This window comes from Prevotella multiformis DSM 16608 (assembly GCF_000191065.1).
In the GTDB taxonomy this organism is placed as follows: Bacteria; Bacteroidota; Bacteroidia; order Bacteroidales; family Bacteroidaceae; genus Prevotella; species Prevotella multiformis.
This window is the reverse complement of the sequence record NZ_GL872283.1, coordinates 825,592-883,262: the sequence shown is the minus strand read 5'-3', so window position 1 is coordinate 883,262 and position 57,671 is coordinate 825,592. Positions and strand designations below refer to the sequence as shown.

Genomic DNA, 57,671 nt, shown 5'->3' with positions numbered 1-57,671 from the left:
GGATGACAGACCCGAAATCGAAGTCGTCACGGATGCTTCCCAGCTGATAGTCCGCCACCGGATGCGGTACGGTCTTCCCGTCTTCCACCGTATAATGATCGGCATACACCATTGCCGCACCCGTCTCCTCCGCCACCTGCAACATCCGTTCGACAGCATGGTAACCCAGTGCCACCGGAGAACCCTTCAGGAAGAACAGCGTGTATTCACCGGTCGAAAAGACTGCGATCATCCGCATGGTGGGCGCCGAGAACAGCCTGTCTATCCGCAGTACGTCTGTATGAAGCGGTGCGATTTCCATCACCAGATGCTTCTCAACCAAAAGGTGTATCTGGCGTACGACACCGGTCTGCCACAGCTGGGCGGAATTGGACATGATGGTATCAAAACGTCCATCAGGGACAAAACAATCTATCTTTTTCATCTTTCTATATGTTTTCTATTGTACAGACCGAAAGGGCTTATCAGCCTGTCCTGAAAATTCCACGCCGATCTTCCGTGGATTGGGTTCCTGCCCACTCTCCGTGCCTTGCTCTTATGCGGCACCCTCGTATTCGCCAAGACCGGCCGCACCCGGCACGGGGCACGTGCCATCCGAGATTCCGGCTTGTTCCCTCCTCTCAAATCCTGCCGACAGTACGCCGCTCCCTCAGAGCGGCGTAGTGAAGATGTAGGAGCGGATGATCCAGTAGGAAATGATGCCTATGATATAACCCGTGAAAGCAATCCATGAGATATGCTTCATGTACCAGCCGAAGGTGATCTTCTCCAGTCCCATGACGACCACACCTGCCGCAGAACCGACGATAAGCATCGATCCACCGACACCGGCGCAGTAAGCCAGCAGCTGCCAGAAGATTCCGTCAACCGCCATGTCACCTGTAGCAGCAACAGGATACATACCCATGCTTCCGGCGACGAGCGGTACATTGTCGACAATGGATGACAGTACGCCGATGATTCCGGTCACGGCGTAATGGTTGCCGCTGAACGTAGCGTTCAGCCCGCCGCCGAGTTCCTTCAGCACACCCACTTCCTCCAGGCAGGCCACAGCCATCAGAATACCCAGGAAGAAGAGGATCGTCGACATATCAATGCGGCTCAGCAGATTGCTGACACGCTTTGAGAAATGAACATTGTCTCCTCTTCTCCTGTGAATACTACGGTAAAACAGTTCGGTCACGGTCCACAAAATGCCCAACACAAAGAGAATGCCAGCGAAAGGAGGGAGGTCGGTAAGGTAATGGAACAGCGGCACAAGACAGAGACCGCCCACGCCGACAGCAAAGATAGCCTTGCGCTGCATGCCGGTGAACTCCAGCATTTCCCTGTCGCCCGTCAGGTCGTTCGCCAGGTCGTCGTATTCAATATTCCCCTTCAGTGCCGTCTGCAGCAGAAGTGCCGGTACCAGCATTGAAATCAAAGACGGAAGGAATATCTCACTGATGACCCCACCCGCTGTTATCATGCCCGCATTCCACAGCATGATCGTCGTGACGTCTCCGATAGGCGAAAAGGCACCGCCCGAGTTAGCGGAAATGATCACCAGCGAGGCATAGACAATACGGTCTTTCCTTTCGTGGACGAGCTTGCGCAGGATCATGATCATCACGATACTTGTCGTCAGGTTGTCAAGAATGGCTGAAAGAAAGAAAGTCATGAAGGCTATCTTCCACAGCAGGCTCCGCTTCGACTTAGAGTGCATGACATTCTTCACCCAGTTGAAGCCGCCGTTCTGATCGACGATCTCCACAATAGTCATCGCCCCCATCAGGAAGAAGAGCGTTGTGGCCGTGTCGCCGAGATGTTCGGTGATCAAAGCGTTCACGAAGGATACGACCTGCTCTCCCGCACCCTTGAAATCAGGATGCATGAGCTGTACGAACGGGGCTGGATCAAACATGTAAAGAGTCCAGCAGAATACAAACATCAACAGGGCGATTGCAGCCTTGTTGACCTTCGTCAGACTCTCCATCGCTATGAGCGCATAGCCCAGAATGAAGACGACGATAATGGCAATTGTTAGTGTAGACATTGATTGATATTGTTTCGATTGAATCCAAGGCACAAAGTTAAGCAAAAGAAATGAGTTGGGACGTAAAGAATGCAAATTAATTGGGCAAAAGGCAGCCACATCCAGCAAAATGTAGTATATTTGCAGAGGAAGCAGGAAGGAAGCGGGCATCCCCCAACACCGCCCATCCCGCCTATCATCCCCCATAACCCCAAAAACAATGAACAAAGAAATACAACGCCTTGTCGACCGGCTCAACGCTGCCTCCGACGCTTACTACAACGGCCGTGAAGAGCTCATGACCGACTACGAGTGGGACGCTGCCTTCGACCGGCTCAAGAAGCTGGAAGAACAGACCGGCATCGTCCTCCCCGACTCCCCGACACAGAATGTCTCGGCCGACAATGTAGCCGGAAAGAAAGAGAAACATGAGTTTCCGGCCCTGTCTCTGGCAAAGACCAAAAAGGTCGAAGACCTTGCCAGATGGGCAGAAGGAAAGCCCGTCTGGCTCTCCTGGAAGCTGGACGGCCTGACGCTTGTCGCCACTTATGACAACGGACGGCTGACAAAAGTCGTCACCCGGGGCGACGGGCACATCGGCACCAACATCACCTATCTTTCCAGAGCCATCGAGGGCATCTTGCAGACCGTCCCCTACAGAGGGCATCTCGTCATCCGCGGAGAAGCCGTCATCAGCTACCCCGACTTCGAGAAGTTCAATATGGAGTCGGAGGAAGCGTATGCCAATCCCCGCAACCTCGCATCAGGATCGCTCACGCTGAAGGATATCAACGAGGTCAGGCAACGCCACCTGCACTGGATTCCTTTCACCCTTGTCTATACCGAGGGGGAAATCGGCTCATGGGGCGAACGGATGGCATGGCTTGAACGGCAGGGATTCCATCCGGTAGACAGAGAACTCATCTCACGGCCGACGGCCGGGAACATACAAGCCGTCATCGACAGCTGGTCTTCCCGTGTCACCGGACAAGCCCTCAACACCCGGCATCCGGCAGCTGACCCCCAATGCTTCCCCTACCCCGTCGACGGTCTCGTCATCACTTATGACGACACGGCCTATGCCGCAACCGGATCGGTCACAGGGCATCATGCCACACGTGCCGGCTACGCCTTCAAATGGCAGGACGAGCGGGCGGAAACGGAACTGGACCACATAGAATGGTCATGTGCCGCATCTACGATTTCTCCGGTAGCAGTCTTCCAGCCTGTCGAACTGGAGGGGACGACCGTCAAGCGTGCCTCGCTCTGCAACATCTCTGAATGCGAACGCCTGGGGATCGGCGGCAAGGGCACGAAAATCGCCGTCATCAAGGCAAACAAAATCATACCGAAGGTTGTCAGTGTCGTTGAACGGACGGGCATCTTCCATGTCCCGGAGACCTGTCCGGTGTGCCGGTCGGCGACAGAAGTCGTGGAGAGTGAGGCCAGCGGGACACGGACACTGCACTGCACGAACGCCCACTGCCCTGCCAAACAGCTCAGGAAGTTCGGCCGTTTCGTTTCCAAGGAGGGGGTGAACATCGACGGACTGTCCGAACAGACTGTCCAGAAGTTCATCAACCTGGGCTGGATTTGTGAGTATGCCGACTTCTTCCATCTCAACGAACATGCTCTGCAGCTGCGTGCCATGGACGGTTTCGGAGACAGGAGTGTCAGCAAACTCCTGGCGGCCGTTGAAAAGGCAAGGAGCGTGGAAGCCCGCCGGCTGCTCTTCGCACTCAACATTCCGCTGGTCGGACAGGATGTATGCAACCGTCTGCTTTCAGCCTATCCGCTGAAAGAACTCATCAGGACTGCTACGGAAAGTACCGACGATGATGTGTTTTCAACCATTCCCGGTATCGGACCGGAAAAGAGTGCAAGCTTTGTCCGGTGGATGAAAGACGAAGACAACCAGCCTGTGCTGCAACACTTGCTGGCCGAACTCAACGTCAGGCAAGCCTCATTCGCGCCGACAGGCAGCAGCTGCCAGGGACTGACATTCGTCATTACGGGCGATGTCCATCATTACAAAAACCGCAATGAGCTGAAAGCCTATATCGAAAGCCAGGGCGGTAAAGTCACCGGTTCGGTTTCCAAGTCTACTGACTTTCTCATCAATAATGATGTAGAAAGCACGTCGGGCAAAAACCAGAAAGCCAAGGCTCTCTCCATCCCCATCATCTCTGAGGAAGATTTCATCGACCGTTTTGCACAGGGTTCCGCCTCCGGCTTACCCGCACAGAGGACAGAAGAAGCATTATTCCAAGACTGATAGAATCAGTCTTCGGATCCCCCCCTTCTCATCCCGAATTCACATACAAAGACAGAGTATTATACTGCTTTGATTCTCAAGCTGTTATATCCGGCGTTAAAAAAGGTGCCTACTTGCATCGCAAATAAGGCCTAATTGAAGCCCAAGTAGGCCTTGTTTGCATTGCAAGTAAGGCCCTTTTGGAATCCAGACTGACTATGCCAGGATTTCGCTGTCAATCGGAGGAAGCCAAATTCTTTTATCTGCAAGGTATTCAACAGAAGAATCAAAAAGGAGACGACTTCCATGTCGTCTCCTTTTATCTTGCCTACAGGAGAAAAGTCTTCCATCTGAATCCTGCAATTTGTCATTCACATCTTGTGACGTTTTCAGAACGTCCACTTGGCCGCCACCGTCGGGATGGCATAGAAGCGGTTGTGCTCGCCGCGGTCGTTCCAGACGAAGTTGTTGCTGATTTCCACCTCAGAACCCAGAGAGAGGTTCACGTTCTTCATGCCTTTCAGCGTGTTGAGGTTGAACCAGAACTGCGGTTCAGATACCATGATCAGCTTGCCGTTCACGTCCGGATCGTACCAGACATCACAGAACCCGCTGAAGGTACAGAGGCCATGCGCAAAGGTTGTTCCCCACACCTCCGTCAGCTGGAAGCTGTTGTAAGGATGCGCGCCCGTGTGGCCGTTCTTGAAATAATACTTATACATCAGCTGCACGCTGAACGTCTTTGAGAAGTCTTTTGAAGCCCAGTTCCATGCGCCGCCCAGAAGCACGGAGTGCTGGTAGCGGTTACCGTAGTAGCCCCCGGGAGTCTCGCCGGAACCTACGCCGCCGTTGTATTCCACGTGGGCAGCCCACTGCTTGTTCTTCGTGAGGTTGAACTCACGGGCAATCTCCCAGTAAGCACCGATCGTACCGTCGTTCTTGTAGTCAATGTCGGTGAACATGAAGGTGGAACCCCATGTGTCTGGCTTGAACATCTCAACCGTCGTCGTCACCGTCGTACGCGATGAGAGGTCGTTGTAGAGATTGTGACCAAGGTCGTAATGGAGCTGAACATTCTGTGCCTGCGCACCGCTAAAAGCTGCTACCAGAAGGATAGCGAGGGAAAAGAATCTTTTCATGTTGTTTATTATTTTACTATTTAAAACGGCGGCAAAGTTACAAAAAAAACTTAAACCGTCCATGTAATAACAAAAGAATCGTTAACTTTGTAGCTGTATGAGAATAGACATCATCACCGTATTGCCGGAGATGCTGGAGGGATTTGTCCACGAGAGCATCCTTGCCAGGGCAGAGAAAAAGGGACTGGCAGAGATCCGGCTGCACAATCTCCGTGACTATACGAAAGACAAATGGCGGCGTGTAGACGACTATCCGTTCGGCGGACAGGCGGGCATGGTCATGCAGATCGAGCCTATTGACAACTGCATCGCCGCCTTGAAGGAAGAACGAGACTATGACGAAGTCATCTTCACGTCACCCGACGGCGAGCCGTTCAGCCAGCGTATCGCCAACGACCTCTCCATGGGAGGAAACCTCATCATTCTTGCGGGGCATTACAAAGGCATTGACCAGCGCGTACGCGACCACCTCATCACACGGGAGATTTCCGTCGGCGACTTCGTCCTGACAGGCGGCGAACTGCCGGCAGCCATCATTGCCGACGCCGTTGTCCGGCTTGTCCCGGGTGTCATCAGCGACGACCAGAGCGCACTTTCCGACTGCTTCATGGACGATATGCTCTCCGCCCCCATCTATACCCGTCCCCGCAGCTACAAGGGGTGGGAGGTGCCCGAAATCCTGCTCAGCGGGAACGAGGCGAAAATCAGACAGTGGGAGTTCGACCAGGCCATGGAGCGTACCCGGCGGCTCCGTCCCGACCTCCTGAAAGAGCAGGAAAAATGATCCCTTATTTTTCAATTTTCTAATACAGCTACTTTATGTCACAAATGAAAGAATTACCACAGGTGGGCTTCTCTGAAGCCGCACAGAACTTTTTCAGGAAGTGTTTCCAGTTCAAGGGACGCATCCGCCGCTCAGAGTACTGGTGGGGTGTTCTGATCGTCCTTCTCGCTTCCATCGTCCTTTCCTTCATCCCGATTGTCGGATGGATCGCAACCTTCTTCCTTTCCATAGGCGGAATATCCATGCTGTTCCGCCGTCTGCACGATACCGGCCGCAGCGGCTGGTGGTGGGGCTGCCAGACAATCATCGGACTGGCTGCAGGCGCACTCTTCTTCTCCGCCATCGATTTCCATGCTTATATGACGGCGGCACAGTCACAGGATATGACCAAGATGATAAGGGTGCTCTCTGCCGGCATGGCGGGCAGTACAGGCATCTTGGCCTTGCTGCTTTACCTGGTCAATGGGGCACTGGGCATCGCCATCTTCGTATTCACTCTCCTCGACAGCAAGCCGGAAGACAACAAGTACGGAGAGTCGACCAAGTATGTCATGGAATAAGCCGGAAAGGAAAAACGACAACGGGATGACATGAGCGGGTGTGCTGACCTGTCAGGCACCACATTCCCGTTCATTCGGGCAGAAGGGTGTGTCAAAATGCAGATGAATAACTTGACGACTTTCAAACTATAAGCAGGTTTTTCCTACAACACAGAAAAGACCATTTCTTTACTCAAAATCGAGTACAGAAATGGTCATTTTCAATGAATTGTTTCAAACTGTAAGATTATCAAAATGGTAATTGTATTTTGACACACCCTCCCTGTTTCCGTGTTTACCGGTCTCTGTATGCCCGCCGTCCTGCATACGGCGGTTCTGCCTTGAACTGACCATTTGGCATACCGTACAGAAAGACATATCTATTCCATCCAGTTAAGAGGCTCTATGGGGCAATGTCCTGTCCGGGGTTACGCTTCCTGTTGCCCCCCGGCAACCTTACCTGACCTTATCCACCGGTATGAAAGGGAGCGACGGACAAGTCCGGGCACTTCGCGCCACAGACAAAAGAGACACATCCTTTTCCCTGTCGCTTTTGCGGAGAAGTCTCCCCCGACAGGCAGGTCAACAGAAAAAGCTCAGGAGCTTTTCACAGAAAGGTTAAGAGCTTTTTGCAGAAAGCTTAAGAGCTTTTCACGGAAAGCTTAGGAGCTTTTTGAAAAAACCTGAGAACTTTCGGGAGGCAGATCGCCCATCTCCTGCTCCATGCGGTCATGCCATGGCGATATAGACGGCACACAGGGCCAGTGCGACGGCACAGGCCATAGCCGTCTGCCGCTGGTAGTCCGTGAAGAATCTGCGGAGGTAACTGCCTGCCAATATCCACAGCAGATTGGCTCCCGGCCCTGCTATCAGCAGCCAGGCCCCGACAGCAAGCAGATCGGTCAGCCTGCTGCTGTAAGGCAGCACAAACGTACCGAACGCGGTCAGGTCGAACAACAGCATCTTGACATTCGTCATCTGGACGATCATCCCGCTTGTGAAACTGCAATCGCTGTCTTTCTCCTTCGCCTGTCCCCTGCTCTTCCCCACCTTATACGCCAGATACAGGATGTATGCCGCCCCGGGATATTTCAGATACGGTATATATTCTGCAAAGGCGAGGCCTATCCAATGCGCCAGGACGGCCATCAGGCACACGGCAATGGAAAAGCCGGCCAGCAGTCCGGGCCACATCACCAGCGACGGTTTCCTGCCATACTGCAGCGACATGGCAAGAGAATAGATGTTGGCAGGACCGGGCGTATAACCAATGATCAATATCTGCAGAAGCAGACCGGGAAGGAGCGTAATCGGCATATTGCATTCATATTGTTGACGGGCACAGCCCGCATGGAGAGGATGCGGCAGGCTGTCTTGACACTGCAAATCTACAAATAAAATCGCATGCTGCAATGTTTTTCTCCCGGCGATCTGCATCTTTTTCCTGTCCGGCACACCTGCCTGGCCGTCCGCTGTTCCCCCGAAACGTTCTGTGCGCTTTACATTTTTATAGGGGCAGGACTTGTCCAGTCTATTATTAATTGCTACTTTTGTATCTCGTTATCAGCGAACAGAGGCAGATGATGTTCCCACACATCACCCGCCTACGACAAAGTCAAGAAACAGGATATGCCATTAAGATTACCGGCCGGACTTCCCGCCATCGACATCCTGAAACACGAGAACATCTTTCTCGGGGATGGAACACAAGGACAGACGAACAGCGAACGACGGCTCCGCATAGCCGTGCTCAACCTCATGCCGCTGAAGGAGACGACAGAGACCGACCTCGTGCGCCTGCTGTCCAACAGTCCGCTGCCGCTGGAGATCAGTTTCATGAAGCTCCGGAGCCATGTCCCCAGACATACTCCGGCAGAACACATGGAGAAGTTTTACCGTGACTTCGAGGAACTGCGCAAGGAGCGTTTCGACGGGATGATCGTCACCGGTGCTCCTGTGGAGGGAATGCCTTTCGAGGAGGTGGACTACTGGGACGAGCTTACGGCGGTCTTCGACTGGGCACGGCGACACGTCGCCTCGACACTGTATATCTGCTGGGCGGCCCAGGCCGGGCTCTATCACTTCTACGGTGTCAGGAAGCATCCGCTGCCCAAGAAGATGTTCGGTATCTTCCCGACCGTGGCGTTGCAGCCCGGACTGCCGATCTTCCGCGGGTTTGATGATGTCTTCCGGATGCCGCAGAGCCGGCATACGGAGATACGGCGGGAGGACATTGACCCGATAGACGACCTCGAGGTAATTGCCGAGTCGGCGGAGAGCGGCGTGTCCATCGTGATGTCATGCAGCAAGCGTGACTTCTTTATCACAGGACACCTGGAGTATGCACCCGACACTCTCGACAAGGAATACCACCGTGATCTCGGCAGACGGAACGACGTGGAGGCGCCCCGGCATTATTATCGTGATGGCAATCCGGAGAACGGACCGCTTGTCAGCTGGCGCGCACATGCCAACCTGCTGTTCTCCAACTGGATCAACTGGGTGCTGCGGGATGGACATTGAGGGAATGCAGCCTTTCCGTCCCTTCCGTCTCACCCGACGGTCTCCCTCCGCCGACATCCGGCACAGCCCCTCCCTTGCCTCCACCCTCATCCCCCATCACTCAACTCCCATCGCAAATGCTCCCATCATCCAACCACCCCACTTCAATTGAACTGCTTGCCCCCGCCAAGAACTTAGCGTGCGGCATCGCCGCCATCGACCATGGGGCAGACGCCGTGTATATCGGGGCTTCCCGCTTCGGTGCGCGACAGTCGGCAGGCAACAGCGTAGAGGACATCCGCACACTGTGCACGTATGCCCATCAGTACGGTGCAACCGTCCACGTCACCCTCAACACGATCATCTACGACGACGAACTGGCAGACACGCTTTCCCTCGTCCGCGAACTCGTCGATGCCGGCGCGGATGCCTTTCTTCTGCAGGACATGGGCCTGATGACCGAAGTGAAGAAGATCGTTCCGGACACGGTAGCCCTCCACGCCAGCACACAGTGCGACACCCGCACGGCAGAGAAGGCCGGATGGCTGGTCAGGCAGGGCTTCGACCGTGTCGTACTCGCCCGCGAACTCTCCGCCGACGAGATAAACAAGATTCACAGACGGCTGCCGTCACTTGAGCTGGAAGCATTCGTACATGGCGCCCTGTGTGTCAGTTATAGCGGCATCTGCTATGCTTCGCAGTATTGCTTCGACCGGTCCGCCAACCGCGGGGCCTGTGCCCAGTTCTGCCGGCTGGCCTTCGATCTGGTGGACTCGGACGGCAGAACCATAGAACACCAGCGTCATCTGCTGTCGCTGAAGGATATGTGTCAGATCGACAATCTGGAGACGCTCATGCGTTCCGGTGCGTGCGCCTTCAAGATAGAAGGCCGTCTGAAGGACATCAACTACGTGAAGAATGTCGTTTCGGCCTACAGCCAGCGAATTGACGAGATCATCCGCAGACACCCCGGCGAGTTCCGCCGTGCCTCCCTGGGACATGTACGCTATGCGTTCACTCCGGATCTGAGAAAGACATTCAACCGCGGCTATACCGACTACTTCCTGAAAGGGCGGCAGGCGGATATCTTCTCACCCGACACGCCCAAGGCATTGGGAGAATTTGTCGGCACGGTAAAGGAAATCCGCCGCGACAGCTTCAATGTAGCCGGTACGGCGGCCTTTGCCAATGGGGACGGACTGTGCTTCCTGACAGGTGGACGCACAGACGGACCGGCAGGCAGACGGATGGACGGCCCCGGTCATTCCTCCCCCCGTCTGGAGGGCTTCCGCATCAACCGGGCCGTGGGCAACCGGCTTTATCCGTTCCAGATGCCAAGAGGACTGAAACCCGGCATGGCACTGTATCGCAACCAGGATCAGGCTTTTGACAGAATACTGGGCGGAAAGACTGCCGAGCGCAAGATTCCTATAAAAATACGGTTCGGGGTCAGAACCTCTGCCCCAGCCCCCGCGACAGAGGCCTTGGAGAGCCATGGGATCATATGGGTGAAGGCCGAGATAAGGCACGGGGAGGAGGCAGCCGAGGCATCGACTTCCTTTCCCCTCCAGTCTGCCCGGAAGCCACAGCATGACAACATCGTCAGCCAGCTTGCCAGACTGGGCAATACGGTCTATACCTGTACAGAGGTGGAGATAGAGGACAGAGCAGACAGGTTCTTCCTGCCGAGCAGCGTGCTGGCCGAACTGCGGCGTATGCTGGCAGGCCGGCTCGACGCGCATATCCGGTCGATGAAGCGCATGGCCGTCCGCCGGAACTCCGCCCGTGACGGTTCAGACAGTACATCCCTGTTCGCAGTGGCCAATCCCTCCCAGTACCGGAAATTCCCCTACCTGTACAACATCTCCAACGACGCCGCACGCAGCTTTTATGCACAGCAGGGGCTGCCGGAGGCACATCCGGCCTTTGAGACAGGTCACTCCGGCGATTCTCCGCTCCTCATGCAGTGCCGGCATTGCATCCGCTATTCGCTCGGCTACTGCACCAGACGGGGCGGAAAGCAGCCGACGTGGCGGGAGCCGCTCTTCCTTGTCCTGCCCGACAGACGGCGTTTCCGGCTGGAGTTCGACTGCAAGGACTGTCAGATGAACCTTCACCCGGCATAGAGGAAACACCTCTCCGCTCCCTCCGGAACAGATGGGAAATATAGACCGACAACTTCACCGTCCGGCCTTCTCCTGCAGGAGGCCCAAAAACCAACAATATGCGTAGACGTTATTCGCTGCTCCCATTACTTCTCTTAGGAATCCTCCTGTTGACGACAGGCTGTTATCACAAGAAGACCCCTTCCTCTTTCCGTCTGCCCGACAGCATACAGGAAGCCCAGATCTCCCGCCACCTGCAGGCAGGCGACGACTCGCTGGCAAAGCAGAGTGACAGTACGAAAGACAACTGGCAGGGGACGGCAAGCAGGGTCGATTCGCTGTCCTTCCGCGTGAAGCACCACTATTCACAGGGATTCAATTTCATCGTCACATCCGACTCGCTGATGCTGCTTCGCCAGCAGCCCGAAGAAGCCGTGAACCGGATGGAGACCGACTCCTTTGCCGTAAAGAAAGGAAAGGGAATCGTGGTGGCCGACGTGCGTATCCTGCCGGATGACAAGCAGGATTCCGTCTGGTTGGAGATCGCCACAGAAGACTATGCCTTTGGATGGATACACGAAGGACGCCTCCTGAAGCAGGTCGACCCGGACGATCCCATCTCCCAGTTCATCTCCACCTTCTCGAATATCCACCTGCTCATCTTCCTGATCGTCATCTCCATCATAGCCATAGGCTATCTCGCCCGCAAGATCCTGAAGCAGAACGCACATATCGTACACTTCAACGATGTCAATTCCCTGTACCCCACCCTGCTGGCCGTCATCGTGGCACTCTCGGCGGCTTTCTATGCCAGCATACAGCTCTTCGCACCGGAGACGTGGCGCGAGTTCTATTTCCATCCGTCGCTCAATCCCTTCTCCCAGCCCCTGCTGCTCAACATCTTTCTGGTACTCGTATGGGCCATGCTGATCATAGCCCTGGCGACAATAGACGATGTGCGGCGGCTGCTGCAACCGGCCGAGGCTATCCTCTACCTCTCCGGTCTGGCTGCGGTGTGTGCCGTCAACTACATTGTCTTTTCGGTTCTCACCTTATATTATATAGGCTATCTGCTGCTGCTTGCCTATATCTACTATGCGTTCCGCGTCTATTTACGCCATAGCAGCGAGACCTACTGCTGCGGGAACTGTGGCAGACGGCTGCATCGGAAAGGCAGATGCCCGCACTGCGGGGCCGTGAACGAATAGCCGCCCCCTTCCGCTCCCGGAGCGTCAGCAGGGGCAAACGTGAAGACCAGACGTGGTGAACGGATAGCCTTCCGCTCCCGGAGCGAGGGTGACGTGCCCGGTCATATTCCTAACAAATAAGGATTGTACATGATGCTTTTTCTTCTTACCTTTGCAGCGTCAACGTATTGTAAAACATTATAGAATAATATGTTCAAGTCCAGATTAGGTATTGCGCTCTTGATGGCCGCAGCCTTGCCAGCGGGAGTACATGCTGATAATACCATTGAAAAAGGAGATACCTCCAGAGTGTATGACATCGACGAAGTCGTCATCATCGACCAGCCCAAGGAGGCTTTCCGTCTCCGGCAGCAGCCCCTGAGCAGCACCTCCTTCAACGGTGCGCAGCTGCAGAGCCTCAACGTGCAGGACGTGCGGCAGCTGTCTGCCTTCGTGCCGTCGTTCGCCATGCCCGAGTATGGAAGCCGCTACACCTCTTCCATCTATATGCGCGGGATCGGTTCGCGCGTCTACTCTCCGGCTGTGGGAATCTATGTGGACGGCATGCCCGTCCTGTGCAGGAGCGCCTTCAACTTCCACGTCTATGATGTCGACCGCGTGGATGTCCTCCACGGACCGCAGGGGACACTTTACGGCATGAACACCGAGGGCGGCCTGATGCGCCTTTACAGCCGCAGTCCCTTCCAGTATCAGGGCACGGACGTGAAGTTCTCTCTGGGAACCAGATTCCTGCGCAAGGTCGAGGCGAGCCATTATGAGCGGCTGAACGACAGGACGGCTTTCTCGCTGGCAGGATTCTATGGCGGACAGAACGGCTTTTTCCGCAATCAGTTTGACGGAGGCCGTGCCGACCTTATCAACGAGTTCGGCGGAAAGGGACGGCTGCTGTGGCATCCGACCGGCCGTCTGGCCTTTGACTTCTTGGCTGATTACCAATATACACGGCAGAACGGTTTTCCGTATGGCCAGCTTGTCACCGAAGACGAAATCGCCGCCGCCCCCATCACCTCCCCGCTCTATGGACTGAAAGCCGGGACACAGTCGCCCGACCAGAACCGGCAGAGCAACTACCGCCGCAACATCCTCAACACGGGGGCAGGCATCAAGTACACCGGAAACGGTTTCGACGTGAACTCCATGACCTCGTGGCAGTATCTCCATGACTATATGCTCATGGATATCGACTACCGGCCGCAGGACTTCCTGCATCTCATCCAGCGTCAGCACGGAAACATCCTCTCGGAGGAATTGTCCGTCAAGAGCCGCAACGGCAGCAGGTGGCACTGGACCTTCGGCGCTTTCGGTTCTTACCAGTGGCTGAAGACATCCGCCCCCGTCTACTTCGACAAGGACATGAACGCCTTTCTCTCCAAGACGATTACCGATTATGCCTACAACGGCATACTCAATTCCATGGCACGCGGCATTGCGCAGGGAATGATTGCCAGAGGAATGTCCAAAGAGGCCGCCGAGGCCGCTGCCCGCGCGCTGGCGGCCGCCAATATCGCCCGGACAGGAGGCGTCAACATAGACATGGCCATGGACCCTGTCCCGGGACTCTTCCGCACGCCGACATTCAATCTTGGCGTTTACCACGAGAGCAACATCGACCTCACACCGCATCTTACGGCGACGCTCGGTCTCCGGTACGACTACTCCCATGTGGCCATTGACTATGAGACCTCGGCCCGTGTAGCCTTACAGGAGCATGTATTCGGAGTGAACATCAGCCCGGTCATCACCTCCCGGCTGAACCGTCACGAGCACGACCACTTCAACCAGCTTCTGCCGAAGGTCGGGCTGACCTACCGCCTCCCGGACGGGAGCAACGTCTATGCGACGTGGTCGAAGGGCTACCGGGCCGGCGGATACAACTTCGAGATGTTCTCGGATGTGCTCCAGACGGAGACCGCCAAGGCTGCGAAGGCCGCCCGTGCCGACCTTGACATCGCACATGACGAGGCGTATTATGAGCGCATTGCAAAGACCATCGAATACAAGCCGGAGACAAGCTGGAACTACGAGGCGGGCACACATCTCAACCTTCTCGACAATCAGCTTCACCTCGATCTTTCCGCCTATTACATGCAGATCCGCAACCAGCAGCTCTCCGTCATGGCTGGCAACTACGGATTCGGACGTGTGATGACGAATGCCGGGCGCAGCCATTCCTGCGGTCTGGAAGCCACACTCCGGGGAGGAGCACTGGACAACAGGCTCGCCTATGCGGTCAGCTATGGGCTCACGAGCGCACGCTTTGACGAATATACGGATTCTGTCGCAGGAGGCGGGACGGTCGACTACAAAGACAAGCGGGCGCCTTTCGTGCCACAGCATACGTTGGGGGCAAATGCCGACTATCGGATCGACGTTGACCCGGCGGCCTTGCTCGACCCGTCCAGCCGGTTCCATCTGCGCAGCGTCACAGTGGGCATGAATCTCTCCGCACTGGGCAAAATCTACTGGGATGAGCAGAACACCGTCAGCCAGAACTTCTATGCGGTACTCGGCGCCCACGCCGATGCCGACTTCGGCCCTCTGCACATCAACCTGTGGGTACGCAATCTGACCGACACGAAGTATGACACCTTCGCCGTACAGAGCGCGGCGACCGGCAAGCGTTACACCTTTGCCCAGCAGGGCAACCCCTTCCAGCTGGGGGTCGACTTCAGGCTGCATTTCTGACGGTCCCCCGCATCCGGCATGTGTCCATCGGGAAAACCAGATGACAGCCGGAAGGACAGCCGTCATCACAGCGTGAGACAACGTCCGTGAAGCCGGAAGTACATCCATAGGCATGTTCTGGAAATTCCACGTCGGTCTGTCAATGGCGGGAATCTTGCCAGCCCTTTGTGCCTATACTGTTAAGAATTGAACGCAAAAGACCGTCTGCTCCGGTGGGAGTACTGACGGTCTTTTGCGTTCTTCCGTTCCATGCGTGGATGCTTTCCGTATAGCTTTAACGGGAGAACCGGAGTGATTCATTCAACAGAAACATGGCCAAGACGGTCAACTGTCTGTTCTGTTATCCTCCTCCGACACAAAGCCCTTTTCATTTTAACACGTGAGACCACAGATAAGATTTTGAAAAGTCATTACATAATTTCAAACCAATCACCTACGAATATAAAAGACACATACAAAAAGGCAGGTCTGTAACCAGCAGTCAATCAATTGGTTGTCAAGTCGTTTGCAAAAGGTGCTTGATTGGACTTCAAAAGGGCGTTAATAACACGGTAATAGAGCACCAGTTGCAGGTCAATCAGGCATCTTTTAGAAGCCAGAAGAGCATGTGTCAGCTTCGAGCTGCACAAAAATGTTTACAAACAGCGATGGCAAGGGAATAAATCGGGGTCTTCCTGACGTTGATATTCTCTCCCCCGAATGGTTCCGCAACGAGAGAAGAAGCAAAATAAAAGAGAATCTGCAGAAATATGATTCAAGGCACGAAAACCGCACGGATAATCATTAACTTTGCAACAGAATAAGAAATAAAAGACAACAGACCTATGACGGAACAAGAGTTAGCCAACGTGATTTGGGACATCAAAGAAGTCATCCGCAACTACTATGACGACTCCGAAGTGGAGGATGTCATCCTGCCCTTCACGCTGCTTCGCCGATTGGATTGTGTGCTCGAAGATAAGTACGATGTCATTCTCGAGGCACTCGACGGCACGCCCGCAGAGATGCGGAAATACAAACTCGAGTCCTTGATGCGGCAGAACGGCCTCACCTTCTTCAATCTGTCGGGACTGTCATTGAGGAAGCTGCTCAACTCTCCCGACCAGATCGGCGATGCCTTCAAGACTTATATCGAAGGCTTTACGCCGAACGTGAAGGACATCCTTGCCAACTTTGTACACGAAGACGGCGACAGCGGCATCGTCGACCTGTCGAAGATATACGCCCGGCTTGAGCGTGGCAACAAGCTCTTTGCGGTTGTCATGCAGTTTGTTGAGAAAGCCGACCTCCACCCTTCCAAGGTGAGCAACGCCATGGTCAGGAATTTCCGAACATCTGCTGCTGACAAGGCTTGACAAGATTATCTCACTTTTATCAAATATCTGCATCAGGAGTGTAAACGCCCGATGCCTTAAACCTAAGATTGTAATAACATATATGAATGGTACTAAACAAGTGGTTACCGGCAAATTCCTACAAATTAATTGACGACCCATTATATATAGAAGATAACAAATGACGGATTTAAACAGAAATCTTTTTCTCTGCGGAAAGGCTGCACTCCCGTGTATTACCTTTGCACTCGCAACATAAACAACAACTTGAAAGGATAGAATTATGAAAGAACTAAAATGCCCTAAGTGTGGAAATGTTTTCAAGGTGGATGAGGCAGACTATGCTTCCATTTTGAACCAAGTAAAGACGAAGGAAATCGAGGCTGAGGTGAAGCGGAGAATGACTGAGACGGAGGAGCGCAACAAAGCTGAGCTGGCGTTGGTTACCACCAAGACGGAACAGACCTTCCGGAACAAGCTGTCGCAGAAAGAGCAGGAGCTGATCCAGAAGGCAGCTGAGATAGAACGACTGAAAGGTGAGAAGGACAGCGAACTGTCCCGGCAGAAGGCTGAGATGAGTGCGGAGATTGCCAATCTGAAGGCTAAGCTGGAGGGGATAGAGTCGCTGAAGGCAAGCGAACTGATGGCTGCATTGTCTGAGAAGGATAAGACAATCAGTGAGTTGAAGTCAGAGATCAGCCAGAATGGAGACAAACTGCAGTTGGCACTGATGGAGGAGCGCAACAAAGCACAGAGAGATGTGCAGGAAAGAGAAAACAAGATCGTGAAACTGCAAAGTGAGATAGAGCAGGAGAAGAGCAAGGCACAGCTGCATGAGGCAGACCTGCAGAAGCAACATGAGAATGAGTTGCGTATGAAGCAAGAACAGATAGACTACTACAAGGACTTGAAGACGAAGATGTCGACGAAGATGGTGGGTGAGACCTTGGAGCAGCATTGTAGTATTGAGTTCGAGCGTTATCTGCGTCCGCTGATGCCGAATGCTTACTTTGACAAGGACAATGATGCGAGCGACGGTACGAAGGGCGACTTCATCTTCCGTGACAGTGAAGACGGGACGGAATACATCTCGATCATGTTCGAGATGAAGAACGAAATGGAAACCACTGCCACTAAGCATAAAAACGAGGACTTCTTGAAGAAGTTGGACGAGGACAGGCGGAAGAAAGGATGTGAGTATGCCGTGCTGGTGAGCCTGCTGGAGGCTGACAACGAGCTGTATAATAGCGGCATCGTGAACAAGAGCCACGTCTATCCGAAGATGTATGTCATTCGCCCGCAGTTCTTCGTGACGTTCATCACGCTGTTGGTACAGGCATCGAAGAGTGCCTTGGAATATAAGAAGCAGCTTGTCCTGGCACAGAACAGGGAGGTGGATGTGACCAACTTCGAGACGAAGATGGAAGACTTCAAACAAAAGTTCAGCAAGCATTACGAGCTGTACACCAGGAAGTTCCAGGATGCCATCGCGGACATTGACGCTACAATCAAGAAGCTCCAGAAGGTTCGTGCAGAACTGGTCAGCAGTGAGAACAACCTGCGTCTTGCCACCCAAGACACTGAAAACCTCACCATCCGCAGGCTCACCTACAATAACCCGACGATGAAGGCAAAGTTTGATGAGGCTCGGAATACACAGACTGCTGTGGAAATTCGGTAAGACGGCCATGGGTGTATGAAGTTCCTGCTCATCGGGGCTTTGCCGACGGATCCTTTCAGGCCCGCTTTGCGATGGACACCCTTTCCGTTGGCTATGTAAATCCCGCTATCAGGGCTTACCGTGGACTTCCACCCGTTATACCAATGCTCATGCCGGGCATACCAAAAGAAGAGGGTGTGTCAAAATGCAGATGAATAACTTGACGACTTTCAAACTATAAGCAGGTTTTTCCTACAACAAAGAAAAGACCATTTCTTTACTCAAAATCGAGTACAGAAATGGTCATTTTCAATGAATTGTTTCAAACTGTAAGATTATCAAAATGGTAATTGCATTTTGACACACCCTCTTCTATTTGTCTGCATGCCCCCTGCGTTTTCCCTGCAGGTGCGAAACTACAGTCTGATTTTGCCGACCAGTTTCCTCTGCCTTCCATCACCTATAACGGGCGCATGGGCATCCTCGGGGAAGAAGAGAACAAACAGTCCCGGCCGGACCTTGAAATATTCTTTTGCCTCCTGTGTATAAAAACCGCAATCGGTATCGGGGTTGTAGGCTATGTCGGGGATGCCCAGCCCGGAGACCGGTGTCCAGCCCATCGTCTCTTCCTTCAACAGAGGAACCTGCATGTCAATGTATCTCCTGTGAAATTCCAACCGCTGTCTGTCTTTTGTCTTCAGTTCTACTTCATCCAGATTGATGAACAAACCTCTGCCGTCAAGCGTGATGCGCCCCGCTTCCTGCCCGCTGAAATCGTGGTGGAGAACATACTCCATCAGTTCCTTCATCTTCGGATGCAGGCCATAATACCGGCAGGCTGCGTTTAAATCTGCTATTACCATCTGTTCCTTTTCTGTTGGTTGTCCGTGCAAATATAGGCATTTTCTTTCTGATGGCAAAGGAAAAGCACCGGACATCTTTCGTCCTGACTGTACGGGAGCGGACTTTCATTCCATTGCAGTCTTTCATCTTGGCAAGCGACAATGGCCGATTGTCTGAACCTGACAAAGAAACAAAAATGCGTTAAATTCCAGTCCTATATAAGGGGTTTCTCCTTTTTTTGGTTTATCTTTGTACGTTAAATCAAGAGAAAGCGAAATAGAAATGACAGACAACATATCGGAGAAGAAAGAGCGTACAAACCCTTTCTTCCTGCCTTACAATACACCGCACGACACCGTGCCTTTCGACCGTATCACCCTTGCCGATTATGAAGAGGCGATGATGGAGGGTATCCGCCGTGAGGACGAACAGATTGAGAAGATCATCCATAACCCCGACGAACCGACCTTCGAGAACACCATCATACCGGAGGATGAAGTGAAGGGACGCAAGCATTATTATGATCTGCTGAACCGGGTGGAGAGCGTGTTCTTCAATATGCTGAGTGCCGAGACCAATGACGAGATGGATGCCCTGGCGCAGAAGATGAGTCCGATACTCACCCGGCACGCGAATGATGTCAGCCTCAATCCCAAGCTGTTCGAACGCATCAAGTACGTTTATGAGCATCACCGTGAACTGACACCGGAAGAGAACCGCCTGCTGGAGAACAGCTACGACGGCTTCGTACGCAGCGGTGCGCTGCTGGATGAGGCGGGGAAGAACCGTCTGCGCAAGCTCACGGAAGAGGCTTCCATGCTTTCTTTGCAGTTCTCACAGAACCTGCTGAAGGAGAACAAGGCCTATACGCTGCACATCCTTGATAAAAGACAGCTTGACGGTCTGCCCGACACGGCACGGGAAGCAGCGCACGAGGCTGCAAAAGAGCACGGACAGGAGGGATGGATATTCACTCTGGATGCACCGAGCTACGGACCGTTCATGATGTACAGTACGCAGCGCGAACTGCGCAAGGAGCTCTACATGGCCCGGAACACACTCTGCATAAAGGACAAGGAAACGAACAACCTCGAGGTATGCAGGCGGCTCGTCAATCTCCGCCGTGAGATGGCGCAGCTTCTGGGCTACGACACCTTCGCCGACTACGTGATGAAGCACCGCATGGCGACAACGGTCGAGAACGTCTACAAGCTGCTCGACGACCTCATTACGGCGTATAAGCCGGCAGCCATCAGAGAACGGGAGGAAGTGAAGGCACTGTCCCGTGAACTGGAGGGCGACGACTTCAAGATGGAGCCGTGGGATGCGGCTTACTATGGCCAGCAGCTGAAGAAGCGGAAGTTCGACCTCGACCCCGAGATGCTCCGCCCTTACTTCGAACTGGGCAACGTCATCAAGGGGGTCTTCGGGCTGGCTACACGCCTGTATGGGATTACTTTCAAAGAGAACAAGGACATACCGGTCTATCATCCTGACGTGAAGCCCTATGAAGTATTCGACAAGGACGGCAGCTACCTGGCAGTACTCTATGTCGACTTTCATCCGCGCAAGGGAAAACGGGACGGTGCCTGGATGACCGAGTTCCAGGGACAGTGGATTGAGCGGGACGGGACAAACGTACGTCCGCACACCTCGCTTGTAATGAATCTCTCCAAGCCTACCGAGGATAAACCGGCCTTGCTGAGGCTGGGTGAGGTGGAGACTTTCCTGCACGAGTTCGGGCACTCACTGCATGGGATGTTCGCCAACACCCGTTTCGAGAGTCTGTCGGGAACGAATGTCTGGTGGGACTTCGTGGAACTTCCTTCACAGTTCATGGAGAACTTCGCCGTAGAGAAGGACTTTCTCCGCACGTTCGCCTTCCACTATCAGACAGGGGAGGCGATGCCCGACGAACTGATAGACAAGATCGTGGCTAGCCGTACATTCGGTGCGGCGACGGCGTGTCTGCGGCAGGTCAGCTTCGGCCTGCTGGATATGGCTTACTACACGCAGAAAGATGCGTTTACCGAGGATATTATCCCATTCGAGAAGAAGGCATGGGCATCCGCCATCATCGACGAGCAGCGCATGGACACCTGTATGACGGTGCAGTTCTCCCACATTATGGCGGGTGGCTATGCTGCGGGTTATTACAGCTACAAATGGGCTGAAGTCCTTGACGCCGATGCTTTCAGCGTCTTCAAGAAAGAGGGAATCTTCAATCAGGCAACCGCCCGGCGGTTCCGTGACAACATCCTGTCACGCGGCGGAACGGAACATCCCATGACACTTTACAAGCGTTTCCGCGGACAGGAGCCGACAATTGATGCGCTGATGAAGAGAGACGGCATTTCCCGATAGCCTTCCCCCACCCCGTCACAGATAAAACTCCATCATCACAATGAACAGCGAACCTATCACCAGTCACGAAGCAGCCGCATCCCCCCTCATGAAGGGCAGGAGCAGGACCGCCGTCGATTACCGTTACCTCCGGATGGCACGCATCTGGGCAGAGAACTCCTACTGCAGACGCCGGCAGGTGGGGGCGTTGGTCGTGAAGGACAAGATGATCATCAGCGATGGTTACAACGGAACCCCGAGCGGCTTCGAGAATGTATGTGAGGATGAAGCCGGCGTAACGAAGCCTTATGTGCTCCACGCTGAAGCCAATGCCATCACGAAACTGGCACGGAGCGGCAACAACAGCGACGGCTCGACGCTTTACGTGACGGCATCACCGTGCATCGAGTGTTCGAAACTGATCATCCAGGCGGGCATCCGGCGTGTCGTCTATGCCGAGAAGTACCGGCTGATGGACGGGATTGACCTGCTGGAACGTGCCGGCATCGAGGTAGAGTTCCTTCGTCTTGAGGGACTTCCTCCAGACGATGTCCCTGAAGAGAAAAGACAAGATGAGGGCGGCAGATAACGTAGAAGGCGACACCATGGCAGCCGCCGCATCCGGCTGCACCGCCGGCCTACAGACCCTATCAGCCGTCATGCGCCTTCCACAAGCACGTTATCCAAGGCGCTTATAATCGGATATACAATAACAAGTAAATCAGCGAGCACCCTGTCCGCAAGTCCTCCTCTCTGGGAGGCATAGGGGTGGAGCTTTTATGAATCAAAACAAAACCAACCGTTTCATGCCGCTCCTGATGGCATTCTGTGTCGTCATCGGTATATTGATCGGCACTTTCTATGCCAATCACTTCTCGGGCAACCGATTGAACATCATCAACAGTGGAAGCAGCCGGCTAAGCAACCTGCTGCATATCATCGATGACCAGTATGTCGACTCGGTGAACATAGACGACCTTGTCGAGAAGGCCATCCCGGCCATCCTGTCCGAACTGGATCCGCACTCCGTCTATATCAGCGCAAAGGATGTGCAGCTCGCCACGGACGACCTCAAGGGTTCTTTCTCCGGAGTAGGTGTCGAGTTCATCATCCGCAATGATACGCTGCGGATACAGAATGTCATCAAGGGCGGGCCGGCTGACAAGGCCGGAATACTCGCCGGTGACAAGCTCGTCAGCATCAACGGCAAGGCTTTCGTCGGCAAGAATGTCACCAACGAGGAGGCCATGCACCGGCTGAAGGGACCTAAGGATTCCAAGGTGAAGATCGGTGTGAAACGGTACGGTGAACAGGGAGTGAAGGTGTTTACCGTGACACGTGGCGATGTCTCCGTCAAGAGTGTTTCGGCTTGCTATATGCTCAACGATTCAACAGGTTATATCCGCATCAAGAGCTTCGGCGAGCGTACCTATGCCGAGATGCTTGCGGCTCTGCAGACACTGAACATCCAGGGGGCTGACCATCTGGTCATCGACCTTCGCGACAATGGCGGAGGCATCCTGGAAGCCGCCGTGCAGATGGCCAATGAGTTCCTGCCCAAGAACCGGCTCATTGTCTATACGCAGGGACGGAAAAGCCCGCGCATCGACTATCGCAGTGACGGCAAGGGGAGTTATCAGCATATACCGATGGTCGTACTGATCAATGAGGGCTCCGCCTCGGCAGCAGAGATCTTTGCCGGAGCCATGCAGGACAACGACCGTGCCACGATTGTCGGCCGGCGTTCTTTCGGAAAGGGACTGGTGCAGCAGCAGATACAGTTCCCTGACGGCAGTATGATCCGTCTGACCATTGCCCGCTACTATACCCCCTCCGGCCGCTGCATCCAGAAACCGTTCAAGCCCGGCGACAACACCGACTATGAGAACGACCTTCTCATGCGCTATCAGCATGGAGAGTTCTTCTCGCAGGACAGCATCAAGCATGTCGGGCCGGCTTATCACACCCACAACGGGCGTACCGTCTACGGCGGTGGCGGCATCACGCCGGACATCTTCGTTCCGGAAGACACGACCAACATCACCTCCTATTACAAGGAGGCTGCCATGAGCGGACTGATGATGCAGTATGCCTTCAATTATACAGACCGCAACCGGAAGAAGCTCAATGAGTTCTCGGAGATGCGCCCGCTGGCGAACTATCTGAAGCGGCAGAACCTCGTGTCGGACTTCGCCGACTACGCAGAACGGAACGGGCTCCGCCGCCGCAACCTGATGATCATGCGTTCACACTCGCTTTTAGAAGAGTATCTGAACAGCAGGATCATCTATAACATGCTTGACGAACAGGCCTGGATAGAGTACGTCAATCTCGACGATGCGACTATCAAGTCGGCTCTCAACGTGTTCCGCAGTCCCTCTATTCTCATGATCATGTCGGGACAGAACGGCAGGACGAAACGTAAAGCACAATGAAATACTGAAGTCATGAAACATCCAGCTGAATCAAGTCCACCGGCATCCGGCACGCCGTCTGACGCTCCACTTCCGCCTGATCGGCTCCGGACAGGCACGCCTCTCTCCCCGAGAGAGGGGCTGGAGCAGGTCTCCAAGCAGGAACTCCGCCGTTATGTCCGCTCTCTCAAGAAGCAGTTTACAAACGAGGAACTGGTCGGCCAGTCGGCCTCCCTCGTCCGGCGCGTCCTGGCTCACCCCCGTCTGCGGGCGGCCGGAACCGTACTGCTCTACAATTCTCTGCCCGATGAGGTCTATACCCACACCCTCATCCGCCGCCTTCATGCCGAGGGAAAGAAGGTACTGCTCCCGGTAGTCATCAGCGATACAGAGATGGAGATACGCCATTACACCTCTCCCGCTTCTTTCAGGGAAAGTTCCTATGGCATTCTCGAACCTGTCGGCGAGGCCTTTACGGACTTCCCTTCCATCACTTTCGCATTGATTCCAGGGATGGCGTTCGATGCCGGACGCCACCGCCTCGGCCGTGGGAAAGGATATTACGACCGCTTCCTTCCCCTCCTCACCAATGCTTACAAACTCGGTATCTGCTTTCCGTTCCAGGCTCTTCCTTCCATCCCGACAGATGAACATGACCAGCTGGTGGATGAAGTGATTTACTGACAATAAGTACTGATAATAAGAATGTGTCAGACAGGCAATCAAGTCCTGAAGATTGCCTGTCTGACACATTTTTTTAGGAATCCGTCGCCTTACCTTATCTATCCCGGGGAAAAAGCCCCCCTGCGGAACGCTTCTCTCTGCTGTCTTTCATTCGCCTCGGCCTTTAACACAGGTCTTCTCCTGACGGCTTCTACCGGTCCTGTCAACCCATGCGGGACTGCCACGGCAACCTGCCGAAGGCGTACGAACAGACCTAACGACAGAAAGGCGGAGCCTTAGCCGATATGCAGGTGCCGCCTGACAGAGAAAATACAAAGACGGTGTATAAGCGGCTTCGGGTCTTCTTGCCCCTGTACGCCCGGCATGGCGTGCCGTACATGCTACCTACCGGTTGCGCAGTTCAACGACATACAGGTCTGACCAGATGGTTATATCCACCGTCAGGGAGACTCCCTCACGCTGGAAACGGAGAACATTCCGCGCCGGCTGGACATGCTGGAGCTGATAGCCGTGCGCCGTCAGCTCCTGTGTGAAGATACGATAGTAAGCCTTGTCCCAGAAGACGATCTGCAACGCCCCTGTCCTGTCGTCGATCACGGCGAGACTGCTGTTATCCTTCTTTGCAAAGAGGCGGTAAAGCGGTTGTCTGGCAGGGGCGAAATCCGTGTCGGGGGCGACGTGCCAGCCCCAGAGCCGGCGTGTGTCAGCAGCTTTGACAACCAGTTCCGTCTGAATCTGCCGGAGACCGTATTGGCTGAAGAGGTAAGGTGCGACGCTCCGCTTTCCTTTCTGCACCTGGTATTGCAGCAGGTCGATGACCGGCATCCGGAGCAAAGGAATGTTCCCCTGTGCGGGCATGCACAGAGGAATCATCAGCAAGAGGGCGAAGGAAAGGAGCCGCCGTCTCATGACAGTCCTTCCAACTCATTGAGCCAGTCGGTCGACATGGCATCCGACGGCATCCGCCAGTCGCCGCGCGGAGAAAGGCTCACACTGCCCACCTTCGGCCCGTCGGGCAGACAGGACCGCTTGAACTGCTGGGAGAAGAAACGGCGGAAGAAGATGCGCAGCCAATGCAGGATCACCCCGTCGGCATAGACACCCTGGAAGGTATTCTGCGCCAGCCAGTAAATCTTCGACGGACGGAAACCGCAGCGGAGGACATAGTAGAGGAAGAAGTCGTGCAGTTCATAGGGGCCGACGAGGTCTTCCGTCTTCTGGGCGATGTCGCCTTTGTCGTCGGCCGGTGTCAGTTCCGGCGAGATCGGCGTATCGACAATATCGTTCAGCGTCCTTCGGGAAGTCTCGTCCACACTGTTCTCCGCCACGTAACGGACAAGATACTGTGTGAGCGTTTTCGGCACACTCACGTTCACGGCATACATGCTCATGTGGTCGCCGTTGTAAGTACACCAGCCCAAAGCCAGTTCGCTGAGGTCGCCTGTACCGATGACAAGTCCGCCCAGCTGATTGCTCAGATCCATCAGGATCTGCGTACGCTCACGGGCCTGTGCATTCTCATACGTCACGTCATGCACGGCAGCATCATGTCCGATGTCCTTGAAATGCTGCAATACAGAAGCGGCGATATTGACTTCACGTATCGTGATGCCGAGGTTCTCCATGAGCGTCATGGCGTTGCGATAGGTACGGTCGGTCGTACCGAATCCCGGCATGGTGACTCCCACGATTCCCTTGCGGTCAAGTCCCAGCTTGTCGAAAGTCCTGACGGCAACGAGCAGGGCGAGCGTGGAGTCCAGACCGCCGCTGATGCCGATGATGACCGTCCGGCAGTTCGTATGGACCAGTCTTTTAGCCAGTCCGCTGACCTGGATGTTGAAGATCTCCTCGCAGACGTCTTTCATGTTCTCCGTGCCGGGAATGAACGGATGGGGCGTAAAGCGGCGTGTGAGCGTGAACTCACGCATGGGATTGGCCGGCGGCAGACAGTCCACCCGCATCCCCAGCTCTCCCGCCTGCCCTGTGATGCCAGCCAGCCCGGCTGCCACGGGACGCTGCGCATTGACGAAGGTACTGTTCGTGCGGCGTTCGCTGCGCAACCGTTCCACGTCGATCTCGGAGATGATCAGCTGTGCATCGAGCCGGAAACGGTCAGACTGCTCCAGCAGCGACCCGTTCTCGAAGATCAGGGCATTGCCACCGTAGACGACATCCTGCGTGCTCTCGCCGAAACCGCAGCTGCTGTAAACGTAACCGCTGATGGTACGCGCACTCTGCTGGGCAAGGAGCGACTTCAGGTAGGCATGCTTGCCAATGAGCTCGTCGCTGGCAGAGAGGTTGAAGATGATTTCCGCACCAGCCAGTGCGAGATGATTGCTGGGCGGTGTCGGCGCCCACACGTCTTCGCAGATCTCGATGGCGAACTTCGCCCCCTGTGCCGTACGGAAAATCTGCATGTCAGGAGTGACGAGGATGCGGTGACCGGCAAAGTGGATGCGCTGTGGGCGCAGGTCCTGTGAAGAGGCAAACCACCGCTTCTCGTAGAACTCGCTGTAATTCGGGAGGAACGTCTTGGCAACGATGCCCAGCAGCCTGCCCTGCTGGATGACCAGCGCACAGTTCAGGAGCAACGGCCCGACGGCGACCGGCGCACCGACGATGGCAGTGATGTCCAGCTGCCGGGTGAAGTCGAGGAGGGACAGGACCGCCTGCTCGGCATTGTCCAGCAACAGCTGCTGATGGAAGAGATCCTGACAGGAATAGCCTGTCAGCGACAGCTCGGGGAAGACAATGACCTCCACGCCTTTCCCTTCGGCGATCGCTATCTGCTTCTCCGTCTCGGCGAGATTGAACTTCGTGTCGGCGACCTTCACTGCGGGAATGGCTGCCGCGACCTTTATAAGACCGTACTTCATAAGACCGTTGTTTTATCTGATTGTTACCTGTGTGGCTCCATAGCCGTATTCGCGGAAGGATGCGTCCTGATAAGGATAACGCTTGTATCTGTAGTTCAGCTCGTGGATGATGGCATGGCGCAATACGCCTTCCCCTTTCCCGTGGATGAAGATGAGTTTCATGCCCGGCTGCGACTTGTACTGCTCAAGGGTCCGGCGGAACACCTCCAGCTGATAGTCCAGAATGTCGGCCGCCGACATGCCCGCCGTCGTTTCCAGCAACTGGCCGGCATGGAGGTCGATGACTATCTTGTCGGCATTGAGCACCTGCTTCGCCGGCTTCCTGCCTTCTCCGCCGTAACGCAGGGAAAGTTCTCCCTTCTTCTTCTCAAACGCCTCTCTGGCAATACGGCTCGGAGCAGGACTGCCGCCCTTCAGCTTCGCCGCCGCCTCGTCCTCCGGCCTGCTTGTCAGCGGTTCGAGCATCGGATGGCCGCCGGGTCTGTCTTTCTCTACCAGCGTATAGACCAGCGCCGGCTGCTCGAAGAACACGCTCTCACGGAAGGTGTTGAGTTTGTAGAACTTCACTGCATCTATGTTTACCTGGATGTCGCAGGCCGGCTTGAGCGTGAAGGGCCTGTCCTTCTTGTAAGCATGGAACTGGATGCAGCCGTGCAGCATGCCGTTGAGGTCGGCAAGCGTAAAGTCCTCGACAAGCAGTTTCATGTTCGGTTCCAGTTCGCCTGCCCTCTTGAGGTTCCACTGCTCCTCATCCTTCACGGCGTAGGCGAAGTGGATGTAATAGTTGGAATCGTTGACGAGATACGACTGGAAGCGGGTGGTCGAGAGGTTCTTTACATCAGCAGGCATGAAGGCCAGATAGACCGACAGTCCGTCGCCCCCCGCCCGTTCTTTCACCGGAGCCACAAAGTTGATGGAGGGGGCGTCGTCAGGCTGCGCATCGGCATCTGCCTCACGCCAGTTCTCTTCCGTCCCTTCTTCATCCGTGTCTGCGGCGGCAAGACGCTGCCTGATGCTGCGTCTGTCCTCACCTTTCTCTATCCTGCGCTGCTGCTGGTCGATACGCAATCTGGCACGATCGGCTGCGGTGTCTTCCACCACGACAACCTCACTGGCAGGTGTCGGTATCTGGAATCCGTCTTCGTCTTCGACCAGTACGAGCCGGCCTTTGAAACCTGCGATGACGCCACCGCCGGTATCACTCAGAAATCTGACTTTGTCTCCTATTTTCATGTCTTTACTGTTGTTTGAAATTAAATGGGCGGTACGACCGGTTCTGCAAGCCATACCTGCCGGTACGGAGCCGGCTGTCCAGAAGGCTGCGCCCGGCCGGTCCGCATCCCTGTCACCCACGGCCGGGAGTATTGTTCCCAACGGCCGGTACCCGCGTTCCCAACGTCCGGTACGCGTGTTCCCGACCGGTTGGGAATCTTCGTCCCGGCGGTGTCACGGAATCAGCAGGGACGAGTCGCCGTAGCTCAGGAAGCGGAATTCGTGGCTGAGCGCATAATCGTAGATCTTGCGCCAGTCGCCTTTCACGAAGGCACTGACCAGGAGCAGCAGCGTGGATTGCGGCTGATGGAAATTGGTCACAAGGATCTTCACAATCTTGTAGTCATATCCCGGGGCTATGATGATCTGTGTGCTTGAATGCAGCACGTCCAGGCCGTCTCTGTCCAGATAGGCGAGCAGCTGCCTGACGGCATCTTCTACGGTCACCGCCCTGCCGTCCACTTCCACCAGTCCCTCCGCATTATGCGGCAGGTCGTAAGGTTCCCATTGGTCGACATGGAGATCTTTCTCGGCCGCATCAGGATCTGACACGAGCTTGACACCCATGTAATAGAGGCTTTCCAGCGTGCGGACACTCGTCGTCCCTACGGCAATGGCACAGCAGCCGTGCTTCAGGAGCTTTTCCAAGGTCTGCCGGCGGACGACGACAAACTCTGTATGCATGCTGTGTCCTTCGATCTCACGGCTCTTCACCGGCTTGAAAGTGCCGGCCCCCACGTGGAGCGTCAGTTCCTCCCGGTCGATTCCGTGTCCGTCCAAGGATTTCAGCACCTTGTCCGTGAAATGCAGCCCTGCCGTCGGTGCGGCCACAGAGCCTTTGACCTTGGAGTAGACCGTCTGGTAAGTTTCCTTGTCACTCTCCTCGGTGGCGCGGTTGAGATAGGGCGGGATGGGCAGTTCGCCCACCGCTTCGAGGATTTCGGCAAACGACACGTTCGTATTGTCCCACTCGAAGCTGATCCAGTGATGGGTGCCGCCTGCCAGTTCCTGTTCCCTGCTGCGGTCCATGGCCGCCGTGAGCGTCAGCCTGTGTCCCTTGATCTCAAACACACGCTTCAGCGACCCCTCCTTCCATTTCTTGAGGTTGCCGACCATGCAGAGCCATGCACACGCATGGTTCGTCTGGAACATCAGTTCGTAGTCGGTAGGCCGGGCCGGCTCCATGAGGAACACCTCGATGAGGGCCCCCGTCTCCTTGCGGAAGTGCATGCGCGCCTGGATGACCTTCGTGTTGTTGAACACCATCAGCGCCCCTTCCGGCAGATATTCCGGAAGACGGTAGAATGTATCTTCCGACACCTCTCCATGCCTGTAAAGCAGGAGTTTGCTGTGGTCGCGCTCGGCCAGCGGGAACTTGGCGATACGACTGTCGGGAAGCGGATAACTGTAATCGGAAATGCAGATATGCTTTGTATCTTCAGCCATGATTTTCTGTTTATATGGATAAGACGGCACGGAAAGCCGCATAGATGAATGTCAGCAGGAGGATGCAGAGGACGGCGTCAACATCGGCGAAACTGTAACCTGTCCGCGTGTACTTGGTGGATATATAGTGCAGCTTGTCGCTGCACCGGATATAGAGGCGGCGGTACAGACCGTAGACGAACACGGCGACGGCCGAACCGGACAACATGCCGGTGAGGACATCGGAGGGATAGTGTACGCCGAGATAAAGCCGCGTGAGCGAGACGACGGTGCTCCATGCAACCAGGATGGCGGTGAAGAAGCGGTCGCGTACCAGCAGGGCGAAGAATACCGCCACGACAAAGGCGTTGGCCGCATGGGAGGAGAAGAAACTGTAACCCTCCGCCCGGTAGTGCTCCGCCGGAACGACAAGTCCTTGCAGGCCGGGGGCTTCCAGAGGCCGGAGCCGGGCAACGAAGGGCTTGACGAAAGCAAGATTGGCGCCGTCGACGATCATCAGCCCCAATGCTACCGCGCCGATGACGAGTACGATCTTGAGCCAGTTCTCATTGTTCTTGACGACCAGATAGAGCAGGGACACATAGAAGGCTATCCATGTGTAGGCGGATGTCAGCGTGAGCACAAAATAGTCCATGAAGAGGTTGCCGCTTCCATTGAAAGCGAGCAGCACCGTTTTGTCCAGTTCTTGCAGAGCGTCTAAATCCATCGTCCGGGTCTCCTGTGGAAATGTGTGTTAAATCGCCTCTATATGTCGGGTTCTGACCCATCCCTGCCGGCCGTCGCTCAGCTGGATCTCCGTCCACTGGCTCATGCTGTGGTCGATGATCCTGACCTTGGAGCCCTCATGCAGGATGAAGGCTTCAGCCGATTGCTGGTCGGGGGTCTTCCTCACAACGGCGGAGGACGACATGATGATGCCATGGTCGTCCGAATCCAGCAGATATACCTGCTGGACGGCAAAGAAAGTATCCAGCAGGAACAGGAAGAAGAAGACGGGCACCGCCGCCTTTGCCGCCTTGCGGAAGCTATCCGACTCGACGAAAAGGTAAACGACAAGGGCGGCGAGCGACAGGAACAGACAGGCAAGGCTCAGGAAAGCCCAGCAGTCCACGCTCAGGAAATTGACCAGCGCCTTGTACCACGTGACGAAGAACATCTCCGACTCCGGGGTCAGGTTGTCGATCGTCTTCGACTGTGCCAGCTGGAGATTGAAGCGGATATCCTCGTCGCTGGGGGCGAGGAGCTGTGCCCGCTCATAGGACAGGACGGCATGGGGGATGTTGTCAAGCCGGTAATAGCTGTTGCCGAGATTGTAATACAGGGCGGCCGATTCACCTTGCTTCAGCAGCTTCTCATAGCCTCTGACCGCCTGCTGGTAATTGCCTTTCTGATACATCTTGTCGACATCGGCCTTTGTCTGTGCAGAGAGCTGCAGGGAGCAGACCGACAGACAGACAAGAAGGAAGCAGAGATGCTTCTTCCTTGCGGGGGGATTCGTTCCTTTGATCGCCTCTTCCATGTCGGCGATCGCCTTCATGGCCGTGCCAAGTGTCCGTTTCATATTTCCTTTCTCATCGCCTGGAGCATACCGTTCGAACTCACATTCGTCAATGGCTGCAATGTAATTGCCGATGACCTCCTTCGATACGCTGATCTTGTCGAGCTGTCCGCTGATGTTGTCACGTGACAGCTGTTCAACCGGCAGGTTCAGTTTATCGGCGGCATACCCCCACAGGGTCTGCAGCACTTCGTCGTAGAACTCAAGGTTCTTGTTCTTCAACATCAGCAGCTCGGCTTCGTGCAGACGGCCGGAAGCGATGCGGTTGGCATTCTTCCCGCGCTTCAGCACCATGTCCACACGGTGGGCGAAACGGTCACGGTAGCAGAAAGAAAGGATGCCGCCCGTGCCCAGCAGCAGGATGAGGAGGACATAATAGACTGCCGAACCGAAGAAGAGGTTGCCGACCTTGTCGAGCGAGCTATCGCCTGTCTTCAGAGGCAATATGTCTTCGTTGGGCAGGTCGACAGACAGGATGTCCTTGGCAGTACCGTCGCCTCTTGCCACCTTCAGGTCCATGGGAGCGGTCTGGAGCGTGACGTATCTCTTCTGCGCCAGGTCGTAGTAGCACAGTTTTACGGGAGGAATGGAGACGACTCCTTCCTGACGGGGTACGACGACCTGATCGTAAATCATGTTGCCCTCCGCCCCTTTTGTGGTCAGCTGCGTCTTGTCGGTTGTCTTGACATCGTACGCTTCAAAGCCCTTGGGGAGCTGGATAACCGGCTGTCTGATCAGCTTCAGGTTGCCCGTTCCGCTGACCACCACACGGATGGTCACCGGGTCGCCAGCCTTCACCTCCTTCTTGTTGAGCTGGGCGGAGAGGTTGAAATGACCGACGCCGCCGGAGAAGTCGGCAGGCCGGGCTGGCAACGGAAGCACTTTGACAGACAGTCCCGGGGCGACGATGTTCTTCTTGATGTTCGTCGTCCCGCCGTCAATGCCGAATGCTTCAAACGGATTGAAGCCGTTGGACTCCTGGATGATGCCATGGAAAGTCAGGGAAGGGACCTTCAAAGTCCCGGTCATCTGCGGATACATGACGTATTCACTCCAGGTGACACAGTTATAGACCCGGTTTCCGACACGCTCCCGATGAAAGGTCTTCTGCTGGGGCAGGTCCACTTCCTGTACGAGGAAGCCGGCCAGGTCCGGCATCTTGCCCATCAGCTGTCGGAGATTCTTCGTCGTATAGACCTTATAGGTAAGCAATACCGGTTCCTGCTCGTAGACGGTGGTCTTGTTGGCACTCACCTTGATGAACAGGTCTTTGGACGAGATGGTGGTGGCCGGCGACCGTGGGTCGTCCTGCGGGTCATAATAGCCGCCGCCGGATGCCGCTCTCGATACATTCGCACTGCCGGATGCGCTGACCCTCACAGGGGTTGAGGCCAGCTCCTGTCCGTTTACGTTGATGCGGGCAGGCCCGATGCTCAGCATTCCTTTCCTTGTCGCCACGAAGACATAGGTGAACGAGACAGAAGACGAGCTGCTCGCATGGCCGTCGATGAACTGGAAGTTGGATTGGGAGGAGGTCGCCGGGCCGTAAACTTTCTCAAGGCCGCCCGACAACTTCCCCAGCTGGAACCGATGGATGTCCTGCGTATATACGGTATATTCAACCTGAAATTCCTCGCCCACCGCCACGTGTTTGGGTGCCGTCACCCGTACACGCTGCGCCTGCATGGTGCAGACACTCAACAATACGAGAAACAAAAATATATATCGTTTCATATCTTCAATATTACCAGTTCTTTTCGAGTTTTCTGTCAGAAGGCTGCCGCATTGCCTTGGACAACCGTTCCTGCGTTTCCTTTTCCTGCTGTCTGGCAGCATTGAGCAACTGCTCGGCATTGTCCTTGCTCATACTCTGATCATCCTGCTGGCGGTTGTTCTTCTGATTCTTGTTCTGCTGCTTTTGATTCTTGTTCTGCTGCTTGTCTTTCTTCTTGTCGGATTTGTTCTTCCCGCCGCCGGAGGACTGCTTCTGCTTCTGCTGCCGTCGCTGCTGGCGTTGACACAGTTCAAGGTTGTAACGCGCATTCCTGTGATGAGGATTACGCCGCAAAGCGTTCTTGTAGGCTTCTATGGCCTTGGCATACTCTTTCTCTCCCTGAAAGACAGTTCCGAGATTGTTATAGCTGCTCGCCTGACGGACGGGATCCTTCTCCAGCCGTGCCGCCTTCTCATACTGTTTCCGGGCTTCATCATTCTTCTTCTGCGCCTGCAGGCTTCTGCCCAGATTGTAGCCGGCAATTGCATTGCCGGGATCTTTGTCGACAGCCTTCCGGTAAAGTACTTCCGCCTGCGCATAGCGCTTCGAGGAGAAAAGTCTGTTGCCTTCCCTTGTAAGCTGGCTGGCAGTCTGTCCCTTGGCCGAGACAAGTACCATCAGCAGATAGATTATGAAATAAAGTCGTCTTGCCATTACTTTTCAACTTTTCTTTCTTTCAAGTACCAGAACATCAACCATGAGCAGAATGACGGCAAGGAGCGCCAGAGCCTGGAACTGCTCGTCGAAATCGCTGTAAACCACGTTGTTGATCTCCCCTTTCTGCAGTTTGCCGAGTTCTCTTCCGAGGACGGCGTCCGCCACGTTGCTGTTGTCTACATGGACATATACCCCCTGTCCGGCTGCGGCTATCTGCCTGCACATCTCTTCATTGAGATGCGTCTTCACGGGTTCACCGTCCGATGTCTTCAGCTCACTTCCGTCAGGCATCGGGATGACAGCTCCCTGCCTGGAGCCGATTCCCAGGATGAAGACCTTGATGCCTTTGCTCCGTGCCTGTTTCGCCATCGCCTCTGCACCGCCCTCATTGTCTTCACCGTCTGTAATCAGGATGATTGCCTTGCCCGCTTTCGAGTTCGGCGTAAAACTGTTGGCGGCAAGCTGGAGCGCCTTTCCGATGTCTGTCCCCTGTGTGCCGATCAACGAAGGGTTGATGTTGTCCAGGAACATCTTGGCGGACACATAGTCGCTTGTTATCGGAAGCTGCACGAAAGCCTCACCTGCAAAGACAATCAGTCCGATCTTGTCTTCGCTGAATCTGCTCATCAGGTTCTCCACCAGCAGTTTGCTCTTTTCCAGACGAGAGGGTGCCACGTCTTCGGCAAGCATGGAGTTGCTGATGTCCAGTGCGATGATCGTCTCTATCCCTTCCCGATGCTTGTTGGTGGCGAGTTTGCTGCCGATCTGCGGACGGGCGATAATCAGTACGAGCAGCAGCAGGATCCCTTCGGACAGTATGAATTTGATCCACATCCTCCTCAGGCTTTTCATCGGAGAAAGCTGGCGTATAAGTGCCGGGTTGCCGAATCTCCTTATTCTCCGCCCGTATTTACGCACAGAATACAAGTAGATGACTGCTGACAACGGGACCAGCAGCAACAGCCACAGATATATGGGATTGTCAAATCTAAACATGCTTCAATCAATCTTGTTAGACAGGTACACGAATGCGATTCGGGACAGACAGGCAGAGAGCCTCACGGCAGCCGCCTGAATACGGTCCACCGGAGCAGCAGTTCCAGACAGAAGACAATCAGCGCCAGCCAGGCAAAAGGTATGTAAGCCTCGTGCAGGCGGCTGTAAGACTTCATGTTCATCTTCGTCTTCTCGAGTTTGTCTATATCCTGATAGATTCTCGACAGCTCCGCCTGGCTCTGCGCCCGGTAGAACTCGCCGTTTGTCGATACGGCGATGTTCTGCAGCGCCCTGTAGTCGATGGCTCCGATCTCTTCTCCCGTCTCCCTGCCGAAGCCGATCGTGTAGACCCTGATGCCGAACTTCTTTGCTATGGCGGCGGCGGTCATCGGCGATATAGAACCGACGTTGTTGCTGCCGTCGGTCAGCAGAATGACGATCTTGCTCTTGGCTTTCGAATCCTGCAGACGGCTGACAGCATTTGCCAGTCCCATGCCGATGGCGGTCCCGTCTTTCATCAGACCGCTTGTGACGAGGTCTGGACGGACGTTATGGAGAAGATTCAGAAGAGCCGCATGGTCAAGTGTCATAGGACATTGGGTGAACGCCTCACCGGCGAAAATCGTCAGCCCGATGTTGTCGTTGGGACGGCTGCTGATGAACTCGGAGGCCACTTCCTTGGCGACGGCCATGCGGTTCGGGTACACGTCATCCGTCAACATGCTTGCCGACACATCCATCGTCAGCATAATATCGATGCCTTCCGTCTCCTTGTCATCCCATGCGTCATAGGTCTGCGGGCGTGCCAGAACAATGACGGTCAGCGCATAGACCATGCACCACAGCACCATAGGGAGGTGGATCATCCTCACCCTCCAGCTTCTGGGAGCATGCTGATAAGCGAAAGTGTCGCTCAGCCGCATCGTCGGTTCTTTCCCTTTACCACGGAGGAAATACCATAACAGGTACGGTATCAGCAAAAGCAGTAAAAGGAGGTATCCACTATTGGCAAATTCCATTTCTACATTCTCTTTTTAATATCACATCAGTAGTGCATAGGCTTCAGAAGCGGTGTAGAGGAGCAAAGCCACAGAGGCGGCAACGAGCAGTCCTATCGCCAGTCTGAGCACCTTGCGGGAACGGCTGTCCCTTGCCTCCTCCCCGCCGTCTGCGCCTGTAACGGCCGCTGGGATCTCTTCCTTCTTTGTCCTTTCGATGAACCGGACGACACTGTCCAGATAGAAGTCCATTTCATTCTCCCCCGTCGAGTATTTGGCAAACTTCACGAGGTCGGCCGTGTCGAACACCTCCCGCAACCCGGCGACATCCGCCTCGCTGCACTGCCCGTCCAGACTCTCCAGTATATCGCCGGAAGTCATTTCCAGCGCATTGATTCCGAAACGCTGCGCCAGATAGGTTCTGAGGGCAAGCGTCACATCCGTATAGTATGCCTTCTGCTCGGCATACATACGTTTCCTGGCCCGTATCTCCTCCAGTTCCAGCCTTGCTTTTTCATAGGGGGACAATATACGCTGGTGCTTCTGCCGTGTCCGACCGATCTTCCTGTTACGGAGAATCCTGTAAAGACAGAACGCCACGCCCAGCAGGACAAGTGCCAATGCGCCCAGCAGCATCACCGGCAGCCATTCGCCCCATGAGAAAGGAACCTGCTGGATGTCATCGGGCGGCATCGGCGTGTTCCGTACCGTATCAACAGGAATGGTGCGGACTTCCAGTACAAGGGGCCGGGTCCTGTCCGCCTTCCCGTTCACGACAATCTCCTGTGCCGGAATCGTGTATCGTTTCGCCTCCCATGCCGTCAGCGTATAGATACGTCTTACAAGCTGGTGCCCCGACCGCTCGGCTGTGCTGCTGCTGCCTTTCAGAATCTCTATGCCGGGGGCGACGGGCTTCGTGCGGGTGTAGTTCGGAAAAAACACTTTCGCCCCCCGGGGTGCATCCGCCTCAATGACGAGGTGTGCCTGCCCGCCGATCAGTATCCGGGCCGTATCGAGACTTGCCTTGACACCGGTCTGCGCCTGACAGACCGCCGTCAGGGCGAGCAACGTGATTATGACTATATATTTCCTCATCGGCTTCTCTTTTCAAACAGTGTCATCAGCATCTTCACGTAATCATCATCCGTTGCCACGGCCATGCTGTCCACACGGCTCTGGAACAAGGTCTCATGAAGCCGCTGCTCCCTTTCCTCCCAATACGCATTGTGCTTTCTCCGCAGGCGGATGTCATGCGTGTCAATATACATCTCATGCCCCGTCTCGGCATCCACGACCTTCATCAGTCCCACGTCAGGCATCTCCTTCGCCCGGGGGTCGTACACCTGAATCGCCACGACATCATGCTTCTTGCTGGCTATACGGAGTTCCTGGCTGAAATCCTTTCGGGTATAGAAGTCGCTGATGACAAAGGCCGTGCAGCGCCGCTTCATCACCTTGTTGAGGCATTCCAGACCGGTGCCGACATCCGTCTTCCTGCTTTCAGGCGTGAAGGTGAGCATCTCACGGATAAGATAAAGGATGTGCTTCCGTCCTTTCTTCGGGGCAATATACTTCTCGACATGGTCGGAGAAGAAGATAATCCCTATCTTGTCGTTGTTCTGGATAGCCGAGAAAGCCAGCGTCGCGGCGATCTCCGTGGCACATTCCCGCTTCAGCTGGCCGGTGGTACCGAAGTCGAGCGAACCGCTGACATCTATCAGCAGCATCACCGTCAGCTCCCGTTCCTCCTCGAAGACCTTGACGTAAGGCCGGTGGAAACGCCCCGTGACATTCCAGTCAATATCCCGCACATCATCGCCGTACTGATACTCGCGCACCTCCGAGAAGGCCATGCCGCGCCCCTTGAAGGCAGAGTGATACTGCCCCGCAAAGATGTTCTGGCTCAGTCCCAATGCCTTGATTTCGATCTTACGGACCTTTTTCAGCAATTCAGTCGTATCCATATACAATGATGATAACCTCTTTTTACATGCCTGACGTTCTCTTTCTCCGGTCGGAGACTACGGCACCTGCACCTTGTTGATAACCTCACTGATGATCTTCTCGGTCGTAAGGTCAGCGGCCTCCGCCTCGTATGACAGTCCGATTCTGTGACGGAGAACGTCGTGTGCGACGGCGCGCACGTCTTCCGGAACGACATAGCCGCGATGCTTTATGAAAGCGTAGGCACGGCTTGCCTTGGCAAGGTTGATGCTGGCACGGGGACTCCCGCCGAAAGTAATCATCTGCGTCAGTTCCGGCAGCTGATAGCGTTCAGGGTAGCGCGTGGCGAAGACGATGTCAGCGATATACTGCATGATCTTGTCGTCGATATATACGTCTTTCACCACCCGGCGCGCCGCAAGGATCTCATCCGCACCGATGACCGGCAGGACTTCAGGCATCGCCTCCTGGAGATTCTCACGGATGACGAGTTTCTCTTCCTCCAGTGTAGGATAGCCGATGACGACCTTCAGCATGAAACGGTCTACCTGCGCCTCGGGCAGCATGTACGTGCCTTCCTGTTCGATCGGGTTCTGTGTCGCCATGACAAGGAACGGATCCGGCAGGTTGAAAGTGGTGTCGCCGATCGTCACCTGGTGCTCCTGCATGGCTTCCAGCAATGCGCTCTGGACCTTGGCGGGGGCACGGTTGATCTCGTCGGCAAGGACGAAGTTGGCGAACACGGGGCCTTTCTTCACGTGGAACGACTCATCCTTCTGCGAATAGATCTGCGTGCCGACGACGTCTGCCGGCAGCAGGTCCGGTGTAAACTGAATGCGGCTGTAGTGTGCGTCGATCAGCTGCGAGAGCGTCTTGATGGCAAGTGTCTTCGCCAGACCGGGGACACCCTCGAGCAGGATGTGCCCGTCGCTGAGCAGTGAGATGAGCAGCGAGTCAACCAGGTGCCTCTGTCCGACGATCACCCGGTTCATTCCTGTCGTAAGGTTTGTCACAAAGGAACTCTGGCGTTCAATACGTTCATTCAACGCTCTGATGTCAATGGATTCTGCCATTATCTTACGAATTATACGGTACTGTTTATTTCTGTTTCAATGAGAGGCAAAAGTACAACATAAAAGCGGACGGAGCGAATAATAGTGTCTAAATTATATTAAAATAGGACGTGTGAGAGATTAACGATTACAAAACAGGTTGTCCTGACCAAGGGAATCCGCCCCTCCATGTTCCAACGTCATGGTACAGAATTTTCCCGGCCGACCGTCAGTGAGAACCGTCGGAAAATACGGGCACGGATGTACCGCCTCATACACCCCGGCCTCATCCCAGGGCTATACAGCAAAAAAGACGGAAACCCTTTGCATAAAGGATTTCCGCCTGTTTCTCGGAGGGTGGAGGGTGGGACTCGAACCCACGACATTCAGAACCCGAAGTTGATGCCCTTTAAAATTTCTTCTCTACCACTTGAATACCACTAAGGCGGTTATACTTTGCAAAGATATTGGTTTCTTTTCTTCTATATCTTTTATCTTTTGTGAGTTAACCGATCACTCGGTTGTTGTTCAATCACCTTATATTGGCTTTCTGTGCCTGTAGTATCAATGCTATCTGCCATAATTCGCATGATAGCTTCGTTGAATGCCGCACAGGCACACCCGACCTTTTCTTCAAACTCTTTGTCATAGCCAAATAGTTTACCTTGCACATTGCTTAACTTAGCGTAACACTCATCTTAATATTACCTCTCTCATAGTGTTTCTAAATGTTGTTGCTATTTGTTTATTAATCACAATGTAAATGCGATGGTTACGATCATGCAAAACTAGTAAACCGTGTAAAATATGTATGATCCTGATAACCGTTAGTAAACAAGGGTTCTTTATGCTCCTGACATTACGTAAATTGACAAAACGTTGATTTTAATCAACAGAACACCAAAATATTTGCATTATTCATTTCTTCTTTATATTTTTGCAGGGTAGTCTATAATCAAAATATATAATATGGACATAAAAAAAGTAATAAAGAGGTATGGCTACACAATAGAAGATGTAGCGAGGAAAATGGGAATTTCAAGGGTCACACTTAGCCAGAATATGAGCCGTAATCCAACAGTTGGCACATTGGAACGCATTGCAAATGCTATTAATTGTAGCGTAGGAGAGTTCTTTGCGGATGAAAAAGACATACCCAATACTATCATTTGCCCCCATTGTGGGAAAATGATCAAGTTCGAAAAAGTGTAATAAGGTATGGGTAAAATTAGAAAACTTACAGTTCTCTCCACCGAAATTTCTGTGGTAGAGGGTATTAATAGTGATGATTTCATCTGTCTAACAGACATGGTGAAAGCGTCAGAAGATGATGGTAGGGCAGCTGATATAATAAAGAATTGGATACGCAATAGAGCGACGATTGAATTTCTTGGGGCATGGGAGAGCCTTTATAACCCTAAATTTAAAGTGGTCGAATTTGACCACTTTAGAAAATCAGCTGGTCTACCAACTTTTACAATGAGTGTTGCAAATTGGGTAGAAAGTACTGGTGCTATAGGAATTTATTCCAAGTCAGGAAGATATGGGGGAACTTATGCACATAAGGACATTGCATTTGAATTTGGTGCAGCTATTAGTCCTATGTTTAAGTTATACCTCATCAAGGATTACCAACGACTAAAGGAAGAAGAGAGTAACCCCGCCTTATTGCAATGGCATGCGAAGAGGTTTCTTTCAAAGGCAAACTATGCAATACACACAGATGCCATTCAAATACAACTAAAGCATCTTGGATATAAAAAAGCAAAAGAAATTTTGGTATATGCTCAAGAGGCAGATATGCTGAATGTTGTTGTGTTTGGCTGTACAGCAAAGGAATGGGAATCAAAGAATCCACAATTAGCAAGGAAAAGATTTAATATTCGAGAAACAGCATCTGTAGCTCAATTGTTGGTTCTCTCTAATTTGGAAACTATTAATGCGGAATTTATTAAAAAAGGCATCTCACGTTCTGAAAGATTCAGAGCTTTACTAAAGATTGCGGAAGAACAATTAGAAACTCTCAAAAAAAGAGAAATAGACAGCCAATTTCGCAAACAGTTCCCAGAAAATAATGTAGGTAAGCTTTTAAATGGCAATGACATAGTTAATCGACATAACGGGATGGAACAATGAAATTACCAAATGACACTTTATATCTGCCTATCAAACAGGTGTATTTCGACCAAATAATAGCTGGTACGAAAAAAGAAGAGCTCAGAGAAATTAAGATGGGTATCACGGCTAATAAATACTTGCAACGGGTAATGGACGATAATGGCAACCCTGTTAAAGATACCAACGATACAGAGGGGTATGTAAGAGATTTAGAGCATACAGACCCGAATGTATCAAAGTACTGGATAGATGACTATAATAACGGTCATTTTCCATTCAAGCCGTATCCATACACGAAACTATATCTTGCAGTAGGCTATGCAAAAGAACGTGATACGGCTCTCGTTGAGATTGACGGGTATAGATTTATCCCTGAAATGATACGAGCAGATAAGTATGCATTTTGGGTGATTGCCTACCATATAGGAAAAGTGTTAGAAGTCCATAGAAAGTGAAACCTTATTCATTTACTCATCTACATTCTGCCGAAAGTCCGAGCAGGTAGTATACAGCACCATTAATTCGGTACATGTTGCAGATATAACGCTTGCGCAGGTTACTTTTGCAGCTTGTGGGTAATGGCACGTCTCAATCCTTGTGGCATTTTCCGGGCACGGATGTACCGCCTCATACACCCCGGCCTCATCCCAGGGCTATACAGCAAAAAAGACGGAAACCCTTTGCATAAAGGATTTCCGCCTGTTTCTCGGAGGGTGGAGGGTGGGACTCGAACCCACGACATTCAGAACCACAATCTGACGCTCTAACCAACTGAACTACATCCACCGTGTTGGCTGTTTTCCACGACCGTGAAGGCCGTTTCATTTTAGCGAGTGCAAAGGTACGGGTTTTATTTGTTTCAAGCAAATATTTCCCGTACTTTTTTGCATTTATCTGTTATTTCGCAGGTGCGGCAGGAGCAGCAGGAGCCTGTGCGGCATCCCCCTTTGCAGCCGGGGCAGCCTGCTTCTGCTGGCTTGCACCGAAGTTAGGCAGGTTGTTGGGGTTGGTCGTGCTGCCTTCCGTCGCCGCCTTCTCGATCACGCTCTCATCGGTGTCTGCGGTAGGTGCTACGTAAGCACTGGCTACACTGATGACGACCATGGCGATGGCCAGACCCCATGTCGTCTTCTCAATGAAGTCGGTGGTCTTGCGGACGCCCATGATGGCATTAGAGGATGAGAAGTTCGATGAGAGACCGCCGCCCTTGGACTCCTGGATCAGCACGACCCCTATCATCAGAAGAGCAGCAATCACGATAAGGATTACGAATAACGTGTACATTTTCTTGTCTTATTTTTTATTGTTGTTTATTATCAGTTTCTCCAAAAAACGCATTTGGTCTGCAAAGTAACGATTTTTTTTCGGATAAACCAAATTTAATCGCTTAATTATTTCCAATGCCTTCTCATAACGGCCTTGTTTGATATATATTCTTGCCAGCGTCTCCGTAAAATAGCCAGTATCCTCATTCTCAACCTCTTCTACCCCGTCGGGTTCGTCGGGTTCGTACTCGGTCTCTTCCTGTAAGGTAATCTTCCCGCCCTCGTTGAAGATGAAATCGTCTATGAGTTCCTGCCCTTTCAGCTGGGGGGCCGCCTCTTTCTGCTGCTCGATTTCGCTCTCCAGCAGATAGGCCACATAGTCTACCGTAGCATCGGCAGGAGTCGGCCTGCGGGGAGCACCGCCTTTTCCCGATTCCTTTTCTTCTTCGGGAATCTGTTCGAGGAAGTTGTCGATGAGCGAACTGGTACGGTCTTCCTTCCCGCTGTCCTGCACAGCCTCCTCCCCTCCGGACGTTCCTTTCTGCGTGCGCTGCGGAGCCAGCTGGTAATGTGCTTCCTCCACGAGCCGGAAGAGGGTACTCCGGTCAGAGACGTACACTGCCGCACGGCGCAGCTCATCATCAAAGGTGGAATCGTGCAGCAGAAAGAGATTCCGCAGCAGCAGGATGCGCGCCGGCTGGTAATAAGGATAGAGCGCAAGCATGCTCCGGAGACCGTAGAGGGTCTCCTTGTTCAGATTCTCCGGATGACGGATGAGATAGGCTATATCCATAGAAGTGGTGGCTGATGATGGTCTGTGAGGATGGGCAGGGCGAGAACTACCAGTTGGCGACGGTTGCATTGAATATCTGGTCCGTAAGGTCTTTCACCATCTGCGTGACGAGTTCCTCCTGCACTGAGTTCAGGCTCCGGCTCGTCTCATAGCTTGCCGTCGCCGTAAACTGCCGCTCGAAGTCTTCGTTGTGATTCGTGTTGTTCGTAAAACGCACATTGACCGTGATGGAGAGTTCCGTCTGGGCCGAATACCCTTCACTCGACACGCTCTTGTTCCGCTGCTGATACTGCGTGATCTCCCCCTCGATCTTCATGTCTCCATTGCGCTTCACCTGCTGCAGGCGGGTGTGGTTGGCGAAGACATCCTTCAGCTGGTTGTTGAACATCGGCCCCATCGGTCCCCATACATAAGTGGAACGGATAGGGAAATCGGCAATCTGTATCGTGTGTACCTTATTGTAGTCGATGCTTGCACCATTGAATTTGTAAGATACGCCGCAGGCGGTCAGCAGCAGCAGGCAGACGGCTGCCAGTCCCCGGGCCAGCGGTCGGACCGCAGCGTGCCTCATCCCCGCCCTCTTCATGTTGCGGGCATACGGAAATCCTCTCATAGTCCTTCGTTTTAATCTTTGTCTAATCCGTACTGCCTGATGCGCCGGTAGAGCGTACGGTCGCTGATGCCGAGTTCCTGTGCCGCCTTCTTCCGGTTGCCGTTGTTGCGTTCCAGAGCCTTCTCCACCAGCTGCCGTCCCATATCGTTCAGGTTCAAGGTCTCCGGTTCGGAAATTTCCTCTGCCTCGGCATCCTCTACCTGTCCGATAGCGGCCGGCGGATTGAGGGTCGGCCTGTCCGCCGTGGCGGGGAGATTGGAGACTGTCGGCGGAGCGGACCGGAATCCGCCCGCCCCATTGAGCTGCCGGCTCTCTTCGAGCTGCTTGCGCACATTGTTGAGGTCGCGCCGCAGGTCGCTCACGTTCCCTCTCAGCTCATAAAGGATCTTGTAGAGGATTTCACGCTCGCTCTCGTAGGTATGCGTACCGGCAGGCTGCACCGTTGACAGCTCCGTGCTGTCCTGGTCGCGCGGGATGAAGTGGAGCAATGTCTCGGCGTCGATCTCCCGCTTCTCACTGAGGACGGACATCTGTTCCGTGATGTTCTTCAGCTGGCGGACGTTGCCCGGCCACTTGTACTGCAGCATGATCTGGCGTGCCTCGCCGGTAAGCGTAATCTTCGGCAGACGGTACTTCTCCGCCATCTGCATGGCGAAAAGACGGAAAAGCAGGATGATGTCCTCGCCCCGGTCACGGAGCGGCGGCATCTGGATGGGAATCGTATTCAGACGGTAGAACAGATCCTCACGGAACTTCCCCTCACTGACGGCCTTGCGCATGTTGACGTTGGTGGCGGCCACGATGCGCACATCCGTCTTGCGGATCTCCTGACCGCCCACACGGATATACTCGCCGGTCTCCAGCACACGGAGCAGCCGGGCCTGCGTCGCCAGGGGCAGTTCGCCCACCTCGTCGAGGAAGATTGTCCCCTTGTTGGCAATGCCGAAGTAGCCTTCGCTCTCTCCGATGGCACCCGTGAAGGAGCCTTTCTCGTGCCCGAAGAGTTCGCTGTCGATGGTCCCCTCCGGGATGGAGCCGCAGTTGACGGCAAAATACTTCTCGCGGCGACGGGGAGAATTGTCATGGATGACACGGGGGATAATCTCCTTGCCTGCACCGCTTTCGCCGATGATCAACACGGACAGATCCGTGGGCGCCACCTGCAAGGCGACATCCAGGGCGTGGTTCAGTCCGTCGCTGTTGCCGACAATATTATATCGCTGTTTGGTTCGTTGCAGTTCTGTTGTATTCATTTAACTGACAAAATTACCTATTATATTTGACAAAACTGCAATTTTGGCAGACTTTAACAACTTTCCCCCGATTCTCCTGCCCTATTTGAACCTGCCGGGCAGGTTTTACCGTAAGTCGGAAAGCGGTCAACCCGGGTCGTCCAGCTACATACGGTCAACAATATTTGAACACAAGTCCCCGACCCGCCAGCCAAGTTTGAAAACAAGACGAAAGCGGTCTACCCGGAACATGAAACCGCACCGGCCGCCACGGCCGGAGGGTCGGGAACCGGATTCCCAGGCACTGGGAACAGGACTCCCAGACCTTGGGAACAGGATTCCCAGCCGGTTGGGAACACCAGTCCCATACACAGGAACGGAGACTCCTGACGGCTGCCTCGTCCCATGCGCTTCAAGAGGAAGAAGGGCAGCGGCCGTCCCGTACGCACCTGCACAGCAGAAGACGGCACCGGAAGCTGCCGGCGAACAAGACCCGGCTTAAAAGGATCTGTTCCGCTCCAGCTTGATCAGCAGCAGACCGACAGCCGTCCAGATGAGTTCACGGATGCGGACAAGAAGGGCTACGAAGACACCGGCACTGGCGGAAAGTCCCAGACCGGTGACCGACATGAGGAAGCCTCCCTCACGGCCACCCAACTGCAGGGGCATGAAGAAGAGCATATTGGCAAAAAGGGATGTGAAAGCAAGGATGAGAATACAGTCAAGGTAATTGACAGACGGAAGTAGAACCAGAAGGATGAAGAAAATCTCCAATGCACTGCAGATCCGGCAGGAGAGTTCGAGCAACACGACGGTAAGGAACGTGCGGGGATTCTGGTTGTGGAGCGAGGCGATCTGCCTGTCTATCTTGTCAAGCTCGTCCTTGTGACCCGCGACAAACGGCCCCGCCCACCTCTTTATGAAAGGAAGATGACGTACAAGATTCATCACACGTACCGCCAGCCCTTTCCTGTAGCCCGTGAGAAAGAACCAGATGGCAGACACGCAGAACACGCCGGCCAGCGTGAGCATCGCACCCATGAAGAGACTGACAGGCTGTGTGAAGAGATACAGGAACAGGGAGAGAAGCCAGAACCAGAAATGACTGAAGATGTGGGTCATGGCATAGAGAACAACGGATGACGTGGCACGCTCTGCCCCGATTTTCGGCGTCAGCTCCATGATACGGTAAGGCTCGCCGCCCATCAGTCCGCCCGGCGTCGCATAATTGAGTGCGAACCCTGACACCGTAACCTTGTAAAGCCAAAGGAACGAAACGCGTCGCCGTTCCGCCGGGTCGACGGTCTGACTGCGGATGATCGTCAGCCAGGCCGACGTATTGAAGAGGTACAGCAACGCCCACAGGACAACCACAGCAAGAAACCAGTAGCCGGCATGCTGCAGATTGTGCCACACATCGGCGAAGTCGAGCTGTGTCACCATGATGACAAGGACGACCAGGCCGAAGACGAAGAAGATGTTCTGATACTTCTTTTCCATAAACAGTTCCTGACGAAGAAATCAAGCAAGACGCTCACGGGGGCGGACATCCGTCCTGGCACAGAAGAAAGACCTCGGAGCCCCCGCCGGCATGGTCTCTCTGCCTGCACAACGCCGGGAGAGCCGGCCTGCCCGAAGCCGTGCCTTCAGTCAAGATGCCGCTGCAGCCCACGGACTCCATCACTTCCTGGGCATCCGGTATCAGTGCGCCTCCTTCGGATTGCGGTGTGTACTGTGCGGTGTGCGGTCATCACGTTTGCGCGGGATGGCGAAACGCACCTTGTCGCTCTCATCCCGCTTCTCCTTGTAAAGCTTCGGCAGCGGATTCCCCATGGGCTCATCGTATTCGGCACGGTTGCGGAAGATGTCAATGGCGAGGTAGACGGCATGGCGGAAGGGAAGCTCGTCGGCAACGCCCTTGCCTGCCAGCGGAAGACTGTCGGGTATTTCTGCTGAAGTGCGGACAAGGGGCAGTCCTGCCGTATAGTTGATGCCCCGGCATGCGGAGAGCGTACGGAAGGGGGACAGTCCCTGTTCATAATACATGGCGAGAATGCCGTCGAACTGTTCGGCGTGGCTGCAGCCGAAGAACGTGTCTGCCGGATAAGGTCCGAAAGCCTGGATGCCTTTTTCGACAAGCTCGGCGATTGCCGGCGAAATAAGTTCCTGTTCCTCAGAGCCCAGCAGTCCGTTGTCGCCAGCCTTGGGATTCAGGCCGAGTACGGCAATGCGCGGATTGGATAGGCGGAAGTCGCGGCGCAGGCTCTGGAAGAGCGTGGTGGCATTGCTGACGATACGCTCCTTGGTGATCGACTCCGCCACCTGCCGCAACGGGAGATTACGGGTGGCGAGTGCTACACGCAGCCCGTCGTCGACGAGGACGGACAAGCCCTGCCCTTCCGTCTCAAGATGATCCTCGATATACCGGCTCTGCCCGCTGAAGTGGAACTGCTCGTTGTTGTCGATGGGAGCGGTCACCAGCACATCAAACAAGCCCTGCCGGTAGTCGTCCAAAGCCCGGTCGACAGCACGGAGGCCGGCTGCTCCCGACTCTTCAGAGGCAATGCCCAGTTCCACCTTGATCTCGTCGTCGAACACAGGAAGCAGGTTGAGCCGTCCCTCCTGTGCTTCCTTCGCATCCTTGATAATGGTGAAATTGGCCTCTATCCCCAGCGCATTTCGGTGATAAGCGGCGACCTTCGGCGAACCGTAGACGATGGGGGTGCAGAGTTCCAGCATCTCCGGTTCGGCGAAGGTCTTGAATATCAACTCATAGCCGATGCCGTTCGTATCTCCGTGCGTTATGGCTACACGGACTTTTTTATTTTCGTTCATATCTCTATATCTTGTATGGTTATGTTCTTTTCCTACTTACGCTTCAAAGTTTACAGTCTTGCCTTTTCATCTTTTCACCCTTTTTACTCTTTTACGTTTCCCTTCCGTTCTTCTTTCTCCTTTGCCGTAGAAAGCAGACCGCAGGCCGCAAAGATGTCCTGCCCCCGGCTGGCACGGATAGTCGTAAAGACGCCATGCTGTGTCAGATAGTTCCGGAACTCCTCCATTTTCCGGTCGTCAACGCCCTGCAATGGAGTATTAGGAATCGGATGAAACCGGATGAGGTTGATGCGGCAGTCCAGTCCTTTGAGCAGGCGCACGATGGCCTTTGCATGGGCTTCCGAGTCGTTAACGCCCTTGAAGACAATGTATTCAAACGACAGGCGCCGCTGGTGGGAGAAATCATAATTGGCCAGCAGACCGACGATGCTCTCGATAGACATCCCCCTTTCTGCCGGCATCAGTTCTGAACGCTGTTCATGGAGCGGTGAGTGCATGCTGATGGCTACATGGCAGTCGCTCTCCTCGAGAAACCGTTTCAGCTTTCCTTTAACTCCCACGCTGCTCACCGTGATACGCTTCGGAGACCATCCATAACCGAAACCGGCGGTCAGTATCTCCGTCGCACGCAATACATTGTCCAGGTTATCCATCGGTTCACCCTGCCCCATGAAGACGATGTTCGTCAGCTTGTCGCGTTCAGGGAGCGAATAAACCTGATTGAGGATGTCCGTTGCCGTAAGGCTGCCCTCAAAACCCTGCTTGCCTGTCTGGCAGAAAAGGCAGTTCATCTTGCATCCCACCTGTGAGGAAACACACAGGGTGGCACGGTCGTCTTCGGGGATATACACCGTCTCGACGAACTTCCCGCTCTCCGTTGGGAAAAGGTATTTGACGGTACCGTCCTTGGAATACTGCGCATCGGTCGGGTCTTTGCAGCCGACAGCATACGCTGCCGCCAGCTTCTCACGGTTCGCCTTTGAAATATTCGTCATCTCGTCAATAGACCTGACGTGCTGCGTATAGAGCCATTTGGCTATCTGTCCGCCGGTGAAAGCCGGCATGCCGAGCGACTTTGCGACCTCTTTCAATTCGCCGAGTGTCATTCCCAACAGATTCTTTTTTGCAGTTTCCATGCTTGTTCCCAATGTTTTGCTGCTGCAAAGATAACAAAAAAAATGCTAATATACGTGCTTTGCTTTCTTTTTATGAAGACCGGAATCATGAAAGGCAGACCCTGAAAATCCACATTGAACTTTTGTCATCGGACTTCTGTCCATGTGAACATTGTCAACTCTTTGTGCCTTTGCTTTTATACGGCACAATCTGCTTTCCCTTTCAGTCGCACCCGTCCTGTTATGCTCTTTCAAGAAGAAAGCGAAGCTGCCCGCCTGAAAAGCGAAGTGCTGCAAACCAGATAAAATGCACGGATGACAAGCAGGTCGGATGAGGAAAGGGACTTCCTTTTGGAGGGAAATCTTTAGTATCAGCCTGAAAAAAGGGAAACCCAGCCGGCTTCCCTTCTCTGTGTCAAAAACATAATGTGTTCCCGGATCGGGCTTTCATGTCGGCAAAGCGTTCATGGATCTCAAAACGGGAAGACATAAATTCATCCTTATCCTTTTTATGGAGGATGAGGTATTCCACCTCGTCAATCCCTCCACAGATCTTCTGGTCTACACACCCTGTAGCATACATCGCCTTTAACCCAGGCAGTAATGCTTCCGTATGCAGACTGACGACATCCGCGGTTATAAATCCTGCCAGACTTCCATCAATATACTGCACCTTAGGAAGTGTTTCCGTTGCAAAGGTGACAAGACTGCCGAACCATTCCAGACAGGCTTGTCGCTGCTCGGGTCTCCTACGGGCGAGCAGTGCCATCGTACAACTCACGCAACACTTGAACATGGAATAAAGCCCGGGCTCTTTCATGAACTCAAGCAGCTTGGCGAACTTGTCCGGTGTCACCAGTTTATACAATGTCGGGACTATGATTTCATTGGCACAGTCACCGAAATGATAGTCATAGAAACCTTCCGACTGCCTGCAGCATTCCAGCATCAGGTCGAGACTGCTCTCATTGTTGCCCACCTCACCTAACAGGATGATGGCAGAGGCGAGTATTCCGTTATACCTCCCGTCATCAAAACCTTCCGGTATCTTGCCTTCACTTGTTATCGTCATGACATAACGGATGATGGCTTCTAAATCAGCACGGAGTTCCTCCTCTGGCAAGGCGAGAATACGGTCAATCAATCTGTCTTCCAACCACATGGAATTCTCCGGCTTGCTCAGTTCCTCGACAAGCCATCTGTTATGCACATTCCAGGCTTCGGCGTATCGCGGGGGCGTATAAGTATATTTTGTCTCAAGACCGTAGGTCGGGCTTTTCTTATAGTCGCTGTCGCCTACACCGAAGTTTGTACAAGGCGTAATATACTTGAAATCTGTTCCGTAAGTTTTCTTCAGCTTCGGCAGATACCTGCTGGCTTCAAACCCGCTGGAGGCAACGAGGAAATGCCTGCCGTCTTTGCCGAACCGGTACTCGATGAGCGGAACATCTTCCGTGTCTTCTTCCAGCATATACCTCGAGAGTGCAAAGCTCTTGTCGGGTTCTATATCAGCCTCACCGGCAAACTCGACAGCACCGTAGACAATGTTGTGCGCTTCTTCATAGCTGCATTCTATGAGGCCATCTCCCTCTGAAGCACGGTCCAGGAAGTCCTCAAACTCATCCTCTTCAACCCTCAGCCTGTAAAAAGACCCTTTCACTCCGACACAATAGGTATCTATAAGATAAACTGCAAAGCTGATCTTTCCTCCCATATGCTTCCTTGTGACGATGACATATCCTTCTCCCGCCTCAAACAGACTGGAAGAACGGTAGCACTGTCCTTTCTGCAGCATTCTGGCTTTCGTCCGGAGATATTTCTCGGGCGAGAGGAACCGCTGCTGATTTTTCCTGCTTTCTTCTTTTTTGGCATCTTTTCCTTTATAAATTGTTATAGGCGGAGATTCATGACCGGCCGGACACGTCCCGCAGACCGTTACCGGTTGCACCCCCTGACAGCACGCTGTGCCTTCTCCAGCTGGAAACGTTCCGGGTCGAAACGGTACCCCAGCCATTCCAACCGTTCCCTCGCATCCTGCGAAGCAGGGTCTTTCATGAGCTCGCAGATTTCCTGATAGCCCCACACGCCCCCACAGTCTTCAGGCGGACAGGCACGCTTGCCGTCAAGGAGTGTCACCTGTTTCTCCGATCCGGCATAATCCGCAATCCCTGTAAGTGTAACCGTATGTTCCCATCCGTCACCATAATCGTACTCGAAGGTAACCTTGTCTTTCACCTTCTTCAGGATCTCTCCCACCGTGACTCTCCCACCGTCATGGTATCTGCCCGCTACAGCCTGAAAACCTTTCGGATTATGGATAGATGTGACATACAAATCAACCGCTTTCCCTCGCTTTGCAACGAACTGGTGCAGATGAGTCTCACACCATCCCATCGACAGCAGTATGACCGAGGCAAGGGAAGCGAGTGTGATGTTTGACGGCACCTCTATCTTGCGCCAGATGGCAGGCCTGATGTGGTCAAGTTTGATGCGGAGCGTGTACTTCTTCACGTCGACGGACGGCATATAGACAGCCGCAGGGTTCTCCGCCCAGCCTTCATAATCCTGAAAGTCATAATCGGAAAGATCGAAAGGTCCGCCGTCCCAGTCCTCATCGTCCAGTTCATCCTCGCCGTCCGGATTCCGACAGGCATCGGAATCGTCATCTCCGTACGACAGGACATCCAGAATCATGCGCTCCCCGCTCTCGTCCTCCAGTGTTCCCAATTCACCGTCCCGTATGTCTTCCTTCACTCCGTCCATTCCGTCTACGACCATGGAAGGGGGTATCATGTAAGCAGAATAGAACTTGGCGATCAGCGGCTCCAATGCCACGGCACGCGCATGGATACAGCAATAGAACAGCTTATCAAGCACGATGCCGTCAAAGAGGTCGGAATCTTCCCCTTTCGGATAATAGTAGTTCAGCACGTCGGCGAGCCACCGCTGTACCTGCAGCAGCATTCTTCCGTCACGTTTGGGAAGCTGGCCGACGGCAAGAGCCACCTGCGACTTACTCTCGGGCAGCAGCCCCGGTTCTTTCATGAAATCGAGCAGTACAGGCAGCTGGTCCGCCTCCACAATATTGCTCAATACGGCTGCCGGGACATCTTCCAGGCAAATATCTCCAAAATACATCTGCATGAAATCATAGTCCTGACGGAGCATCTCCAAGACTGCGGGCAGACATTCCGAAACCTGAAAATGCTCGATGAGTGCCAGTGTCAGCAGCAGTCCGTCAGTGTCCGGACAAGGGTCATCCTGCCATGCTTTGAGGTGGGAATAGACAAGTCTCGTCAGCTGGGCTGCGGTCTTTTCGTGCTGCCAGTCTTCCAGACTGCTGACGAGGCGGTCGTAATCAAAGTTCTCCGTCTCCGCCAGCTGATGCGGCAGGAGACCGGAAAGCGGCGTGTCAACCTCCCCGTCCTGCAGGAAGCCCGCATAGTCAGGACAATGATAGTGATAATGCTCCATGGAGAAATCGCTCATCCATTGGGACAGTGTCTCCGGATCGGCAAAGGCCGCCCCAAGCCGCTCCTTTTCATCATCCGTCAGCTTCTCGCCTTTCATGCTCTCTGCTATCTGATGGATCAGGCTGTCAAAATCAGGCAGGACATCCTCACCGCTATCCTCCTCCTGTCCGTCCATAATATCCATGCTCAGGGTCTCCACAACCAGACGGTAGAATTGACCTGTCAGCTTGTCATTCATCAGGCCGGGAGAGGTCTCTGATCGTTTACCGATCTTCTTCTCGATCTTATCCAGCAGGTAAAAGATTTCAGACCTGCACATACTGGTGCAGAAGACATCATCGGCACTGTCGGCCGTGAAATAATCCATGATATGCTGGTCGAGTTCCTTGCTTCTCTTGCGTGAGAGGACTCCGCGGTTGACAAGCTCTGCACCATGCTCCTCCAAGAAATCACCGAGTTTTTCCAGCTGCTCTAAAAAGGTTTCCTTTGCCATACACAAAAGGTTGATTAGACTGACTGTTACTGTCTTTGACTACAAATATAGCTCTTTTTCTCAATTATAACCGCTTCCCGAACAAAAAAGCAAAGATTCCCTACCCGATTAGGATCAGTCGGGAAGGGTGGACAGTACTGCAAAGATGGCCGGACGCCCGGTGCATCATCCTGACAGATCCGGGCACGATCATCCTGCAGACCATTCGCCGGAAAGCCGTCTTGACGGCATGAAGGCAAGGACAAGGCGGCCGTCTTCACCGGCACGGAAAAAGGAAGAAGGACAGGCCAGAGCGACCTGCGCAGACGATCCCCGATGACCTATCCTTCTTCCTGTTACATATAATAAGGTGTATTTACTGCATATCGTAAACTACCTGCATGAGCTTCTTGCCCAGTGCGTCAGCGGCTTCCATCGTATCGGCCTCGCTGTAGACACGGATGATCGGCTCGGTATTCGACTTGCGGAGATGCACCCAGGCATCGGGGAAGTCGAGTTTCACACCGTCAATGTCCGTCACCTGCACGTCCTTCTCCTGTCCGTAGAGTTCTTTCACCCGCTTGAGAATGGCATCGACATCAGTCTCCGGCGTGAGGTCGATGCGGTTCTTGGCGATGAAATATGCAGGGAAAGTCCTGCGCAGTTCGCTTGCCTTGAGGCCTTTCTGTGCCAGAGAACTGAGGAAGAGGGCGATACCGACGAGAGCATCCCGTCCGTAATGGCTCTCCGGATAGATGACCCCGCCATTGCCTTCTCCTCCGATGACCGCTCCCACTTCTTTCATCTTCGTGGTCACGTTCACCTCGCCGACCGCAGAGGCATAATACTTGCAGCCGTGTTTCTCGGTCACGTCACGCAGGGCACGGGTGGAAGAGAGATTGCTTACGGTACTGCCTTTCACGTGGTCGAGAATATAGTCAGCCACCGTGACGAGCGTATATTCCTCGCCGTACATCTTTCCGTCTTCCTGGATGAATGCCAGACGGTCCACATCCGGATCGACAACGATCCCCAGATCGTAGCCGCCCTTTGCGACCTCATCCATGATGCCCGTGAGGTTCTTCTCGACAGGCTCCGGATTGTGGGCGAAGTCGCCCGTAGGTTCTCCATTGAGGAACTTGTACTCGACACCCAGCCGGTCGAGGAGCTTGGGGAGGATGACGCCGCCGACCGAGTTGATGGAGTCTACGACGACACGGAACCTGCGCTTGCGGATGGCTTCAAGGTCGAGCAGCTCAAGGTTCATCACCTCTTCTATATGCCGTCCGTCAAACGAATCATCGTCCGTATAGCTGCCCAGTCCGTCTACATCCGCATATTCAAAGTCTTCACGAGCCGCGATGTCGAGCACCTCTGCACCGTCGGCAGCCGTCAGGAACTCGCCCTCCTCGTTCAGAAGTTTCAGGGCGTTCCAGTGGCGGGGATTATGCGAAGCGGTGATGATGATGCCACCGTCCGCACCGCTCATGCGCACCGCCAGCTCGGTTGTCGGAGTCGTGGCCAGTCCGATGTTCACCACATCGGCCCCGATACCCATCAGCGTTCCGCATACCACGTTCTTGACCATCGGGCCTGAGATACGTGCATCGCGGCCGACGACGATCTTCAGTTTCTTCCCCGGATGTCTGCGGGCAATGAACATAGCGTATGCCGAAGTGAATTTAACAATATCCAGCGGGTTCAGCGTATCGCCCGCACGACCTCCGATAGTGCCACGGATGCCGGAAATTGATTTGATAAGTGTCATACTCCAAATATATTATGAGGGTATCATCCCATTTTTACCGTTTTACCCTTTTACTTTTCACCGTTTTACTTTTTTACTTTCCGCCTTTCCATCAGAGTCCCCTCTGGAACGTAAGGTCGTAAAAACAGGGATAGACAGCCTGCGAGGCATTGATCTGTCCCTGCTGCGAGGGAACAATGAGCCGCACGTGCGCCAGCTTCGATGTAGCCGAAACCAGTCTGCCCAACCCGATATAGGTCATCGGGGCCAGCCAGCCGTTGGGCACAGACGTGCTCTTGTAGGCATCGTACATCACACTGGAGGACGGGTCGAAGGAAGCCGTATAAGTACCGCTCGTGTTCGTAACCGACATCTTGTCTACCTTCGGGCCGAAAACAAGGAACTGATTGGACAGCTGCAGCGTGTCCCGGATGAGGTTGCGCTCTGTGAAACGGCAGAGAACCGTTGCCGTCTCCCCTTTCCTGATGGGATTGCCCGTACCCCTCTCCACGATCTGCATGTACACACCGGTACTGGAGAAGTGCACGTACTGGTTCTTCGTCACGTCGGTCGTATTCCCCTGCTTGGCAAACTGGTCTTCACTGATGACATTGATGCCCTTTTTGACGATAAAAGCATGAATGGCCTCATTTTCGCGCTCCAGCTGGTCGGCATAGGTTTCGGAATGACTGCATGCACTGAAGGCCAGCACCGCCGCCACAACAACAAGGAGAAAAGTTATCTTCTTCATTCGTTTCTTCGTTTAAATATGCCGTGCAAAGGTAAGAAAAGTATTTAGAAAGCTGAAATTAGAAATCAGAAAATATATTAAGGAAAGCACTGAAAACGGTTCTTCCGTTCAATGCGTGAATGCTTTTCGTATAGCTTCAACGGAAGAACCGAAGTGAGTCATTCTACAAAAAACATGGCCAGGACCGTCAGCTGTCCATTTTATCATCATCCTCCGACACAAAGCCCTTTTCATTTTAATACGTTGAAAAGATAGACAGGGTTTTGAAAAAACATTACATAATTTCAAACAGATCATCTGCAAACATAAAATGACGTGCAAAAAAGCAAGTCTGCAACCAGCAGTAAACCAATCAGTTGTCAGGTCGTTTGTAAAAGGTGCCTGATTGGACTCCAAAAGGGCGTTGGTAACACGCTAAAAGAGCACCAGTTGCAGGTCAATCAGGCCTCTTTTAGAAGCTAAAAGGACATGTGTTGCTTTAAGGTACATGAAAACAGTTTACAAACACCGATGATCTGGGAATAAAGAGAAGGCCGAAGATGTTCGCATACGGACAAAGGGACAAAAAGCTGACTGCATTCATGAATCCGGCAGGCCGGCACACGATTTTCAGCACATCCCAAAAGGCCACAGCCTCGGGGCACTCCAAGTCCTACAGAAGGCAGACTGGAAGGTGCGGGCACACAGGACAGCATCCTGCAGCGGATGGGCAACAGCATGACAAACAGGCGAAATCCATACCGTTCGGGAACAAAAGCACCTTACCTGCTTATTTACCCCCATGAACAGGAGAAACGGCATCGGCAGAGGACGTTAATTACCGCAAAGTGATTATCTTTGCAGTCTGATGCAAAAAAAAACATAGTTCTGCTTTACATTTTCAGTTGCTGAACTGTAAGGATTGTGTATGAAACATGAAAAGACTGACATAGAAAGGCTCTTCAAGCGTTATTACCAGCCGATGTACCGGGTGGCAAGGAGCATTCTCTACGACTGTGACGAGTGCAGGGACGTGGTGAGTGACGTTTTCGCCCACGTGCTGAGCGAGCAGATCGTCCTGCTGCCCGGGACGGAAGAAGGCTACCTCGTGAGGGCTGTCCGCAACCGTTGTCTGAACATCATTGCGCATAAGGACATACGGGAACGGACGGCGAAGCTGCTTCTGGCAGATGCGGAAACCGTCCTTTCTGAACAGGACAACGAACTGCTCGACCGGCTGATGCAGATGATCGAGAACCTCGAACCGCCTGTCCGCCGACAGATTCTCCGGCTGCGCCATCTGCAGGGACTGCCCTTCCAGCGCATCGCCGACGAACTGGACGTGAGCCGGGTGACCGTCTACCATCATCTTTCAGAGGCTATCAACAGTATCAAGAAACAACTTAACCAAGCAGGACAATGAACAACAAGCTATCAGAAGAAAAGCGGATGCAGTTCCTTGACATGCAGGAACATCCCGAAAAATACACCGACAGGCAGATAGAAGCACTGCTTGCCGACGAGGAAATCCGTGCTTTCGCACAGGAACTGGCCATGACCAAACGCGCCATGATGCGCAACGAGGCCGGAGAAGTGGACGTGGAGGATGAGTGGGAACGCTTCTCCACCCGGCATCCCGTACCACGGCAGCGCAGCAGAATGAAGATTGCAGCATCTGTCGCAGGCGTCGTCTTTGCGTCAGGACTAGCCTTTGCAGCGACCGTACAGCTGGGCATTCTGCCCTTCTTCGGCAACAAGCAGCCAGCCAGCCCGCAGCCGCAGATACAGCAGACAACCGTAGCCGACTCATTAAAACAGGTACGGGAACAACGTAAAGCAGTCATTGACAGCCTTACACGCACGCTTCTTCCACAGAAGGACAGCATCCCCGTGCAGCCGGTCGTATTTGAGAATGTATCACTGAAGACCATCGTCGAGACGATAGCACAGTACTATCATGCAGAGGTGAAGGTACTGAACCTGGGCGCAGCCCATGTGCGGCTTTTCTTCAAATGGGACAAGCAGGCATCTCTCCAGCAGAACATTGAACTGCTGAATGCCTTTGACCGTGTGAACCTTACCTATTCCGACAACACCCTGACAATAGAATGAAGCTATGAAAAGGTTATTAACAACGCTCGTGCTCCTCACCATGATGTGCGGAGCATCAGCCCAGCGCATCACCCGACAATACAAT

General features: G+C 53.8%; 47 protein-coding genes and 2 tRNA genes (1 of these 49 running past the window's edge). 18 read left to right on the top strand and 31 right to left on the bottom strand.

Annotated features, from left to right (window positions below; translation table 11 throughout):
• Both HMPREF9141_RS13065 and nhaD read right to left on the bottom strand, forming a co-directional pair.
• Positions 1 to 424, bottom strand: the start of a protein-coding gene (locus HMPREF9141_RS13065; protein WP_007368367.1) for a DUF4922 domain-containing protein. Its footprint begins 3,317 nt before the window's first position; the window shows 424 of its 3,741 coding nt (coding positions 1-424); it begins with the start codon at positions 422 to 424; the stop codon falls past the left edge of the window.
• A gap of 225 nt (positions 425 to 649) precedes the next feature.
• Positions 650 to 2,035 (bottom strand): sodium:proton antiporter NhaD, encoded by a 1,386-nt coding sequence (gene nhaD / locus HMPREF9141_RS08870; protein ID WP_040554743.1) that lies wholly within the window; start codon positions 2,033 to 2,035, stop codon positions 650 to 652.
• A gap of 199 nt (positions 2,036 to 2,234) precedes the next feature.
• Between nhaD and ligA the strand changes: the two genes are divergently transcribed.
• Positions 2,235 to 4,289, top strand: a complete 2,055-nt coding sequence (ligA, locus tag HMPREF9141_RS08865) for an NAD-dependent DNA ligase LigA (RefSeq protein WP_007368365.1) — start codon at positions 2,235 to 2,237, stop codon at positions 4,287 to 4,289.
• Positions 4,290 to 4,657: 368 nt separating this feature from the next.
• Here ligA and HMPREF9141_RS08855 read toward each other — a convergent pair whose 3' ends face one another.
• Entirely contained in the window at positions 4,658 to 5,407 is a 750-nt protein-coding gene (locus tag HMPREF9141_RS08855) for a nucleoside-specific channel-forming Tsx family protein (RefSeq protein ID WP_040554742.1), read from the bottom strand.
• 97 nt (positions 5,408 to 5,504) lie between these two features.
• On the opposite strand from HMPREF9141_RS08855, the gene trmD reads away from it, so the two are divergent.
• Both trmD and HMPREF9141_RS08845 read left to right on the top strand, forming a co-directional pair.
• Positions 5,505 to 6,191, top strand: coding sequence for a tRNA (guanosine(37)-N1)-methyltransferase TrmD (gene trmD / locus HMPREF9141_RS08850; RefSeq protein WP_007368362.1), 687 nt, complete (start codon positions 5,505 to 5,507; stop codon positions 6,189 to 6,191).
• Positions 6,192 to 6,226: 35 nt separating this feature from the next.
• A complete protein-coding gene (locus tag HMPREF9141_RS08845; protein WP_007368361.1) occupies positions 6,227 to 6,751 on the top strand; it encodes a DUF805 domain-containing protein in 525 nt (174 codons plus the stop codon).
• A gap of 708 nt (positions 6,752 to 7,459) precedes the next feature.
• Here the strand turns inward: HMPREF9141_RS08845 and HMPREF9141_RS08840 are convergent.
• Positions 7,460 to 8,047: a LysE family translocator gene (locus HMPREF9141_RS08840; protein ID WP_040554741.1), complete on the bottom strand. Its 588-nt coding sequence runs from the start codon at positions 8,045 to 8,047 to the stop codon at positions 7,460 to 7,462.
• Between the two features lie 312 nt (positions 8,048 to 8,359).
• Between HMPREF9141_RS08840 and HMPREF9141_RS08835 the strand changes: the two genes are divergently transcribed.
• The 6 genes from HMPREF9141_RS08835 (at position 8,360) to HMPREF9141_RS08810 (ending at position 18,245) form a co-directional block, all read left to right on the top strand.
• A complete protein-coding gene (locus HMPREF9141_RS08835) occupies positions 8,360 to 9,253 on the top strand; it encodes a homoserine O-succinyltransferase (RefSeq protein WP_007368358.1) in 894 nt (297 codons plus the stop codon).
• A 116-nt stretch (positions 9,254 to 9,369) separates the two neighbouring features.
• On the top strand, positions 9,370 to 11,358 hold the full coding sequence (locus tag HMPREF9141_RS08830; RefSeq protein WP_007368357.1) for a peptidase U32 family protein: 1,989 nt from the start codon (positions 9,370 to 9,372) through the stop codon (positions 11,356 to 11,358).
• Positions 11,359 to 11,456: 98 nt separating this feature from the next.
• The gene (locus HMPREF9141_RS08825) at positions 11,457 to 12,545 is read left to right on the top strand and encodes a hypothetical protein (RefSeq protein WP_007368356.1); all 1,089 of its coding nucleotides are present in this window, start codon (positions 11,457 to 11,459) and stop codon (positions 12,543 to 12,545) included.
• Between the two features lie 189 nt (positions 12,546 to 12,734).
• A complete protein-coding gene (locus HMPREF9141_RS08820; RefSeq protein WP_007368355.1) occupies positions 12,735 to 15,230 on the top strand; it encodes a TonB-dependent receptor in 2,496 nt (831 codons plus the stop codon).
• 824 nt (positions 15,231 to 16,054) lie between these two features.
• The gene (locus HMPREF9141_RS08815; protein ID WP_007368352.1) at positions 16,055 to 16,585 is read left to right on the top strand and encodes a type I restriction-modification system subunit M N-terminal domain-containing protein; all 531 of its coding nucleotides are present in this window, start codon (positions 16,055 to 16,057) and stop codon (positions 16,583 to 16,585) included.
• A gap of 262 nt (positions 16,586 to 16,847) precedes the next feature.
• Positions 16,848 to 18,245 carry a DUF2130 domain-containing protein gene (locus tag HMPREF9141_RS08810; RefSeq protein ID WP_007368351.1) on the top strand — a complete coding sequence of 466 codons (1,398 nt, stop codon included), beginning with the start codon at positions 16,848 to 16,850 and terminating at the stop codon, positions 18,243 to 18,245.
• A 395-nt stretch (positions 18,246 to 18,640) separates the two neighbouring features.
• Here HMPREF9141_RS08810 and HMPREF9141_RS08805 read toward each other — a convergent pair whose 3' ends face one another.
• The gene (locus tag HMPREF9141_RS08805; protein WP_007368350.1) at positions 18,641 to 19,087 is read right to left on the bottom strand and encodes a NanQ anomerase/TabA/YiaL family protein; all 447 of its coding nucleotides are present in this window, start codon (positions 19,085 to 19,087) and stop codon (positions 18,641 to 18,643) included.
• Between the two features lie 262 nt (positions 19,088 to 19,349).
• On the opposite strand from HMPREF9141_RS08805, the gene HMPREF9141_RS08800 reads away from it, so the two are divergent.
• The 4 genes from HMPREF9141_RS08800 (at position 19,350) to HMPREF9141_RS08785 (ending at position 24,508) form a co-directional block, all read left to right on the top strand.
• A complete protein-coding gene (locus tag HMPREF9141_RS08800; RefSeq protein ID WP_007368348.1) occupies positions 19,350 to 21,431 on the top strand; it encodes a M3 family metallopeptidase in 2,082 nt (693 codons plus the stop codon).
• A 40-nt stretch (positions 21,432 to 21,471) separates the two neighbouring features.
• A complete protein-coding gene (locus HMPREF9141_RS08795; protein WP_007368347.1) occupies positions 21,472 to 21,999 on the top strand; it encodes a dCMP deaminase family protein in 528 nt (175 codons plus the stop codon).
• Between the two features lie 190 nt (positions 22,000 to 22,189).
• The gene (locus tag HMPREF9141_RS08790) at positions 22,190 to 23,845 is read left to right on the top strand and encodes a S41 family peptidase (protein WP_007368346.1); all 1,656 of its coding nucleotides are present in this window, start codon (positions 22,190 to 22,192) and stop codon (positions 23,843 to 23,845) included.
• Between the two features lie 12 nt (positions 23,846 to 23,857).
• Positions 23,858 to 24,508, top strand: coding sequence for a 5-formyltetrahydrofolate cyclo-ligase (locus HMPREF9141_RS08785; RefSeq protein ID WP_007368345.1), 651 nt, complete (start codon positions 23,858 to 23,860; stop codon positions 24,506 to 24,508).
• Positions 24,509 to 24,892: 384 nt separating this feature from the next.
• Here HMPREF9141_RS08785 and HMPREF9141_RS08780 read toward each other — a convergent pair whose 3' ends face one another.
• The 14 genes from HMPREF9141_RS08780 to HMPREF9141_RS13415 form a co-directional block, all read right to left on the bottom strand.
• On the bottom strand, positions 24,893 to 25,417 hold the full coding sequence (locus HMPREF9141_RS08780; RefSeq protein WP_007368344.1) for a hypothetical protein: 525 nt from the start codon (positions 25,415 to 25,417) through the stop codon (positions 24,893 to 24,895).
• Positions 25,414 to 27,384 carry an NAD(+) synthase gene (locus HMPREF9141_RS08775; protein ID WP_007368343.1) on the bottom strand — a complete coding sequence of 657 codons (1,971 nt, stop codon included), beginning with the start codon at positions 27,382 to 27,384 and terminating at the stop codon, positions 25,414 to 25,416. Before HMPREF9141_RS08775 ends, HMPREF9141_RS08780 begins: the two co-directional genes overlap by 4 nt.
• Positions 27,385 to 27,396: 12 nt before the next feature.
• Positions 27,397 to 28,617: a DUF2027 domain-containing protein gene (locus tag HMPREF9141_RS08770; protein ID WP_040554740.1), complete on the bottom strand. Its 1,221-nt coding sequence runs from the start codon at positions 28,615 to 28,617 to the stop codon at positions 27,397 to 27,399.
• A 213-nt stretch (positions 28,618 to 28,830) separates the two neighbouring features.
• Positions 28,831 to 30,102, bottom strand: a complete 1,272-nt coding sequence (locus tag HMPREF9141_RS08765) for an S-adenosylmethionine:tRNA ribosyltransferase-isomerase (RefSeq protein WP_007368341.1) — start codon at positions 30,100 to 30,102, stop codon at positions 28,831 to 28,833.
• Positions 30,103 to 30,112: 10 nt separating this feature from the next.
• Positions 30,113 to 30,808, bottom strand: coding sequence for a phosphatase PAP2 family protein (locus HMPREF9141_RS08760; RefSeq protein ID WP_007368340.1), 696 nt, complete (start codon positions 30,806 to 30,808; stop codon positions 30,113 to 30,115).
• 27 nt (positions 30,809 to 30,835) lie between these two features.
• Positions 30,836 to 33,394: a BatD family protein gene (locus HMPREF9141_RS08755; RefSeq protein ID WP_007368339.1), complete on the bottom strand. Its 2,559-nt coding sequence runs from the start codon at positions 33,392 to 33,394 to the stop codon at positions 30,836 to 30,838.
• A 10-nt stretch (positions 33,395 to 33,404) separates the two neighbouring features.
• Positions 33,405 to 34,088: a tetratricopeptide repeat protein gene (locus HMPREF9141_RS08750; RefSeq protein ID WP_007368338.1), complete on the bottom strand. Its 684-nt coding sequence runs from the start codon at positions 34,086 to 34,088 to the stop codon at positions 33,405 to 33,407.
• Between the two features lie 6 nt (positions 34,089 to 34,094).
• A complete protein-coding gene (locus HMPREF9141_RS08745; protein WP_007368337.1) occupies positions 34,095 to 35,087 on the bottom strand; it encodes a VWA domain-containing protein in 993 nt (330 codons plus the stop codon).
• 62 nt (positions 35,088 to 35,149) lie between these two features.
• Positions 35,150 to 36,106, bottom strand: a complete 957-nt coding sequence (locus tag HMPREF9141_RS08740) for a vWA domain-containing protein (protein WP_007368336.1) — start codon at positions 36,104 to 36,106, stop codon at positions 35,150 to 35,152.
• Positions 36,107 to 36,127: 21 nt separating this feature from the next.
• Positions 36,128 to 37,180, bottom strand: coding sequence for a BatD family protein (locus tag HMPREF9141_RS08735; RefSeq protein ID WP_007368335.1), 1,053 nt, complete (start codon positions 37,178 to 37,180; stop codon positions 36,128 to 36,130).
• Positions 37,177 to 38,049 carry a DUF58 domain-containing protein gene (locus HMPREF9141_RS08730; protein WP_040554739.1) on the bottom strand — a complete coding sequence of 291 codons (873 nt, stop codon included), beginning with the start codon at positions 38,047 to 38,049 and terminating at the stop codon, positions 37,177 to 37,179. The genes HMPREF9141_RS08735 and HMPREF9141_RS08730 overlap by 4 nt, the downstream gene beginning before the upstream one ends.
• A 57-nt stretch (positions 38,050 to 38,106) precedes the next feature.
• The gene (locus tag HMPREF9141_RS08725; RefSeq protein WP_007368333.1) at positions 38,107 to 39,102 is read right to left on the bottom strand and encodes an AAA family ATPase; all 996 of its coding nucleotides are present in this window, start codon (positions 39,100 to 39,102) and stop codon (positions 38,107 to 38,109) included.
• A gap of 335 nt (positions 39,103 to 39,437) precedes the next feature.
• Positions 39,438 to 39,522 (bottom strand) — tRNA-OTHER (locus tag HMPREF9141_RS13420).
• 50 nt (positions 39,523 to 39,572) lie between these two features.
• A complete protein-coding gene (locus tag HMPREF9141_RS13415) occupies positions 39,573 to 39,752 on the bottom strand; it encodes a hypothetical protein (RefSeq protein ID WP_007368332.1) in 180 nt (59 codons plus the stop codon).
• 298 nt (positions 39,753 to 40,050) lie between these two features.
• Between HMPREF9141_RS13415 and HMPREF9141_RS08720 the strand changes: the two genes are divergently transcribed.
• Genes HMPREF9141_RS08720 through HMPREF9141_RS08710 form a run of 3 tightly spaced genes read left to right on the top strand, consistent with a single transcriptional unit; the run spans position 40,051 to position 41,654 of the window.
• Complete coding sequence (locus tag HMPREF9141_RS08720; protein WP_007368331.1) at positions 40,051 to 40,293, top strand: helix-turn-helix domain-containing protein; 243 nt, start codon at positions 40,051 to 40,053, stop codon at positions 40,291 to 40,293.
• Between the two features lie 6 nt (positions 40,294 to 40,299).
• Positions 40,300 to 41,217: a KilA-N domain-containing protein gene (locus HMPREF9141_RS08715; RefSeq protein WP_007368330.1), complete on the top strand. Its 918-nt coding sequence runs from the start codon at positions 40,300 to 40,302 to the stop codon at positions 41,215 to 41,217.
• The gene (locus tag HMPREF9141_RS08710; RefSeq protein WP_007368329.1) at positions 41,214 to 41,654 is read left to right on the top strand and encodes a hypothetical protein; all 441 of its coding nucleotides are present in this window, start codon (positions 41,214 to 41,216) and stop codon (positions 41,652 to 41,654) included. Before HMPREF9141_RS08715 ends, HMPREF9141_RS08710 begins: the two co-directional genes overlap by 4 nt.
• Before the next feature lie 256 nt (positions 41,655 to 41,910).
• Here HMPREF9141_RS08710 and HMPREF9141_RS08705 read toward each other — a convergent pair.
• The 12 genes from HMPREF9141_RS08705 to bamK form a co-directional block, all read right to left on the bottom strand.
• Positions 41,911 to 41,986: transfer RNA gene (locus HMPREF9141_RS08705), tRNA-His, on the bottom strand.
• A 110-nt stretch (positions 41,987 to 42,096) separates the two neighbouring features.
• On the bottom strand, positions 42,097 to 42,483 hold the full coding sequence (secG, locus tag HMPREF9141_RS08700) for a preprotein translocase subunit SecG (RefSeq protein WP_007368328.1): 387 nt from the start codon (positions 42,481 to 42,483) through the stop codon (positions 42,097 to 42,099).
• Between the two features lie 9 nt (positions 42,484 to 42,492).
• Complete coding sequence (locus HMPREF9141_RS08695) at positions 42,493 to 43,257, bottom strand: DUF8458 domain-containing protein (RefSeq protein WP_007368327.1); 765 nt, start codon at positions 43,255 to 43,257, stop codon at positions 42,493 to 42,495.
• Between the two features lie 46 nt (positions 43,258 to 43,303).
• Positions 43,304 to 43,828: an LPS assembly lipoprotein LptE gene (lptE, locus tag HMPREF9141_RS08690; protein ID WP_050788047.1), complete on the bottom strand. Its 525-nt coding sequence runs from the start codon at positions 43,826 to 43,828 to the stop codon at positions 43,304 to 43,306.
• 53 nt (positions 43,829 to 43,881) lie between these two features.
• On the bottom strand, positions 43,882 to 45,123 hold the full coding sequence (locus tag HMPREF9141_RS08685) for a sigma-54 interaction domain-containing protein (protein ID WP_007368325.1): 1,242 nt from the start codon (positions 45,121 to 45,123) through the stop codon (positions 43,882 to 43,884).
• Between the two features lie 477 nt (positions 45,124 to 45,600).
• Positions 45,601 to 46,602 carry a lysylphosphatidylglycerol synthase transmembrane domain-containing protein gene (locus HMPREF9141_RS08680; protein WP_007368323.1) on the bottom strand — a complete coding sequence of 334 codons (1,002 nt, stop codon included), beginning with the start codon at positions 46,600 to 46,602 and terminating at the stop codon, positions 45,601 to 45,603.
• Positions 46,603 to 46,803: 201 nt separating this feature from the next.
• On the bottom strand, positions 46,804 to 47,937 hold the full coding sequence (locus tag HMPREF9141_RS08675) for a PdxA family dehydrogenase (protein WP_007368322.1): 1,134 nt from the start codon (positions 47,935 to 47,937) through the stop codon (positions 46,804 to 46,806).
• Between the two features lie 83 nt (positions 47,938 to 48,020).
• Positions 48,021 to 49,073, bottom strand: coding sequence for a dual-specificity RNA methyltransferase RlmN (rlmN, locus tag HMPREF9141_RS08670; protein WP_007368321.1), 1,053 nt, complete (start codon positions 49,071 to 49,073; stop codon positions 48,021 to 48,023).
• A gap of 394 nt (positions 49,074 to 49,467) precedes the next feature.
• Positions 49,468 to 50,847 carry a hypothetical protein gene (locus tag HMPREF9141_RS08665; RefSeq protein WP_257009593.1) on the bottom strand — a complete coding sequence of 460 codons (1,380 nt, stop codon included), beginning with the start codon at positions 50,845 to 50,847 and terminating at the stop codon, positions 49,468 to 49,470.
• 140 nt (positions 50,848 to 50,987) lie between these two features.
• The gene (locus HMPREF9141_RS12455) at positions 50,988 to 53,018 is read right to left on the bottom strand and encodes a plasmid pRiA4b ORF-3 family protein (protein WP_007368318.1); all 2,031 of its coding nucleotides are present in this window, start codon (positions 53,016 to 53,018) and stop codon (positions 50,988 to 50,990) included.
• Between the two features lie 355 nt (positions 53,019 to 53,373).
• On the bottom strand, positions 53,374 to 54,765 hold the full coding sequence (glmM, locus tag HMPREF9141_RS08655; RefSeq protein ID WP_007368316.1) for a phosphoglucosamine mutase: 1,392 nt from the start codon (positions 54,763 to 54,765) through the stop codon (positions 53,374 to 53,376).
• Positions 54,766 to 54,856: 91 nt separating this feature from the next.
• Positions 54,857 to 55,495, bottom strand: a complete 639-nt coding sequence (bamK, locus tag HMPREF9141_RS08650) for a BamK family beta-barrel-assembly machinery protein (RefSeq protein ID WP_007368315.1) — start codon at positions 55,493 to 55,495, stop codon at positions 54,857 to 54,859.
• A 907-nt stretch (positions 55,496 to 56,402) separates the two neighbouring features.
• Here bamK and HMPREF9141_RS08645 point away from each other — a divergent pair.
• Positions 56,403 to 56,897, top strand: coding sequence for a sigma-70 family RNA polymerase sigma factor (locus tag HMPREF9141_RS08645; protein WP_007368313.1), 495 nt, complete (start codon positions 56,403 to 56,405; stop codon positions 56,895 to 56,897).
• Positions 56,894 to 57,586: a DUF4974 domain-containing protein gene (locus tag HMPREF9141_RS08640; RefSeq protein ID WP_007368312.1), complete on the top strand. Its 693-nt coding sequence runs from the start codon at positions 56,894 to 56,896 to the stop codon at positions 57,584 to 57,586. The genes HMPREF9141_RS08645 and HMPREF9141_RS08640 overlap by 4 nt, the downstream gene beginning before the upstream one ends.
• Positions 57,587 to 57,671 lie beyond the last annotated feature (85 nt).

Coding starts and splice junctions, on each gene's coding strand:
- nhaD (WP_040554743.1), bottom strand. CDS start 2,035: ATGTCTACACTAACAATTGCCATTATCGTCGTCTTCATTCTGGGCTAT.
- ligA (WP_007368365.1), top strand. CDS start 2,235: ATGAACAAAGAAATACAACGCCTTGTCGACCGGCTCAACGCTGCCTCC.
- HMPREF9141_RS08855 (WP_040554742.1), bottom strand. CDS start 5,407: ATGAAAAGATTCTTTTCCCTCGCTATCCTTCTGGTAGCAGCTTTTAGC.
- trmD (WP_007368362.1), top strand. CDS start 5,505: ATGAGAATAGACATCATCACCGTATTGCCGGAGATGCTGGAGGGATTT.
- HMPREF9141_RS08845 (WP_007368361.1), top strand. CDS start 6,227: ATGTCACAAATGAAAGAATTACCACAGGTGGGCTTCTCTGAAGCCGCA.
- HMPREF9141_RS08840 (WP_040554741.1), bottom strand. CDS start 8,047: ATGCCGATTACGCTCCTTCCCGGTCTGCTTCTGCAGATATTGATCATT.
- HMPREF9141_RS08835 (WP_007368358.1), top strand. CDS start 8,360: ATGCCATTAAGATTACCGGCCGGACTTCCCGCCATCGACATCCTGAAA.
- HMPREF9141_RS08830 (WP_007368357.1), top strand. CDS start 9,370: ATGCTCCCATCATCCAACCACCCCACTTCAATTGAACTGCTTGCCCCC.
- HMPREF9141_RS08825 (WP_007368356.1), top strand. CDS start 11,457: ATGCGTAGACGTTATTCGCTGCTCCCATTACTTCTCTTAGGAATCCTC.
- HMPREF9141_RS08820 (WP_007368355.1), top strand. CDS start 12,735: ATGTTCAAGTCCAGATTAGGTATTGCGCTCTTGATGGCCGCAGCCTTG.
- HMPREF9141_RS08815 (WP_007368352.1), top strand. CDS start 16,055: ATGACGGAACAAGAGTTAGCCAACGTGATTTGGGACATCAAAGAAGTC.
- HMPREF9141_RS08810 (WP_007368351.1), top strand. CDS start 16,848: ATGAAAGAACTAAAATGCCCTAAGTGTGGAAATGTTTTCAAGGTGGAT.
- HMPREF9141_RS08805 (WP_007368350.1), bottom strand. CDS start 19,087: ATGGTAATAGCAGATTTAAACGCAGCCTGCCGGTATTATGGCCTGCAT.
- HMPREF9141_RS08800 (WP_007368348.1), top strand. CDS start 19,350: ATGACAGACAACATATCGGAGAAGAAAGAGCGTACAAACCCTTTCTTC.
- HMPREF9141_RS08795 (WP_007368347.1), top strand. CDS start 21,472: ATGAACAGCGAACCTATCACCAGTCACGAAGCAGCCGCATCCCCCCTC.
- HMPREF9141_RS08790 (WP_007368346.1), top strand. CDS start 22,190: ATGAATCAAAACAAAACCAACCGTTTCATGCCGCTCCTGATGGCATTC.
- HMPREF9141_RS08785 (WP_007368345.1), top strand. CDS start 23,858: ATGAAACATCCAGCTGAATCAAGTCCACCGGCATCCGGCACGCCGTCT.
- HMPREF9141_RS08780 (WP_007368344.1), bottom strand. CDS start 25,417: ATGAGACGGCGGCTCCTTTCCTTCGCCCTCTTGCTGATGATTCCTCTG.
- HMPREF9141_RS08775 (WP_007368343.1), bottom strand. CDS start 27,384: ATGAAGTACGGTCTTATAAAGGTCGCGGCAGCCATTCCCGCAGTGAAG.
- HMPREF9141_RS08770 (WP_040554740.1), bottom strand. CDS start 28,617: ATGAAAATAGGAGACAAAGTCAGATTTCTGAGTGATACCGGCGGTGGC.
- HMPREF9141_RS08765 (WP_007368341.1), bottom strand. CDS start 30,102: ATGGCTGAAGATACAAAGCATATCTGCATTTCCGATTACAGTTATCCG.
- HMPREF9141_RS08760 (WP_007368340.1), bottom strand. CDS start 30,808: ATGGATTTAGACGCTCTGCAAGAACTGGACAAAACGGTGCTGCTCGCT.
- HMPREF9141_RS08755 (WP_007368339.1), bottom strand. CDS start 33,394: ATGAAACGATATATATTTTTGTTTCTCGTATTGTTGAGTGTCTGCACC.
- HMPREF9141_RS08750 (WP_007368338.1), bottom strand. CDS start 34,088: ATGGCAAGACGACTTTATTTCATAATCTATCTGCTGATGGTACTTGTC.
- HMPREF9141_RS08745 (WP_007368337.1), bottom strand. CDS start 35,087: ATGTTTAGATTTGACAATCCCATATATCTGTGGCTGTTGCTGCTGGTC.
- HMPREF9141_RS08740 (WP_007368336.1), bottom strand. CDS start 36,106: ATGGAATTTGCCAATAGTGGATACCTCCTTTTACTGCTTTTGCTGATA.
- HMPREF9141_RS08735 (WP_007368335.1), bottom strand. CDS start 37,180: ATGAGGAAATATATAGTCATAATCACGTTGCTCGCCCTGACGGCGGTC.
- HMPREF9141_RS08730 (WP_040554739.1), bottom strand. CDS start 38,049: ATGGATACGACTGAATTGCTGAAAAAGGTCCGTAAGATCGAAATCAAG.
- HMPREF9141_RS08725 (WP_007368333.1), bottom strand. CDS start 39,102: ATGGCAGAATCCATTGACATCAGAGCGTTGAATGAACGTATTGAACGC.
- HMPREF9141_RS08720 (WP_007368331.1), top strand. CDS start 40,051: ATGGACATAAAAAAAGTAATAAAGAGGTATGGCTACACAATAGAAGAT.
- HMPREF9141_RS08715 (WP_007368330.1), top strand. CDS start 40,300: ATGGGTAAAATTAGAAAACTTACAGTTCTCTCCACCGAAATTTCTGTG.
- HMPREF9141_RS08710 (WP_007368329.1), top strand. CDS start 41,214: ATGAAATTACCAAATGACACTTTATATCTGCCTATCAAACAGGTGTAT.
- secG (WP_007368328.1), bottom strand. CDS start 42,483: ATGTACACGTTATTCGTAATCCTTATCGTGATTGCTGCTCTTCTGATG.
- HMPREF9141_RS08695 (WP_007368327.1), bottom strand. CDS start 43,257: ATGGATATAGCCTATCTCATCCGTCATCCGGAGAATCTGAACAAGGAG.
- lptE (WP_050788047.1), bottom strand. CDS start 43,828: ATGAGGCACGCTGCGGTCCGACCGCTGGCCCGGGGACTGGCAGCCGTC.
- HMPREF9141_RS08685 (WP_007368325.1), bottom strand. CDS start 45,123: ATGAATACAACAGAACTGCAACGAACCAAACAGCGATATAATATTGTC.
- HMPREF9141_RS08680 (WP_007368323.1), bottom strand. CDS start 46,602: ATGGAAAAGAAGTATCAGAACATCTTCTTCGTCTTCGGCCTGGTCGTC.
- HMPREF9141_RS08675 (WP_007368322.1), bottom strand. CDS start 47,937: ATGAACGAAAATAAAAAAGTCCGTGTAGCCATAACGCACGGAGATACG.
- rlmN (WP_007368321.1), bottom strand. CDS start 49,073: ATGGAAACTGCAAAAAAGAATCTGTTGGGAATGACACTCGGCGAATTG.
- HMPREF9141_RS08665 (WP_257009593.1), bottom strand. CDS start 50,847: ATGCTGCAGAAAGGACAGTGCTACCGTTCTTCCAGTCTGTTTGAGGCG.
- HMPREF9141_RS12455 (WP_007368318.1), bottom strand. CDS start 53,018: ATGGCAAAGGAAACCTTTTTAGAGCAGCTGGAAAAACTCGGTGATTTC.
- glmM (WP_007368316.1), bottom strand. CDS start 54,765: ATGACACTTATCAAATCAATTTCCGGCATCCGTGGCACTATCGGAGGT.
- bamK (WP_007368315.1), bottom strand. CDS start 55,495: ATGAAGAAGATAACTTTTCTCCTTGTTGTTGTGGCGGCGGTGCTGGCC.
- HMPREF9141_RS08645 (WP_007368313.1), top strand. CDS start 56,403: ATGAAACATGAAAAGACTGACATAGAAAGGCTCTTCAAGCGTTATTAC.
- HMPREF9141_RS08640 (WP_007368312.1), top strand. CDS start 56,894: ATGAACAACAAGCTATCAGAAGAAAAGCGGATGCAGTTCCTTGACATG.